Raw genomic sequence first — 57,671 nt, forward strand, 5'->3', positions numbered from 1 at the left:
GCAGTGGGTTGTGGATGAGTCCCTCGTCGAGCAGCGCCAACTGGTCGCCGACCGACACCGACTGCGCCCAGTGCGACGCCGGGCCCGCCTCGTCGCCCGACCCGTGGCACACGAAGTCGATGTCGATCTCCGGGGTGTTTCCGAACAGCGCCTTCTCCGCCGGCCGGAACGCGCGGATCGTGTAGTTGCGCACGATCGGCCGGTACGCCTTGCTCATCGCCAGGTACTGCGCGTACCAGAGCAGATTTCCCGTCGCCGTCGGCAGGCGGAGCTCGTTCTGGTCGGGGGTGGGAATGAACAGGCGGAACCAGTGATCGCTGCCCAGCGGGGTCAGTGAGCTCAGATCCTCGCCCGCGACCGTCACCCGCACGAAGTGCGGACTGATCTGCTTGCTGCCCGCCACCGTCGCGCGGAGGAACTCGCGGTGTTCGGGTCTGACGTACTTGGGGCGCTTGGCCATGTATCCGTCCTCGGAAGTTGCCGTTTATTGAGGTAAGGCTAACTTCACTTGGGTGGTGGTGTCACGGCTGTCCCGGACGCTCCAGCACCCGAACCCGCGGCGGCAGACCCCACTCGGTCCGCCCGAGTCGGCTCAGCGGCGCGATCGCCGCGAACTCCGGCAACCCGTCCTCCGCCAGACACTCGGGACGCACCGCGATAGCCCGCACCTCGCCCATCACGACGAAACTGTTCCCGACCTCGATCACCCGATGCAGCCCGCACTCGATCGCGACGGGCGACTCGGCGACCCGCGGCGGCACGACCTGCGAACTCGGTTCCGCAGTCAGTCCGACCGCCGCGAACTCGTCGACATCGGACGGGAACAGCGCCGACGTCGCGTTCACCCGGTCGATCAGCGGCGCCGACGCCAGGTTCACCACGAACTCCCCGGTCGCCTCGATGTTGCGGAGACTGTCCTTGCGGGTCACCGACGTGAACTGCACGATCGCCGGCGACACCGATGCGACCGTGAAGAAGCTGTACGGCGCCAGATTCGCGGTGCCGTCCACCGCGCACGTCGACACCCACGCGATGGGCCGTGGCACCACCGACGCGGTGAGCAGTGCGTACATCCGGTTCGTCGAAACCTCGCCGGCTGGGAAGACGGTGCGCATCGGCACATGGTGCCAGCCGACCGGCACCCCCGCCGAAACGTCTGACACCCTGGACATCGTGAATCCGTCCACCGCGCAGGCCGCCGCAGTCGTCGACGAACTGATTCGAGGTGGGGTGCGGGACGTGGTGCTGTGCCCGGGGTCGCGCAATGCCCCGCTCGCGTTCGCGCTGCAGGCCGCCGACGCCGCGGGACGGATCCGTCTGCACCTGCGGATCGACGAGCGCACCGCCGGATTCCTCGCCGTCGGGCTCGCGGTGTCGGCGGGACGCCCGGTGCCGGTCGTCATGACCTCGGGCACCGCTGTCGCCAACCTCGGACCCGCCGTGCTCGAAGCCAACTACGCGCGCGTGCCCCTGGTGGTGCTGTCCGCGAATAGGCCCTACGAGATGCTCGGCACCGGCGCCAACCAGACCATCGAGCAACTCGGTCTGTTCGGAACCCAGGTCCGCGCGACCATCAGCCTCGGGCTCGCCGAGGACCGCCTCGACCAGAACAGTCAATGGCGCTCCGCGGTGTGCCGGGTGCTCGCCGCCGCTCGTGGTACCCGTTCCGGCAATGCCGGACCCGTGCACTTCGACATCCCCCTGCGCGAACCCCTCGTCCCCGACGCCCACCCGCAGGGGCCGATTCCGGAGGGCAGGCCCGACGGCTCCGCGTGGACGACCACCGAACACGCGACCCTGGACGTGCCGCTCGAGATCGATCTCACTCCGGACACCGTCGTCATCTCCGGGCACGGCGCCGCGCATCGCCCCGAACTGGCCGGACTCCCGACCGTTGCCGAGCCGACGGCGCCGCTGCACGGGGTCGCCCTTCATCCGCTCGCACTGCCACAGCTCAATCCGCGGCAGGCGATCATCACCGGCAGGCCGACGCTGCACCGCCCGGTGTCGGCGCTGCTCGCCGACCCCCGGGTGTCCGTGTACGCGCTGACGACCGGACCCCGCTGGCCCGACGTCTCCGGGAACGTCCTCGCCACCGGAACCCGCGCTGTCGTGCGCGGCGCGCCCAGTCAGGCGTGGCTCGAACGCTGCAGGCACCTGACCGAACACGCGGACAAGGCCGTGCGGCAGCAGCTCTCCGCGCACGCGACCCCGACCGGACTGCACGTCGCCGCCGTCGTGACCGACGCGCTGGCAGACGGTGACCAGCTCCTGCTCGGTGCGTCCAACCCCGTCCGCGACGCGGCCCTCGTCGGCCATCCGCGGCCGGGGGTGCGGGTGCTGTCGAACCGCGGCGTCGCGGGGATCGACGGAACGGTCTCGACCGCCGTCGGCGCAGCCCTCGCCGCCGATGCGTCCGGGGGCGGCCGGACCATCGCGCTGATGGGTGACCTGACCTTCCTCCACGACGCCTCCGGGCTGCTGATCGGGTCCGGCGAACCGCGACCGAAGGACCTCACGATCGTGGTCGCCAACGACGACGGTGGCGGCATCTTCGAACTCCTCGAACAGGGCGACCCGCAGTACGCGGGCGTCTTCGAACGGATCTTCGGGACCCCGCACGGCATGGACCTGTCGGCGCTGTGCGCCGCGTACCGCGTCGAACACCACCACGTCACGCCCGATCAACTCGCCACCGAACTGGCACATCCCTTCGGTCGCGGCATCCGTGTCCTTGAGGTCACCACAGAGCGGTCGGGTCTGCGTGAGCTGCACGCCGCCGTCCGGGCACAGCTGTGAGGGAGGTGACCGCGCGGCGCGTCACCAGGGGGGTGCTGATCGTCGCGGTGTCGGTCTCCGTCCTGGCCGTGCTCCTCGTGCTCGCAGCATGGCGCAACGACCACACCATCAACTCCGACAAGGGCGTTGCGACCGCGGAGGTGCTGTCCGCGGGAGCGCTGCGATCGGCGGTCAGCTTCGTCACCCCCGACGGCATCACACACAACCCGCGCCTCGGGGTCCTGTACCCGACCAACCTCACCGTCGGCCAGCGCATCGACGTCGAGTACGCCCGCGCCGACCCCGACCTCGTCCGGGTATCGGGCCGTGACGTGCGGGTGGCTCTGGTCCCCGCGGGGTCCGTCATCGTCGTGACGTGGCTGCTCGCGGCGCCGACCCTGTGGTACGTGCGCCGCCGCACTGCCGCCGCCGTACCGGACGCCGCCGACGCCGGATAGGGCAACCCACTCGTCGCCCGGTGTTCGCGACACCGTCACCCGCCGCGCCCCGACCCGTCGTGCGTGGCGCGCACACTCGGAGTCGTGCGCGTAGCCGTCGTCGCCGAATCGTTCCTGCCGAACGTCAACGGGGTCAGCCACTCCGTCGTCCGGGTGGTCGAGCATCTCCGCCGAGCCGGACACCCCACGATGATCGTGGCGCCGGGAGTCCCCGGCGGGCGGTCCCGGTCGGGGCCACCCGCCCCGACCGTCCACGACGGCGTTCCCGTGCACCGGGTGCCCGCGATCATGGTGCCCCGCGTCAGTTCGCTTCCCGTCGGGATTCCGCAACTGTCGATGCTGGGCGCGCTCCGCGACTTCGACCCCGACGTCGTGCACCTGGCGTCCCCGTTCGTCCTCGGAGCGGGCGGATTGGCCGCCGCGCACCGGCTCTCGGTGCCTGCCGTCGCGGTCTACCAGACCGACATCGCCGGATTCGCCCGCAGCTATGGCCTCGCGCCGACCAGTCGCGCCGCCTGGCGCTGGACCCGGCGACTGCACCGCGGCGCCGCCCGCACCCTCGCTCCCTCGACCGCCGCAGCCGACGACCTGATCGCCCGCGGCGTCCCGCGGGTGCACCGGTGGGGGCGCGGAGTCGACACCACCCGGTTCGCGCCCGGCCGACGCGACGTGGCCCTGCGCGCGAGCTGGGATCCGACCGGCAAGCGCATGATCGTCGGATACGTCGGCAGGCTCGCCCCGGAGAAGCACGTCGAGCGGCTCGCCGTGCTGGCTGCCGACCCCGCCGTCCAGCTGGTGATCGTCGGCGACGGACCCGAACGCGAACGCCTCGCCCGCGACCTGCCGTCCGCGGTGTTCACCGGCCAACTCGGCGGCGACGACCTCGCTCGCGCGTACGCCAGCCTCGACGTCTTCGTTCATCCCGGGGAACACGAGACGTTCTGCCAGGCCGTCCAGGAGGCGCTGGCCAGCGGTGTACCCGTCGTCGGACCCGACGCGGGCGGGCCCCGCGACCTGATCGAGCACTGCCGCAACGGCTACCGACTGCCCGTCGACAGTTTCACCGACCAGCTCCCGAGCGCGGTCGTGGCACTGCGGGACCCGCTACTTCGGGCCCGGTTCGGGATCACCGCCCGCCGATCCGTCCTCGGTCGGACCTGGCCCGCCGTGTGCACCGAACTCGTCGGACACTACGAGCAGGTGATCGGCGCGTCGCCCGTACCGGCGCGCCGGACGGCGTGAGGTACCGCGCCTGTACGGTTGCGGTGTGGCAGCACAGAACAGCACCAGGGCCTCGCTCGAGAAGGAACCGCACGAGGTCGCGTCGATGTTCGACGGGGTCGCGAAGCGCTACGACCTGACGAACACGGTCCTGTCGTTCGGGCAGGACCGCGGCTGGCGAAAGGCGACGCGCGAGGCGCTCGACCTCAAGCCCGGCGAGCGGGTCCTCGATCTGGCCGCGGGTACCGGCGTCTCGACCGTCGAGCTCGGCCGCTCCGGCGCCTGGGTCGTCGCCACCGACTTCTCCAAGGGCATGTTGAAGGCGGGCGTGTCGCGCCAGGTTCCCATGGTCGCGGGCGATGCGATGTCGCTGCCGTACGCGGACGGCGTCTTCGACGCCGCGACCATCTCGTTCGGGCTGCGCAACGTCTCCGACTTCGAAGCGGGGCTTCGTGAGATCGCCCGTGTCACCAAACCGGGCGGCAGGCTCGTCGTCAGCGAGTTCTCCACACCGACGTTCGGGCCCTTCCGAACCGTCTACATGGAGTACCTGATGCGGGCTCTGCCCCGGGTCGCGCAGGCCGTCAGTTCCAATCCGGACGCGTACGTCTACCTCGCCGAATCCATCCGGGCCTGGCCCCGGCAGGAGGAGTTGGCCCTATCGATTGAGGCGGCGGGGTGGCGAGACGTACAGTGGCGCAACCTGACCGGTGGGATCGTGGCACTGCATCGAGCCCGCCGGTAACGCTGGGAGCGCAGTCGGGGCGCTCCGAGGGGACGAGGGAAGGCACGAGCATGAAGGAGTCCACCGGTCGTGTGACCTGGGGGAATCTGCCGCAAGAGCTGACCAGTTTCGTCGGTCGGCGTCGCGAACTCACCGAAGCCAGGCATGCGTTGACGACGTCGCGCCTGGTCACCTTGACGGGGATCGGTGGCGTCGGGAAGACCCGACTCGCACTGCGGGTGGCCGAGGACTCCCGGCGCGCCTTCACCGATGGCGTCTGGCTCGTCGAACTGGGAGAGCTGCACGACCCCGACCTGGTGGCGGCAACGGTCGCGGCCGCGATCGGACTGCGCGAACAGCCGGGGCTGCCGCCGCTGACGATGCTCACCGACCACCTGACCAACCGCACCGCGCTCCTTGTCCTCGACAACTGTGAGCACCTGATCGACGCGGTCGCCCGCCTCGCCGAGGCGCTGCTCCGGGTGTGCCCGGACCTGAGGATCCTCGCGACCAGCCGGGAACCGCTCGCGATCGGCGCCGAGACCGTCCTCCGGGTTCCGTCGCTCACCGTCCCCGACCCGGAGAAGACGCAACTCCAGGGCCTGTCCCGATACGAGGCCGTGTCGCTGTTCGTCGAGCGCGCCAGGTCGGCGGTACCCGGATTCGAGCTTACGGAAGAGAACATGGGCGCGGTCGCGGCGATCTGCCAGCGGCTCGACGGGCTGCCGCTGCCGATCGAACTGGCGGCGGTCCGTCTCCGGGCGATGTCGGCCGAACAGATACTCGACCGCCTCACCGACCGTTACGAGTTGCTGACCAAGGGCAGTCGCGGTGCCCCGACCCGGCAACAATCGCTGCGGATGAGCATCGACTGGAGCCACGAACTCTGCACCACCGCCGACCAGGTGCTCTGGCGCAGGCTGTCGGTGTTCGCGGGCGGTTTCGAGCTGGACGCGGCCGAAGGGGTCTGCGGCGGCGAGGTGCCGTCACTGGAACTGCTCGACGGAGTCGCATCGCTGGTCGACAAGTCGATCCTGATCCGGGAGGACGCCGGGGAGGGAGTGCGGTATCGGATGCTCGAGACGCTCCGCGAGTACGGCCGGGACAAGCTGATCGAGGCGGGAGAGTTCACCGCACAGCAACGTAGGCATCGCGACTGGTACGCCTCCCTCGCGAAATCCGCCGAGGAGAACTGGATCGGACCGCGGCAGGTCGAGCTGATCCGGCGACTCGATCGGGAACAGCCGAACCTGCGGGACGCACTGACCTTCTGTGTGGCCGAGTCGGGGGAGGCGGACGCCGGTCTGCAGATGGGCGTCGCCCTGTACCCGTACTGGTTGTGCCGCGGGATGTCGACCGAGGGCAGGCACTGGCTGGACCGGCTCCTCGAGGTGGAACTGGACAGTCCCGAACGGAACCGGATTCGGGCGATCTCCGTCGACTGCGTGCTCGCGGGAACCCAGGGCGACCTGCGACGCGCCGAGGCGTTGTCCGCTCGCGGCCGAGCGCTGGCAGCAGCTCTGGGCGATTCCGACGCCGACCTGATCTCGTGTCTCGCGTCGGCGTCGGTCGCGCTGTTCGCCGGCCGTCTGGTCGAGGCCATCCCGCAGTTCGAGTATGCCATCGCCCGGTACCGCCGCTCAGGGGATCTCTTCCGGTTGACGACCGCACTGGTCGGGATCGCTGTCGCCACCGGCGTGAGCGGTGACGAGGACAGGGCGATCGCCTACCACGAGGAGATTCTCGAGATCACCGAGGAACACGGCGAGTCCGCGCTCCGTGAGTACTCGCTGCTCGCGCTGGCACTGAGCTGCTGGTCCGACGATCCGGTCGGCGCGACAGATCTGCTGGAGCAGGCGCTGCGACTCGCCCGTGTCGTCGACGATCCCCTCGGCAGCAGTTCGTGCACCGAGGTGCTCGCGTGGATCGCAGCCGCGGACGGACGGTACCGACGGGCGGCGGTGCTGATGGGAGCCGTCCAGTCCCGCGCGGAGTCGGTCGGCAGCCCCACCGTCCTGGTCCCGAACGTTCTCGTCCATCATGAGGAGGCGGAGAAGCGGACTCGGGACGCGCTCCCGGACGCAGTGTTCGATGCGGCGTTCCGGCAGGGCCGCGGCCTCTCTGCCGAGGAGACGTTCGCCTACGTGCTGGGGGAGCAGCAGGCCCAGGCCGTGCAGACACCCGACATGGTCTCGCTCACCCGGCGCGAGCAGCAGGTCGCCGATCTGGTGTCGCAGGGTCTGACCAACAAGGCCATCGCCGCGAAACTGGTCATCTCGCAGCGGACCGCGCAGGGACACGTCGAGCACGTCCTGTCGAAACTCGGCTTCAACTCCCGTGCCCAGATCGCAGCGTGGGTCGTCGAGCAGCAGGCGCACCTGGCTATTCAGGCTCATGATGATGAGTAGTCCTCACCAGTTGTGACAGCGTGACCTCTCATTTGTTCTTCCGTCACGTACCCGTTACTGAAAACAGGTACATAACCCCGTAGTTCGGCCGTCGTGCATTCGGGTTCCACCCGGCACTGTGATGAAGGTCTCAACCACCTGTTGAACCGTCGCTGTGCCGTTGTGAATCCGAGGTATCCGATGCACCAGTCCGCCCCCTCATCGCCGCAGGCCACCGTGCTCCGCCCGAGCCACGACGTTCGCTGGCGGCAGGTCCAGATGGGCCGCACCACGGTGGACTACGCAGTCGGTGGGCACGGCCGGCCCGTCCTGTTCCTGCACGGCTGGGGGCTCGGCCCCGCCACCTATCGCACGGCACTCCACGAGCTGGCCCACCGCGGGGTCCGCGTGTACGCGCCCGCCATGCCCGGCTTCGGTGGCACCCCCGAACTCCCGGTCGGGGAACGGACCATCGACGGCTACGCGCAGTGGGTGGGACGTTTCGTCGACGCCGTCGGCATCCGCGGCCGCGTCACCGTCGTCGGCCACTCCTTCGGAGGCGGCGTCGGTGTCCGCACCGCACACGACCTGCCCGATCACGTCGACGAACTGGTCCTCGTCAACTCCGTCGGAGGGGCACGCTGGCTGTCCGAGGGCATCGACCGCCCGATCCACGAACGCCCGATCTGGGACTGGATGCTCCACCTGCCCGCTGATGCCCTCGGCTCCCGCTCGGTCGGTCAGGTCGTCGGCGCGATCGCCGGTGTCGCGCTCCCGAACGTGATCCGTGACCCCATGGCAGTCTGGCGGGCCGGGCACCTCGCTCGCACCGCCGACCTGCGACCCGAACTCGAAGTGCTCGCGCGGCGGCAGCTGCCCGTGACACTCCTGTGGGGAACCGGCGACACCGTCATCCCCGAGGCCAGCTTCGCGTCCATGCGCGCGGCGCTCGGCGAACCGAACGTGATGATGGTCCGTGGGAAGCACTGCTGGCCGATCAGCGACCCCGTCCGATTCGGCGACACCGTGCAGAGAGTGCTGGCGCGGTCGGGGGAACTGGTGTCGGCATGAGCATCGACCACGTGACCCGGCCGCTGGCGACCGCCTTCATGCTCCGATCCTGCGTCTGCTGCGCAACGCTGTTCGCGCCGGAGGTGTGGGTGTGCCGAGACTGCGGCGGCGACCTCGAATGGGTGCCCTCGACCGGTCGCGGCACGGTGGTGTCATGGACGCGACTCGACCCCGCGGCCGCCGGGAGCGGCAACCGGGGTCTCGAATCGCTCACCATCGCGATCGTCGAACTCGACGAGGGGCCGTGGATCTACGCGTCGATCGAATCCTGCGGCCGTGAACCGCGAGGCGCGCGTGTCGCCTTCGAACACGAATCGGTCGTCGGGCGGTTCCCCGTCTTCGTGCTCAGCTGAACGGCGGCCGCGCGTCGAGTCGAAGGGACGACGCGCCTGCTGCCCGCCATGCCCGAGCGGTGAGGTCGGCATCGGCGTCCGTCACCAGATTTCCCATCACCCGAACGGCGACCGTCATGAGCGCCCTCGACCGCATCGCGACGGGCCCGCTCGTGGGCAGTACGCGCGGCACGGTGAGAAGCCCGGCCAGCCTGCGGGCAATGGAGAAGGCGCGGCCGTAGCGTTCCCGCAGCACCTGCGGCCACAGGTCGGTCAGGTCACCCGCCCCCAACAGATCCGACACCATCCGGCCGGTCTCGAGGCCGTAGTCGATGCCCTCGCCGTTGAGGGGGTTCACGCATGCTGCCGCGTCCCCGATCAGCGCCCAGTTACGGCCCGCGACCCCGGACACCGCGCCGCCCATCGGGAGCAGTGCCGACGCGACGGACCGGATCTCGCCGTCCAACTGCCACTCGTGGCGGCGCGCACTCGCATAGAGCTCGATCAGCGGACGCAGAGCGCCCGGCGCCGGACGTGCCGCGGTCGCGAGGGTCCCGACGCCGATGTTGACCTGGCCCGATCCGAGGGGAAACACCCAGCCGTAGCCGGACTGCAGCGTGTCCGCCGCGTCGCGCAGCTCGAGATGCGACGTGATCCACGCGTCGTCGCTACGACCGGAATCGACATACGCGCGGGCCGCGACGCCGTAGGCGGTGTCCCGGTGCCACTGCCTGCCCAACTGCTTACCGAGTGTGGACCGCACACCGTCGGCCACGATCAGGTGCTCGCACCGCACGGTGCGAGGACCGTTGAAGGTGGTGAACGTCACCGCGCGCACCCTCCCGCCGTCGCGCTGGACGTCGACGGCCTTCGCGCCCTGCATCATCGTCGCGCCCGCGTCGACCGCGACCTGGCGGATGCGATCATCGAGTTCGATGCGAGGTACCGCGCTCCCGGTCGAGGGGAGTGAACCTCCCGGCCACGGCAGTTGCAGCTGCTGACCGAAGCCGGTCAGCCGGAGGCCACGGTTCACCGGCCCGCCCGACAGCCAGTCGCCGAGACCGAGGTGTTCGAGTTCGGCGATCGCCCGAGGTGTCAGCCCGTCGCCGCAGGTCTTGTCCCGGGGGAACGTCGCGGCATCGGCCAGCACCACTCCGCGCCCGGAGCGGGCCGCCCATGTCGCCGCCGCCGATCCGGCCGGACCTGCGCCGACGACCAGGACCTCGGTGTGTTCCGGCACCGTGGCCGGCCGGGGTGTGGGACCTCCCGACGGCACGGGTTCACGACGTCCGGACGGAATGACACGCGGATCGGGTTCGGGCTGCGGGGACACCACGGCAGTATCTTCGCAGGCGCTGCGCCATGCCCGGCGACAGCCCGGTACGCCGTGCGGACGACGGGTTCACTACCGTGAGCATCCACGGCAGGTTGGTGAGGGGTCCGGTTGGGCATCCCGGAGAACAGGATGGGTACTGGGATCGTGAGCACGAGCGAAGTGACGAACACCGTCGTCGCCGGTGTGGACCTGGGCGACCAGGCGCTGGCAGGCGTCATTCGGACCGGTCTGGCCGACGTCGAGGCACTGCTGGTCGGTGAGTTGTCCGACGGTGAGGACTTCCTCACCGAAGCCGCGCTGCACCTGGCGAAGGCGGGGGGCAAGCGGTTCCGGCCCCTGTTCACCCTGCTGACCGCCCAGCTCGGCCCGAACGGCACCGATCAGTCGGTGATCACGGCGGCGACGGTGGTCGAACTGGTGCACCTGGCGACGCTGTATCACGACGACGTCATGGACGAGGCGTCGATGCGTCGCGGTGCGCCGAGCGCGAACTCCCGGTGGGGCAACAGCATCGCGATCCTGGCGGGCGACTACCTGTTCGCGCACGCCTCGCGGCTGGTCTCGACGCTCGGACCCGACGCGGTGCGGATCATCGCGGAGACGTTCGCGGCGCTGGTCACGGGCCAGATGCGCGAGACCATCGGCGCCAAGGAATCCCAGGATCCGGTCGAGCACTATCTCAAGGTGGTGTGGGAGAAGACCGGCTCGCTGATCGCCGCGTGCGGCCGGTTCGGAGGTACGTTCTCCGGCGCGTCCGACGACGACGTCGCGCGGCTCGAGCGTCTCGGAGACGCCGTGGGCACCGCGTTCCAGATCGTCGACGACATCATCGACATCTCCTCTGCGACCGAGCAGTCCGGCAAGACTCCGGGCACGGATCTGCGGGAGGGCGTGCACACCCTTCCGGTGCTCTATGCGCTCCGGGAGGAGGGACCGGATGCGGACCGTCTCCGCGTGCTCCTGGACGGACCGGTCACCGACGACGCCGACGTGGCCGAGGCGCTGGTTCTGCTGGAACGCTCACCGGGGATGGCTGCGGCGAAGGCCAAGCTCGACGAATACGTCGAACTGGCGCGCACGCAACTCGCCGAGCTCCCGCAGGGCCCGGCGAACGAGGCTCTGAAACGACTGGTCGAATACACGGTCGCGCGGGTCGGCTGACGTAACGTCTCACCGGAGGGAACTACCGTCCCGGGGTTCCTCGTTGACCTGGTGGCGGGTCGGCCGCCGCATGCGGCCGACCGGTATCTGATCGGGAAGGCGCCGCTGTGCATCGGTATTCGAACGGGCTGAAGACCTTCGGGCTGCTCGTCGTCATGTCCGGGCTGATCGTGTTCATCGGCTCACTGTTCGGTAACCGGACGATCCTGTTGTTCTCGGTCGTGCTGGCCGTCGGCGCCAACGCCTACGCCTACTTCAACAGCGACAAGCTGGCACTGCGGGCGATGCACGCGCAGCCGATCACGGAGGTCGAGGCGCCGGTCATCTACCGGATCGTCCGCGAACTCGCGACGACCGCGCACCAGCCGATGCCTCGCCTGTACATCAGTCCGACGGCGGCTCCCAACGCGTTCGCAACCGGACGTAATCCGCGCAACGCCGCGGTGTGCTGTACCAGCGGAATCCTGCAGATCCTGGACGAACGCGAACTCCGTGCCGTCCTCGGCCACGAACTGTCCCACGTGTACAACCGGGACATCCTCATCTCGTCGGTCGCCGGAGCGATGGCGGCGGTGATCTCGGGTCTCGCGAACATGGCGATGTACGCGAGCATGTTCGGGGGCCGAGGGGAGGGCAGGCCGAACCCGTTGGCGTTGCTTCTGGTGTCCCTGCTCGGGCCGATCGCCGCAACGGTCGTCAAACTGGCGGTGTCGAGGTCGCGGGAGTATCAGGCCGACCAGTCCGGCGCCGAACTGACCGGTGACCCGCTGGCCCTTGCGTCGGCGCTGCGCAAGCTCGAGCGGGGCACCCAGGCGGCGCCGCTGCCGCCGGAACCGAAGATCGCCGCGCAGTCGCACATGATGATCGCCAACCCGTTCCGGGCCGGAGACAAGATGAGCCGGATGTTTGCCACGCACCCGCCGATGGCGGACCGGATCGCACGCCTGGAGGATCTTGCGGGTAGACGGCTCCCCGAGTAACTCCGACAGGGGTAGTTTTACCGTTTGGTGAGCAATTCCATACTGATCGGGCGGTAGATGAGAACGACGACGACGCTGTTCGGGGCACTCGCGGTGATCGCGTCTGCGGCGCTCCCCGCCGGTGTGGCACACGCCGATCCGGCCGGGTTCACCAGGTCGAGCCTCTATTTCGACACGACGGTCGGTCCCGACGGCAGTCGGCACTGCAACGTCGAGGCCGATCTCTACACTCCCGACGACGTGTCGGCGGACAAGCCCGCGCCGGCCGTGCTGACCACCCACGGGTTCGGCCAGACCAAGGACGCGCAGGCGCCGACCGCGGAGTTCCTCGCCGGCCGCGGCTACGTGGTCCTCGCCTATTCGGGTCTTGGATTCGGCGGCACCGGATGCAAGGTCAGCATCGACAGCCCCGATCCGGACGGGCAGGCCGCGCAGGACCTCGTCAGTTTCCTCGGCGGCGCCGACGGGATCGCCTACGAGGACGCCGCGCACACCCGGCCGGTGCCCGGACTCGACATCGTGGTCCGTGACACCGTCGCCCAGGACGGCCGAACCCTTCCCGACGATCCGCGTGTCGGCATGGTCGGCGGGTCCTACGGTGGCGCGATCCAGTTCGCCGCGGCCGCCGTGGATCGGCGGATCGACGCGATCGTGCCGATGATCACCTGGAACGACCTGAGCTACTCGCTGGCACCGAACAGCACCGGCGCGACGGTCGGAGTGTCCGGCGCGGTCCCCGGCGCGACCAAGACGTCATGGACGACGATCTTCAGTGCTGCAGGTGTGACCGCTCCCGGCGCCGCCGGCTACCGCGCGGACCCGACCAAGGTCCTCGGCTGCCCGAACTTCGCAGACCCGGCGTGCGGCGCCCTCGCCACCTCACTCACGCAGGGGTTTCCCGACCCGCAGGCAGTGCAGTTCCTGCGCTCCGCGTCGGTGGCGTCCTACGTCGACCGGATCCACACGCCGACACTGCTGATCCAGGGCGCAGAGGACACCCTCTTCAACCTCAACGAGGCCACCGCGACCTTCGAGGCACTGCAGCGTCAGGGCACCGAGGTCAAGATGATCTGGCAGAAGCGCGGGCACTCCTCGGGCGGTGACCAGAGCCTGCTGTCGGGCGGTTCCTCCCGGCCGAATCCGGACACGCAGTACACCACCGCGCGGTACCTGGACTGGTTCGAGAGCCACCTCAAGGACGCCGACGTCGACACCGGCCCCACCTTCGCCTACTACCGGGACTGGGTCGGCGCCGCCGGAACCGCCGACAGCTACGAGACGGCCTCGACGCCCGACGTCGGCACCGCGCAGTCGCTGTACCTGTCCGACGGCGGGACGCTGGTGTCCGACCGCGACGCCATCCGCGCGGGGTCGCAGACACTGTCGACGCCTGTCGGGGGAGTGGTCCAGGGGTCGACGCCGTCCATCGTTCAGGTCACGCCGGGACCACGACCCGAGAATCAGCCGCCCGGCAGTTTCGTGACCTGGACCGGCGCCGCGCTGGACGCACCGCTGGACGTGGTCGGTGCCCCGGCCGCCACGGTGCGGATCTCGACTCCGACGCCCGTGACCGGAGACCTGGATGCCGTGGTCGTCTTCGCGAAGCTGTACGACGTGGCCCCGGACGGATCGGCGACGCTGATCAACGGCCAGGTTGCGCCGGTGCGGATCGTCGACCCGAACGCTCCGGTCACGATCACGATGCCTGCGATCGTGCACCGCTTCGACACAGGGCACAGCGTGCGCCTGGTCCTGTCGGGCAGCGACTCGAGCTTCCGCGGCGGCCTCGTTCCGCGCCAGGTGACCGTCGCGGCAGGCGATGCGGGTCAGCAGTTGGTGCTGCCGGTCGTCGGGCGCTGACGGAACCCGGAACGCACGACGCCGGGCGGCCCGCGGTGGGCGCCCGGCGTCGTGCGGTGAACCGGCGACGTGGTCGCCGGCACCGGTGGGTCTAGCGGGGTCTAGCGGTAGTTGACGAACTGCAGCGCGATGCCGAAGTCCTCGCCCTTGAGCAGGGAGATGACGGCCTGCAGGTCGTCACGCTTCTTGGAGCTGACACGCAGCTCCTCGCCCTGGATCTGTGCCTTGACACCCTTCGGGCCCTCGTCGCGGATCTTCTTCGAGATCTTCTTCGCGTTCTCGGTCGTGATGCCCTGGACGAGAGACCCGGTGAGCTTGTAGACCTTGCCGGACTGGGCGGGCTCGCCGGCGTCGAACGCCTTGAGGGAGATGTCCCGGCGGATCAGCTTCTCCTTGAACACGTCGAGGGCAGCCTTGAGGCGCTCCTCGGTGTCGGCGGTCAGTGTGATGGATTCCTCACCGGACCACTCGATGCTCGCGCCGGTGCCCCGGAAATCGAAGCGGGTGTTCAGCTCCTTCTCCGCCTGGTGCAGAGCATTGTCCACTTCCTGTCGCTCGACCTTGCTCACCACATCGAAGGACGAATCCGCCACGTCACTCTCCCTATGTCGTCGGTCCCCGGCCAAGGGTCTCGGGGCTTCGGAACCCACGATAACCACACGGTTTGCATTAACCCGCCCCGGTGGTTGTATTCTTCTCAAGCGCCAGGGAGAACCGGGATGCCCGAAAGGGTGGAACGAGGATTCCTGGATGACACCAGGCAGGTTGCCCGAGCGGCCAATGGGAGCGGACTGTAAATCCGTCGGCTTATGCCTACGTAGGTTCGAATCCTACACCTGCCACACCTGGGTCCCAGTGAGCGTGAGCTCGCTGGGGCCTGGTGGTTAGACAGTTTGAATATGGGTCCTGACCAGGCGGTTTGGAACTCCGGACACAGACTGTGTAACCTCTTGGAGGCTTCGAAGCGCGGACAACGCGCAGCGGAGCACGCCCCCTTAGCTCAGTCGGCAGAGCGTTTCCATGGTAAGGAAAAGGTCAACGGTTCGATTCCGTTAGGGGGCTCGCTGGATGGGTGCCGCGTAGAGTGGCACCGATGCATCGAGGCGGTGTAGCTCAGTTGGTAGAGCAAACGACTCATAATCGTTGTGTCGCCGGTTCAAGTCCGGCCATCGCTACAAACCTGAAAAGACTCTGGTCGACCGAGATCAGAGTGACCCACAGTTTCTCCGAAAGAAGGCATACCCGTGGCCTCCTCCACAGACGTTCGTCCCAAGATCACCTTGGCCTGCGAGGTATGCAAGCACCGGAACTACATCACCAAGAAGAACCGGCGCAACGACCCCGATCGCCTCGAGCTGAAGAAGTTCTGCCCTAACTGCGGAACCCACCAGGCGCACCGGGAATCCAAGTAGCATTCATCGCGTGCCCCGCTCCTGCGGGGCACGCGATTTTTTTCGATACGACGCAGGGCCGGTACGGGATCGCACCCGTGGCCGGCCCATCGCTGTGTTCTCTCACGGCCGGCGTCCACTGCAGATAGGGTCCCGCTTCAGTGAAACTGAACGCTGATCTCGTTGGCCTGCATCACAGGTTCAGCGACTACTACGAGGTCGGCCGCGAGAAGGTGCGTGAATACGCGCGCGCGGTCAAAGACGACAACGCCGCCCATCGTGACGAGTCCGCGGCCGCGGAACTCGGCCACGACAGCCTGGTGGCGCCGCTCACCTTCATCTCGGTGTTCGGCTTCCTCGCACAGGAGGAGTTCTTCGAGACGCTCGGCCTGGAACTCGACCTGAGCAACATCCTGCACACGGATCAGCGCCTGGTCTTCCACCGCCCGATGAAGGTCGGCGACCGGCTCTACTGCGACGTGTTCGTCGACTCACTCCGGGTGATGGGCGGCAGCGACATCATCGTCACCCGCAACGACATCACCGACCAGGACGGTGAGCCCGTGCTCACCACCTACACCACGTTGATGGGTCGACACGTCGAGGAGGGCGAGTGATGGCGCTCAAGCGATTCGAGGACGTCGTCGCCGGACAGGAACTGCCGGAGTCCGTGGTGACGCTGACGCGCGCCGATCTCGTGCAGTACGCCGGCGTCGCAGGCGACCCGAACCCCATCCACTGGGACGACACGGTCGCCCGATCAGTGGGTTTGCCAATGGCTGTTGCGCACGGCATGCTGACGATGGGTATCGGAGCCGGGTACATCACGTCCTGGCTCGGGGACCCGGGAGCGGTACTCGAGTACAACGTCCGTTTCACCAGCCCCGTCTACGTTTCCAACGAAGGCACGGGCACCGAGATCGAGCTGTCCGGTAAGGTACGCTCGGTCGACGAGGCGGACCGCACTGCGGTGATTGCCATCGTGGCGAAGGTGGACGGCAAGAAGATCTTCGGTCGAGCTGCCGCAACCGTCCGACTCGGCTGAAATCGAGCCGATTGGGTTTGTTAGACCACCGTGCAGTACACTGAGATTTCTGGGATTGTTCAGCGCTGCGCGCTGCCCTACGGCGTCAATTCGAGTCGAACGGGGTGGCGCGCGTGTTGTGTGGTCACAGAGTTGGTTGACGGAAAGTGACCTGGTCACGATCTTCAACCAAAGGGGCGTAGCTCAATTGGCAGAGCAGCGGTCTCCAAAACCGCAGGTTGCAGGTTCAAGTCCTGTCGCCCCTGCCCCGGATGTCAGCAACTGAGAGGAACGACGGTGAGCGACGATCGCGGAAAGGCCGAGAACTCCACGGGGTCCTCGGACACCGACGACGCCGCCGCAAGCGCCGCATCCTCTCGACCGACTGGCAAGCGTCCGGGTCGCCGTTCCAGCGCGGCCGCGGACTCGTCTGCGGCGACCACGGTCGCCGCCACTGGCCCTTCCGCGCCGGCGAAGAAAGCGGAGAAGCCGCGCAAGGAGAACCTCTTCAAGCGCTTCCGGCGGTTCATGCGCGAGGTCATCGCCGAGCTACGCAAGGTGATCTGGCCGAACCGCAAGCAGATGGTCACCTACACCACGGTTGTGCTCGTCTTCGTGGCGTTCATGGTGGCGTTCATCTTTGGATTGGACTTGGCGTTCGTCAAGGGCGTCACCTGGTTGTTCGGCTGACCCCGACAACCGACCCGCAATGAGAGGAAGCGAGCCCGCCAGTGAGCACCCCCGATAACGACGCAAATGAGGCCGTGGCCGGAGAGCCCGTTGCCGATGACGCGGTCGCTGCGGAGTCCGCTGACGGCGTGATCGTCGACGAAGCCCCCGAGGTTGCCGACGCCGACGTCGAAGCTGCCGAGGACGCGAGCGATGTGTCCGAGGAGCCCGTCGATCCCGTCGCGGAGATGAAGGCGGCGCTGCGCCGCGCACCCGGAGACTGGTACGTCATCCACTCCTACGCCGGTTACGAGAACAAGGTGAAGGCCAATCTCGAGACCCGCGTCCAGAACCTCGACGTCGGCGACTACATCTTCCAGGTCGAGGTTCCGACCGAAGAGGTCACCGAGATCAAGAACGGCCAGCGCAAGCAGGTCAACCGCAAGGTGCTGCCGGGTTACATCCTGGTGCGCATGGAGCTCAACGACGAGTCGTGGGGCGCAGTGCGCAACACCCCGGGTGTCACCGGGTTCGTCGGTGCCACCTCGCGCCCGTCGCCGCTGAGCATCAACGAGGTCGTCAAGTTCCTGATGCCGCAGCAGGGCGCGAAGAAGCCTGCCGCCGCTGCGGCCGCAGTCGCCGGCGACAGTGCGTCCGCCGCCGCGGCCAAGCCGCTGATCGAGGTCGACTTCGAGGTCGGCGAATCGGTCACCGTGATGGACGGTCCGTTCGCGACGCTGCCCGCCAGCATCAGCGAGGTCAACGCCGAGCAGCAGAAGCTCAAGGTCCTGGTCTCGATCTTCGGCCGTGAGACGCCGGTCGAGTTGTCGTTCAACCAGGTCTCCAAGATCTAGTTGCCAACGAACCGACCCCGGTTCGCCGAGGTGCGGCCCATACACTTGCACTGCAGCAAGAAACACACTCGCAAGAAATAGGAACGAAGATGCCCCCCAAGAAGAAGAAGCTCGCAGGGCTGATCAAGCTTCAGATCCAGGCCGGTCAGGCTAACCCTGCCCCGCCGGTGGGTCCCGCGCTCGGTCAGCACGGCGTGAACATCATGGAGTTCTGCAAGGCCTACAACGCGGCCACCGAGTCGCAGCGCGGCAACGTGATCCCCGTGGAGATCTCCGTCTACGAAGACCGGACCTTCGACTTCAAGTTGAAGACCCCGCCGGCCGCCAAGCTGCTGCTCAAGGCCGCAGGCGTCCAGAAGGGCTCCGGCGAGCCGCACAAGACCAAGGTCGCGACCGTGACCATGGACCAGGTGCGCGAGATCGCGAAGACCAAGCAGGAAGACCTCAACGCCAACGACATCGACGCAGCCGCGAAGATCATCGCAGGCACCGCCCGTTCCATGGGCATCGTCGTCGAGGGCTGAGCGAAGCGAAGCCCGCCTCGGGCTCCGTAGGGCTGATCCACTCCTGCTTCGGCTGACGGCCGAACAGAAACAGAACGCGTGGGAGGACCGGCCAGGTCCGCAACCACAACCGAATCATTCACCGCCGACCCGCACGGTCCGTGGTGAGAAGTAAGGACAGAAGACATGGCAAAGCGCAGCAAGGCGTACCTCGCCGCCGCTGAGAAGGTCGACCCGAGCAAGCTCTACAGCCCGCTGCAGGCTGCGAAGCTCGCGAAGGAGACCTCCTCCTCGAAGATGGACGCGACCGTCGAGGTCGCCGTTCGTCTCGGCGTCGACCCCCGCAAGGCGGACCAGATGGTTCGTGGCACCGTCAACCTCCCGCACGGCACCGGTAAGACCGCCCGTGTGATCGTGTTCGCCGCAGGCGAGAAGGCCGCCGAGGCCGAGGCCGCAGGTGCGGACGCCGTCGGTGCCGAGGACCTGATCGAGCGCATCCAGGGCGGTTGGCTGGACTTCGACGCCGCGATCGCCACCCCGGACCAGATGGCCAAGGTCGGCCGCATCGCCCGCGTCCTCGGACCGCGTGGCCTGATGCCGAACCCGAAGACGGGCACCGTCACCACCGATGTGGCGAAGGCTGTCGCGGACATCAAGGGCGGCAAGATCAACTTCCGCGTCGACAAGCAGGCCAACCTGCACTTCGTGATCGGCAAGGCGTCCTTCGACGATGCCAAGCTGGTCGAGAACTACGGCGCTGCGCTGGACGAGATCCTGCGTGCGAAGCCGTCGTCGGCCAAGGGTCGCTACGTCAAGAAGATCACGGTTTCGACCACCACCGGACCGGGCATCCCGGTGGATCCGAACCGTACCCGCAACCTCCTCGAGGACGAGGCGTAAGCGGTACGTCACTGACGTGAGAACAAAGCCGGTCGGGAGTTCACTCCCGACCGGCTTTTTCGTGTGTGTGGTCAGCCGACGCGGCGACGGTGGAACCAGTGCCGGGCCCGTCCGGGAGCGAGCGGCGGCGGAGGTCGATGCGGTCACGGAGGGATGCTCGGAGGACACGATTTGGTGTCGCGACCCGAGTCGCGTATTCTTCTTCGAAGAGTTCGACTAGTTCGAGTTCACCCCAAGAAGTTCTACCAAAGACCGTTGGTCACCGGTGTGCGCTGCCCAGCAGCGAGATCGGTTGAAGGTCCGGAGCAGGTCCGGCGGCCCACGCAGGAGGACGAGGTAGGGGAGAGGTTGGTTTCCGGCGTGAGCCGTGTCCATCGCTCCTCGTTTACGCCCCGTGTGCCCTGCACCGGGGCGTTTGTCGTGTTACGGGGCCTTTCGCCGGATGTTCCACACCGTCCGGCAGGACGCACCAACACGATGTCACGAGAGGAGGCGAAGTATGGCAAAGCCCGAGAAGGTTACCGCGGTTGCGGAGATCACCGAGCAGTTCAAGGGTTCGACCGCCGCCGTCATCACGGAGTTCCGTGGTCTGTCGGTGACGAGTCTGACGCAGCTGCGTCGCGCGCTCGGAGAAGGCGCTACCTACTCCGTCGCCAAGAACACCCTGGTCAAGCGTGCCGCCGCTGAGGCGGGCGTCGAGGGCCTTGACGACCTGTTCGTCGGACCGACCGCCATTGCATTCATCAAGGGCGAGCCGGTTGACGCTGCGAAGGCACTGAAGGCCTTCGCGAAGGACAACAAGGCACTCGTCATCAAGGGCGGCTACATGGACGGCGCTGCGCTGTCCGTGGACGAGGTCAACAAGATCGCGGACCTCGAGTCCCGCGAGATCTTGCTGGCCAAGCTCGCCGGCGCGATGAAGGGCAACTTGGCAAAGGCCGCTGGCCTGTTCAATGCCCCCGCTTCGCAGATGGCCCGCCTGGCCGCTGCGCTGCAGGACAAGAAGGCCGCGGAAGGCTCCGCAGCCGAAAGCTGATCCGCACGAGACCGGACGGGCGTCCTCGCGGGCGCGAACAAGGTCTTGCGTATCACGTAACAAACCACTCCCACCTCGTCGCGGATCAGCGACATGGGACTTACAGGAAGGACCGCCATCATGGCGAAGCTCACCACCGAAGAGTTGCTGGACCAGTTCAAGGAGCTCACCCTCCTCGAGCTCTCGGAGTTCGTGAAGGCGTTCGAGGAGACCTTCGAGGTCACCGCCGCTGCTCCGGTCGCCGTCGCCGCTGCAGGCGCTCCGGCTGCTGCCGCTGAGGCCGCTGAGGAGCAGGACGAGTTCGACGTCATCCTCGAGGGTGCCGGCGACAAGAAGATCCAGGTCATCAAGGTCGTCCGTGAGGTCGTCTCCGGCCTGGGCCTGAAGGAGGCGAAGGACCTCGTCGAGGGTGCTCCGAAGCCGATCCTGGAGAAGGTCGCCAAGGACGCCGCTGAGGCTGCCAAGGAGAAGCTCGAGGCTGCTGGCGCGAAGATCACCATCAAGTAAGGTGCTCGTCGCGTGACGCTTCGGCGTCAGGTCTGACGAAAGAGGGTCGTTCCCCGCGAGGGGAGCGGCCCTCTTTCCGTTTCTGTCGGTCGGTGTGTGCGGTTGCGACGCTGTTTGCCCAGGCCGGCAGGTGTTCGAAAGGGGGTCGCGCAAGCTATTGCACTCCGTACTTACTCGTGAGTAGGATCGGTGGTCACGAGTACCACATTGATGCGATACAGTGACCCAACCCACAGTGGGGGACCTGTCGAAACAGCGTGGAGGTAAGTGGTGGGTGTTGAGGTAAAGGTCGAAGGACTTACCAAGTCGTTCGGTTCGCAGAAGATCTGGCAGGACGTCACGCTGACGCTGCCTGCCGGCGAGGTCAGTGCGCTGCTGGGTCCGTCCGGTACCGGTAAGTCCGTGTTCCTCAAGTCGCTGATCGGCCTGCTGCGGCCCGAGCAGGGATCGATCGTGATCGACGGAACCGACATTCTGCAGTGCTCCTCGCGGGAGCTGTACGAGGTCCGGCAGATGTTCGGCGTGCTCTTCCAGGACGGCGCGCTGTTCGGCTCGATGAACCTCTACGACAACGTTGCGTTCCCGCTGCGCGAGCACACCAAGAAGTCCGAGTCCGACATCCGCAAGATCGTGATGGAGAAGCTCGAGCTCAACGGCCTGCTCGGTGCGGAGAACAAGCTGCCCGGCGAAATCTCCGGCGGTATGCGCAAGCGCGCAGGCCTGGCGCGTGCGCTGGTCCTGGACCCCGAGATCATCCTGGTCGACGAGCCCGACTCCGGTCTCGACCCCGTCCGCACGACGTACCTGAGCCAGCTGCTGATCGACATCAACGCGCAGATCGACGCCACGATCCTGATCGTGACGCACAACATCAACCTCGCTCGCACCGTCCCGGACAACCTGGGCATGCTCTTCCGCAAGCAGCTGGTCATGTTCGGTCCGCGTGAGGTGCTGCTGACCAGCGAGGAGCCGGTCGTCAAGCAATTCCTCAACGGCAGCAAGATCGGCCCGATCGGCATGTCGGAGGAGAAGGACGACTCGCAGATGGCGGCCGAGTTGGCGATGAAGGAAGCCGGTCACCACGACGGTTCGCAGGAGGTGTCCGGCGTCATTCCGCAGATGCAGGCCACTCCGGGCATGCCCGTCCGGCAGGCGGTGCACCGCAGGCAGGATCGCGTCCGGTCCATCCTGCACACCCTGCCTCCGGAGGCGCAGGCCAGCATCCGTGAGAGTCTCGGCGACAGTGACGACGCCGCTACGCAGGTGATCCCTGCCTACAGCGATGCCGGTGCGGAGTCGTCTTCCTGGGGTCACGGGTAGCCGCGGGTGGGGGGTTCGAAGAGCGCGCTGCTGAGTCCACTGTCGGCAGCGTTGACCCAGGCCGGTCTGATCGTTCAACTTTTCGTCGACGTCGTCCGCAACACGTTCCGCAAGCCGTTCCAGTTCCGTGAGTTCATCGAGCAGGCCTGGTTCATCGCCAGTGTGACCATCCTGCCGACCGCGCTCGTCGCGATTCCGTTCGGTGCCGTGGTGTCGTTGCAGACGGGGTCGCTGATCAAACAGCTCGGCGCCGAAGCATTCACCGGCGCCGCGAGCGTCCTGGCCGTGATCCAGCAGGGCAGTCCGATCGTGACGGCCCTGCTGATCGCGGGTGCCGCCGGCTCGGCTGTCACGGCAGACCTCGGCTCGCGCACGATCCGTGAGGAGATCGACGCGATGGAGGTGCTCGGCATCGACCCGATCCACCGGCTCGTCGTCCCCCGCGTCCTCGCGATGGTCCTCGTCGCGCTGCTGCTCAACGGACTCGTCTCGGTCGTCGGCATCGCGGGCGGGTACTTCTTCAACGTGATCCTGCAGGGCGGAACGCCGGGTGCCTACCTGGCGTCGTTCTCGGCGCTCGCGCAACTCCCCGACCTGTACGTCGCGGAGGCGAAGGCAGCGATCTTCGGTGTGATCGCGGGTGTTGTCGCGGCATACAAGGGACTGCACCCCAATCCCGGACCGAAGGGCGTGGGCGAAGCGGTGAACCAGACGGTCGTCATCACGTTCCTGCTGCTCTTCTTCGCGAACCTGATCCTGACGATGGTGTACCTGCAGATCGTTCCGGCGAAGGGGGCGTGAGTCGATGACCATCGCCAAGGGACGCGGCAGCCGCAGCGTGATTCTCGCGCGCCGCGCAGGCAGGGCACCGTTGCACATGCTCGACCGTGCGGGCGACCAGATGTCGTTCTACGCCCGGGCAATCGGGTGGATCCCCCGCACCATCACCCACTACGGACGAGAGGTACTGCGACTGCTCGCCGAGGTCACCTTCGGCAGCGGCGCGCTCGCGGTCATCGGCGGAACGATCGGCGTCATCGTGATGATGTCCGGCTTCACCGGTGTCGTCGTCGGACTGCAGGGCTACGCCGCGCTCGACCAGCTTGGTAGCTCGGTGCTCACGGGCTTCCTCTCCGCGTACGTCAACACCCGCGAGATCGCGCCCATCGTGGCAGCACTGGCGCTGTCGGCGACCGTCGGGTGTGGCTTCACCGCCCAGCTGGGTGCGATGCGGATCTCGGAGGAGATCGACGCACTCGAGGTGATGGCGGTGCCGTCGGTGCCGTTCCTCGTCACGACCCGCATGGTCGCCGGCTTCGTCGCCGTCATCCCGCTGTACATCGTCGGCCTGCTCGCCTCGTACTTCGCGTCTCGCATCATCAGCACGGTCTTCAACGGGCAGTCCACCGGCTCGTACGACCACTACTTCAACCTGTTCCTACCGCCTGCCGACGTCCTGTGGTCGTTCGGGAAGGTGCTGGTCTTCGCGTTCGTGCTCATCATGGTCCACTGCTACTACGGCTACACCGCATCCGGCGGTCCTGCCGGTGTCGGCGTCGCGGTGGGCCGCGCGGTGCGCACCGCGATCGTCACCATCGCCGTTCTCGACTTCTTCCTCAGCCTCGCGATCTGGGGCACCACGACGACCGTGCGGGTGGCGGGATGAGCCACGACACCTCGGCGCTGCGCCGACGCCTGCTCGGGCTTGCCTTCTTCCTGGTTCTCGCCCTGTTCCTGGCATTCACGATCGGGATGTACAACAAGTCGTTCACCAAGGTCGTGAACGTCAGCCTGGTCACCGACACGGTCGGCAACTCGTTGCCTGCGCACGCGGACGTCAAGGTCCGTGGGCTCATCGTCGGCGAGGTTCGCTCGTCGACGACGAAGGACGGCGAGGTCACCTCGCAGCTCGCGATCGCACCGGACAAGGCCGAACTGATCCCGGCGAACACGACGGCGCGGTTGCTGCCCAAGACGTTGTTCGGTGAGCGGTACGTGGCGCTGATCGTTCCGGAAGGGGACACTGCGGCGCCGATCAGCGACGGCGACACCCTCTACCAGGACGCGAGCGGCAACGCGATCGAGGTCGGGGAACTCCTCGACGGCTTGCTGCCGCTGCTGCAAGCGGTTCCCCCGCAGGACCTCGCGAACACGCTCGGCGCGCTGAACCAGGCACTGACCGGCCGCGGCGCCGATATCGGACTGAGCTTCGAACGCCTCGAGACGATCTTCGCCGGCGTCAACGCGGAACTGCCGAACCTCGAGGAGTCGCTGCGCGGGCTCGCGGACTTCTCGGAGACGTACTCGGAGGCGGCTCCGGAACTCGTCAGCGCGCTCGACAACCTCCGGACCACCGGGGCGACCGTTGTCCAGCAGCAGAATCAGATCCGTGCACTGATGTCCTCCGTCACCGCGACTGCGGGGACCACGGCAGACTTCCTGACGGCCAACCGTGACTCGGTGATCTCGATCGCGGCGGATTCGCGGGACACCCTCGAGGTGCTCGCTGCTGCCTCACCGACCTTCGGGTGCACGTTCGCGCAGTTCGTTCCGATCGTCGAGCGGGCAAGCGCGATCCTCGGCCTGAATCCCGACGGCAGCATGCAGGATCACCCGGGCGCGCGGGCGGCGACGGTGTTCGTGAACCCGAAGGGCCGCTACCTGCCGAACCAGGACGAGCCGCGACTGTTCGACAGCCGCGGTGCCAAGTGCTACACCCCCGCGGAACCCGGCGACAAGTTCCCGCAGTATCCGGGCGGGTCCTACAACGACGGTGCCTACCAGGTGCCGTCGCGCAATCCCGGCCCGTCGTACGTGCCGTCGCCCGCGGCGCCGCAGTACGCGCCCGTTCCCGGCGCCACGCCCGCGAGTTACACCGGATCGACGTACGAACAGGACACGCTGGCAGTGATCTACGGGGAGGGCACGGGCACATTGCCCGAGGACGTGGCCGGCTGGACAACTCTGGTGGGGGCACCGGCGCTGCGCGGGGCGGAGGTGAGCGTCAAGTGAAGGCCCAGTTGAGGGGGCTTGCGGGCCCGATGACGAAGCTCATCATCTTCGCCGTCGTGACGATCGTCGCGACCGCGTTTCTGGCGTTCACCATCGCGAACACCAGCGGCGGTGGAGGAACCCGGTTCAACGCGATCTTCTCCGACGTCACCTCGCTCAACAAGGGTGACGAGGTGCGGATCGCGGGCGTCCGCGTCGGGCAGGTCGACAAGATCTCGATCGTCAACGACCGCGAAGCGAAGGTCGAGTTCTCGCTGACCGACCGGGACTGGCTGCCGGTCGGATCCACGGCCACCATCCGCTACCGCAACCTCGTCGGGCAGCGCTACATCGCGCTCGAACAGGGCGACGGACCGCAGGGCATGAAGATGACGGAGGGGCAGACGATCGACCTCGATCACACCAGCCCCGCGGTCAACCTCACCACCCTTTTCAACGGGTTCCGGCCGCTGTTCCAGACACTCAGCGCCGACGATGTGAACAAGCTGTCGTACCAGATCATCCAGGTCTTCCAGGGGGAGGGTGGCACCATCTCGGAACTCGTGCGGACCACGGCGTCCCTGACGAACACGATCGCGGACAAGGACCGGGTGATCGGGGACGTGATCGACAACCTCAACGTCGTCCTCACGACCGTGAACGAGCACGACAAGGAGCTCAGCTCCCTCATCGTGAACACGCAGCAGCTCGTGACGGGCCTTGCCAACGACCGCGGGGTGGTCGGTGACGCCGTCACGTCGCTCGCCGGTCTCGCCGACACAGCGGCGGACGTACTCGAGCCGACGCGACCGTCGATCCAGGGATCGGTGTCGGCGCTCAACACTCTGGCCGGCACGTTGAACGCGCAGAGCGACGCGGTGAACCAGGTGCTCGCGAACCTGCCCGTCAAGCTGGACAAGCTCAGCCGAATCGCCAGCTACGGTTCGTGGTTCCAGTTCTACCTGTGCGGCATCGACGTCGTCGCGGGTCCGGGTGAGTCGCAGTACCTGAACCTGCCGACGGGGATGCCGACGGTGAACCAGCCGCTGTACACGAACTCGGCGCCGCGATGCTCGGCGAACGGGGCGGGCGAATGAGCGCGCCGCGCCGCAGCCCGGCACAGATCGGGGCACTCGGCATCGTCCTCGTGCTCCTCGCGACCATGTCGGCGTTCTTCCTCGAGGATCTGCCGATCATCGGAGCGGGATCGACGTACCGCGCCGAGTTCAGCGAGGCCGCAGGCCTCAAACCGGGCAACGAGGTCCGGATCGCGGGTGTGAAGGTCGGAAGCGTCACCGATGTGTCCCTCGAGGGCGATCGGGTGGAGGTCGCGTTCAAGGTGCAGGACGCCTGGGTCGGTGACCAGACCACGGCGTCGATCCAGATCAAGACGATCCTCGGGCAGAAGTACCTGGCACTCGATCCCCGGGGCGGGGAGGGGCTCTCCCCGAGCGCGACGATTCCGCTGGACAGGACGACCTCCCCCTACGACGTCATCGACGCCTTCTCCAGCGCGGCGACGACGATCCAGGAGATCGACACGCCGCAGCTGGCGCAGAGCATGCAGACCCTGTCGGAGGCATTCGAGGGCACTCCGGCCGATGTCAGGGCCTCTCTCGACGGGGTTGCGCGACTGTCCCGGACGATCGAGAGCCGGGATGCGGAGCTGACGAAGTTGTTCGCTGCGACTGCGAAGACGTCCACCGTCCTCGCGGAACGCAACGAGGAGTTCACCCAGTTGATCTCCTCCGCCGGCCTTCTGCTCGGGGAGCTCAACGCCCGCCAGCAGTCGATCTCCCAGCTCCTGAGCGGCACCCAGCGGCTGTCGCAGCAGCTCACCGGGCTGGTGCGTGACAACGAGCAGCAGATCGGACCCGCGCTGGAACAACTCCGCGGGGTGGTCCAGATCCTGCAGGACAACAACGACAACCTGAACCAGGCGATCAAGCTGTACGCGCCGTTCACCCGGCTGTACGCGAACATCGTCGGTAACGGTCGCTGGTTCGACCAGGTCGTCGTCAATCTGACGCCGCCTGCGCTGCCCCTGATTCCGGGGTACCGCGATCCGGTGCGCACGCTGGGGGTCAACTGATGACCGGTATGACAACGGGGCGGCTGCCGAAGTTCAGTCGCGGCCAGATCCTGACCTCGGTCGGTGTCGTGATCGCCGTGCTTCTCCTCGCGGTCGGCGGGTGGTGGGCTTTCACCCGCGCCGGGACCACGACCGTCACCGCCTATTTCGACAAGTCCGTCGGCATCTACGCCGGGTCGGACGTCCGCGTACTCGGCGTGAAGGTCGGTGAGGTCAACGAGGTGACACCCCTCGGCGACGAGGTCCGGGTGGTGATGCGGGTCGATCGCGGGGTCGACATCCCCGCCGACGCCAAGGCAGCGCAGGTGACGCCGTCGGTGGTGGCCGACCGGTACATCCAGCTCGCGCCCGCGTACTCCGGCGGTCCGGTCATGGAGTCCGGGGCGACCATCTCGCGGGACCGGACAGCGACGCCCGTCGAGGTCGACCAGTTGTACGCGAGCATCGAGGAACTGTCCGAGGCGCTCGGGCCGAACGGTGCGAACAAGGACGGCGCGCTGACGAACCTGGTGGACACCGCAGCGGCGAACCTCGACGGGAACGGCGAGGCCCTCGGCACCACCATCACGGAACTGTCGAAGGCGGCCGCCACGCTGAACTACAGCCGCGGCGACCTGTTCGACACGGTCGACAACCTGCAGACGTTCGTCAGTGCCCTCGCCGCGAACGACGAGCAGGTCCGGCAGTTCAACACGCAGCTCGCGGATCTCAGCGGATTCCTCGACGGCGAGCGGGAGAATCTCGGCGCCGCGCTGAACCAGCTGTCCGTCACGCTCGGGGACGTCGCGGTGTTCATTCGCGACAATCAGGATCTGGTCGCGAGCAACGCGGAGGGATTGGTCCAGGTGACGCAGACGCTCGCAGACAATCGACAGGACCTCGTGGACGCGTTGACGGTGCTTCCCCTCGCGATCAGCAACGTCGTCAATTCCTACGACGCCGAGTCCGGGACCCTTGCGTCGCGGGTGAACCTGCCCGAGACACAGGATCCCTTCGGTGCCCTGTGCAAGCTGATGGACCTCGGCAAGCTGATGCCGGGCGATCCCGAGTTCGATGCCCTGAGCAGGCAGATGCGCCCCGTCATCGAGAATTGCAACGTGATCATGGACCAGGTCACCGCAGGGGTGAAGACCCCGACGCTGAACCTGCCCTTCGGCATTCTCAGTGGCGACAACCTGCAGCGGCCCTCCCAGCCGGGCACCGTGCCGGGAACGGTCTCGCCGCGGCTGGGCAATTCGCAGGCGCCGGGGCTGAGCGACCAGAACATTCCCAGGTCCGGGCAGTGAGGCGGGTGGGAATGATGCAGGGGTGGCCGTTGAAGGGCATGAACAGGGCTGTCGCGATGGGCGCGGGTGCGTGCGTGACCGCACTGGTGGTGTCGGGTTGCGGTTCGGGGATCTACAGCATCCCGCTGCCCGGTGGTGCCGAGATCGGTGACGATCCGATGCACCTGACCGTGCAGTTCGACGACGTCCTCGACCTGGTGCCGCAGTCGACGGTCAAGGTCGACGGCGTGGCGGTTGGTCGGGTCGAGAACATCGGCGTCCCGGGCGACGGGTGGACCGCGGACGTGGCGGTTGTCGTCGACTCGGCGGTCGACCTGCCTGCCAACGCCGTCGCGAGTGTGCAGCAGACGAGCCTGCTCGGTGAGAAGTTCATCGAGTTGGAGGCACCGGAGATCGATCCGTCCTCGGCGCGCCTGTCGGACGGTGCCACGATTCCGGTGGACCGGACCAGGCACGCGACGGACATCGAGCAGGTCCTCGGGGCCCTGTCGCTGTTGCTCAACGGCGGTGGCGTCGCCCAGTTGCAGCCGATCATCCACGAGCTGACGGTGGCGTTCGACGGACGGGAAGACCGTGTACGGGCCCTCCTGGAGGAGGCGAACACCCTGATCGGCGGTCTGGAACGTCAGAAGAACGAGATCACCCGCGCGCTGGACGGCCTCGACGCGCTGTCGGGGCGGGTGGCGGAGCAGACCGATCAGATCGATGCGGTTCTCGCGGAGATCCCGCCTGCGGTGCAGGTGTTGAACGAGCAGCGGCCGCAGTTCATCCAGATGCTCACCCAGCTGAATCGGCTGGGGGAGGTAGGCACAGACGTCCTGACGCAGTCGCGCGACAACCTGATCGCCGACCTCCGCGCGCTACGGCCCACGTTGCAGGCACTCGCCGACACGGGGGACGACCTGGTGACGGTGATGCCGCTGATTCCGACGTTCCCGTTCCCGGACGGCGCGGAGAAGGTCATCCACGGCAATTCGATGAACCTGTTCCTGACGCTGGACATGCGTCTGGGGCAGCAGTTGGAGGCGCTCGGAGTCGGGATGCCCGACCCCGTCTACGTCCCGCCGCCGCCGGGGTACAACGGCTATGTCCCCAACGTCGACCCGTCGAACCCGTACTACAACGGGAACGGTCCGCGTCCGGGGTGGCCGACGGTGTCACTGCTGCCGCTTCCACCGATCGTGCCTGCGCCCGCGCCGCCTGCGGGCGAGGCGCCCGCGCCCGGCACCGAACCGGTCGCCGGTGCGGTGCAGGATCAGACGCCGCAGAACCCGCTCAGCGGACTGCTCGACTCGTTGGGGGTGGGTGGCCGGTGAGGTCGAAGCTGGTTCGTGTCCAGTTGGTGGTGTTCGTCCTGGTCGCGGCGGTCGGGTTGCTGTACGTCGGGGCGACGTACGTGCGGCTGGACAACCTGATGGGGTTCGGGCAGTACCGGGTGACGGCCGATTTCGCGGATTCCGGTGGCATCTTCACCAACGCCGAGGTCACCTATCGGGGTGTCCCCGTCGGCCGGGTCGGGGAACTGCACCTGACCGACGACGGGGTCGAGGTCGATCTGGAGCTGGACTCCGGCGGTCCCGACATTCCGGCGTCGGCGCGAGCGGTGGTCGCGAACCGGTCGGCGATCGGTGAGCAGTACGTGGACCTGCAGCCGCCGTCGGACGAGGGGCCCTACCTCGAGGACGGTTCGCAGATCACGAGGCATGACACGTCGATCCCGGTGCCGGTCGAGGAGGTATTGGCGAGCACGAACTCGCTGGTGAGATCCGTTCCGCTGGATTCACTGAACACCACCGTGACCGAGCTCGGGCGCGCGTTCGACGGCCGAGGTGACGATCTCCAGGTGCTGGTGGACTCGGTGAACTCGCTCAGCGAGGTCGGCATCGAGCATCTGCCGCAGACCCTGCAGTTGATTCGTGACGGCCGTGTCGTACTCGACACGCAGTCGGAGCAGTCGTCGGCGATCCGGCAGTTCAGTGGTGACCTGAACCGGCTGTCGGCGCAGTTGCGGGACAACGATCCGGACCTGCGTCGGTTGATCGAGACGGGAACGGCGGCGAGCAAGGAGGTCGGTTCGTTGATCGACGAGGCCGGTCCGGCGCTGACCACGGACCTGAGCAATCTGGCGTTGGTGAGCGCGTCTCTCGGTCCGCGTTCGATCGCCTTGAACACGCTGCTGACGTTCCTGCCCGCGCTGGCGGCAGGCGCGGGGACGGCTGCGCCGGGCGACGGGACGCTCCACCAGGGTCTGATCCTGGAGACGAACCAGCCGCCGCCGTGTACCCAGGGCTACGAGGGCACGCACGCGATCGTCGACCAGATGAAGCGGGAGAACCCGGACTTCGACCCGACCGTGGACGACTTCCCGCTGAACATGGAGGCGAACTGCACGACCCCACTCGGCAGCATCACGGGTGTGCGTTCGGCGAACCGGGTCGTGTATGCCGACCCGAACACGCCGCAGCCCTGGGACTACAAGCCGAAGGTCGCTCCGGAGGCGTTGAACCTGAATCCGATCGCCACCCAGCTCGCGGCATTGATGGGCATCACCCCCGAAGTGAGGTGACCTCGGGCTGCGTGGCGACGGCTCGGTGGGCCGAAGTTACTTTCAAGTAGGGTGGAGAAGTGATGCGCAACACGACACTGCTCAAGCCCGCGTTGGTGGCGGCGAGCCTGCTCGCCGTGGTGGCGCTCGGGTTCGCCGCGTGGTTCGGTTACGGATGGGCGCATGCCCTGGTCGTCGACAAACCCGCCGCAGCGGCTCGTGAGGACGCACTGACCGGCGCGCGGCAGGTCGCGATCAACCTCAATACCGTGAACCCCGACGACCTCGACGGGACGTTCGCGAAGATGGAGTCCTCCATCACCGGGGACGACATGGTTGCCTCGCTGAACGAGACTCGCGACGCGCTGGCAGAGCAGATCCGGCAGACGGGTGCGCGGAGCGAGGCGCAGGTCCTCGACGCGACCCTGACCGACTTCAGCCGGGACGAGGGGAAGGCGACCGCACTGGTCGTGCTGACGTCCACGACGACCTGGCCGGACCGGGCGCCGAACAAGATCAAGCTCACCATGCGGATCGGGCTGACCGACGTCGACGGGGAGTGGAAGGGGTCGAAGGTCGAGCCGATCGGTACCCCGATCGCGATGGACGCAGCGACACCCGCGCCCGCCGGCGACGCCCCCGCGACCCAGGAGCCTGCCCCCGCGCCTGCGCAGGAGCCCGAGACACCCGAACCGGCCGCGGGCAGCGGCGAGTAGCCGCCCCGACCGCCGTCCGCCCCTCGCCTCAGGAGTTCGTTCAGTGCCCCCTCACCGTCGCAGCAGCAACACCCCGCAGCCGAAGGGTCGTCGACCCAAGATCGCGGGCAGGCAGAGCCCTCGCAGCGAGGCACCCGCACCGGACGAGGTCGAGCAGACGTCGCTGCCCGCCACAGGCACGCCGGACTCCTCGCCTGCTGCCGCGGTCGCGTCGGAGCCGCCCGTCGAGGTGACGGCACCGACTGATCGTGCGGTGGACACCGAGGCCACGGCGGTCGAACCCGACACCGTGGAGATGGGCGGATCCGACGGCGTCGAGGCCCAGGACACGCCCGAGTCGACCCCCGAGGGATCGTCGGAGCCGCAGACGACTCCTCGTCCCGTGAATCGGACGAGTTCGCTCCGGCCGCGAGCGCAGGCGGACGACGGCCCGGGCGGTCCGCGTGACGCCTCGTCCACCGTCGCCGGCTCGCCGGCCGACGACGAGGCGGTCCGCGCAGGTTGGCGTCGGGTGGCCGTGTTGACCGCGATCGCGGTGGGGTTGGGGGTGTTCGCGGCGGTTGCGGCGGTGCGCCCGGGTGCCCAGGTCACCAATCGTGCGTGGGTGGATCAGGCCGAGACGATGGAGGTGACCGCCGCGGCGCGCGATGCGATCCAGACCCTCTACACCTACGGCTGGGAGACGGTCGAAGAGGACTTCGACAACGCCCGGGCCGTGCTCACCGACAGCATGCGCACCCAGTTCGACCAGACGGCGCAGGTGACCCAGGACGCGGTCACGCAGACGAAGACTCAGACGAACGCCCAGGTCACGGACATCGGCGTCAAGCTGCTCGACGGAGATCGCGCCGAGCTCGTCGCGAGCATGAACGTCAGCGCGAGCAACGACGGAGTCGAGCAGGGAAGCGCTGCCGGCCCGCTGTCGGTGACGATGACCCGGGTGGGGGACACCTGGCTGTTGTCCGAGATCAGGGACCGTTGACAGGCGCCTCGGGGCGATTCCTCGGCTTCGGTCTTGACGTCCGGCGCGTGAGGCGTCACTCTATTGGCAAGACCTGCGAGTAATCGTGAGTCCGGATGATCACGCGCCGGCGCAAATGGAGGCATCGGGCGCGAGTGTCGCGCAGGCACAGATCCCACCCGGGCGACTGGATACCGCACAGTCTCGTGGACCTGTGATCTCACTTCGGTGATCGAATCTTAGGTTTCTTCTCGCGCTGTTTGTATTCTGCGCGCATTTCCGGTACCGTTGGACGTTGCGCTGGCTGCCTCCTGTCCACCTCTCGACCCTGCCGCATCGAAGTTTCCGCTTCCTGCGTGGTGGTGACGAGTTTTCGTTCGGGTTGTGACCAGCGAATTCGCCCCACAGAAGAAGCAGATACAGCGGCGGTCGCAACGCAAGCGAGCGGCCCGCGTGAGGTGCTGGAAGGACGCATCTTGGCAGTCTCTAGCCAGACCAAGGCCGGAATCCCCGGAGCCCCGAAGAGGGTCTCGTTCGCGAAAATTCGCGAGCCTCTCGAAGTCCCGGGTCTACTTGATCTTCAGACCGATTCTTTCGAATGGTTGATCGGCTCGCCCGAATACCGTGAGCGAGTCAAGGCTCGCGGAGACGAGGGTGCGACCGGCGGCCTGGAGGACATCCTCGCCGAACTCTCCCCGATCGAGGACTTCTCGGGCTCGATGTCCCTGTCCTTCTCCGACCCGCGCTTCGACGAGGTCAAGGCCTCCGTCGAGGAGTGCAAGGACAAGGACATGACGTACGCGGCACCGCTGTTCGTCACTGCCGAGTTCATCAACAACAACACCGGTGAGATCAAGAGCCAGACGGTCTTCATGGGTGATTTCCCGATGATGACCGACAAGGGCACCTTCATCATCAACGGCACCGAGCGTGTCGTGGTGTCCCAGCTCGTCCGTTCGCCGGGTGTCTACTTCGACGAGAGCATCGACAAGGCCACCGAGAAGACGCTCCACAGCGTCAAGGTGATCCCGGGCCGTGGTGCCTGGCTCGAGTTCGACGTCGACAAGCGCGACACCGTCGGTGTGCGCATCGACCGCAAGCGTCGCCAGCCCGTCACCGTGCTGCTCAAGGCTCTCGGCTGGACCACCGAGCAGATCACGGAGCGCTTCGGCTTCTCCGAGATCATGATGTCCACGCTCGAGAAGGACAACGCCGCAGGCACCGACGAGGCGCTCCTCGACATCTACCGCAAGCTGCGTCCGGGCGAGCCGCCGACCAAGGAGTCCGCGCAGACCCTGCTGGAGAACCTGTTCTTCAAGGAGAAGCGCTACGACCTCGCTCGCGTGGGTCGCTACAAGATCAACAAGAAGCTGGGCGTCAACACCGACCAGCCGATCACGGCGTCGACCCTCACCGAGGAAGACATCGTCGCGACGGTCGAGTACCTGGTGCGCCTGCACGCGGGCGACCAGACGATGACCGTCCCCGGCGGCGTCGAGGTGCCCGTCGAGGTCGACGACATCGACCACTTCGGCAACCGTCGTCTGCGCACCGTCGGTGAGCTCATCCAGAACCAGATCCGCGTGGGCCTGTCCCGCATGGAGCGTGTCGTTCGCGAGCGGATGACCACTCAGGACGTCGAGGCGATCACGCCGCAGACCCTGATCAACATCCGTCCCGTCGTGGCCGCGATCAAGGAGTTCTTCGGAACCTCCCAGCTGTCGCAGTTCATGGACCAGAACAACCCGCTGTCGGGCCTGACCCACAAGCGTCGTCTCTCGGCGCTCGGTCCCGGTGGTCTGTCCCGTGAGCGCGCAGGCCTCGAGGTCCGCGACGTCCACTCGTCGCACTACGGCCGCATGTGCCCGATCGAGACCCCTGAGGGTCCGAACATCGGTCTGATCGGTTCGCTTTCGGTGTACGCGCGGGTCAACCCGTTCGGTTTCATCGAGACCCCGTACCGCAAGGTCGTGGACGGCCAGGTCACCGACGAGGTGCACTACCTGACCGCCGACGAGGAGGACCGGCACGTCGTCGCGCAGGCCAACTCGTCCGTCGACTCGTCCGGTCGCTTCAGCGAGGACCGGATCCTCGTCCGTCGTAAGGGCGGAGAGGTCGAGTTCGTCTCGTCCTCCGACGTCGACTACATGGACGTCTCGCCGCGTCAGATGGTTTCCGTCGCGACCGCGATGATTCCGTTCCTCGAGCACGACGACGCCAACCGCGCCCTCATGGGTGCGAACATGCAGCGTCAGGCCGTGCCGCTGGTCCGTTCCGAGTCGCCGCTGGTGGGCACCGGTATGGAGCTGCGTGCCGCGGTCGACGCCGGCGACGTCATCGTCACCGAGAAGACCGGTGTCATCGAAGAGGTCTCCGCCGACTACGTCACGGTCATGGCCGACGACGGCAGCCGCAAGACCTACCGCCTGAACAAGTTCGCGCGCTCCAACCAGGGCACCTGCAGCAACCAGCGTCCGATCGTGGACGAGGGCCAGCGGGTCGAGTCCGGTCAGGTCCTCGCCGACGGCCCCTGCACCCAGAACGGTGAGATGGCGCTCGGCAAGAACCTGCTCGTGGCGATCATGCCGTGGGAGGGCCACAACTACGAGGACGCGATCATCCTGTCGCAGCGCCTCGTGGAGGAGGACGTGCTCACCTCGATCCACATCGAGGAGCACGAGATCGACGCCCGCGACACCAAGCTCGGTGCCGAGGAGATCACCCGGGACATCCCGAACGTCTCGGACGAGGTTCTTGCCGACCTCGACGAGCGCGGCATCGTGCGCATCGGTGCCGAGGTCCGCGACGGCGACATCCTCGTCGGCAAGGTCACCCCGAAGGGCGAGACCGAGCTGACCCCGGAGGAGCGGCTGCTCCGCGCGATCTTCGGTGAGAAGGCGCGCGAGGTTCGCGACACGTCCCTCAAGGTGCCCCACGGTGAGACCGGCAAGGTCATCGGCGTCCGCGTGTTCTCGCGCGAGGACGACGACGATCTGCCTCCCGGTGTCAACGAGCTGGTCCGCGTGTACGTGGCCCAGAAGCGCAAGATCCAGGACGGCGACAAGCTCGCAGGCCGGCACGGCAACAAGGGCGTCATCGGCAAGATCCTCCCGCAGGAGGACATGCCGTTCCTCTCGGACGGCACGCCGGTCGACATCATCCTGAACACGCACGGTGTTCCGCGTCGTATGAACATCGGTCAGGTTCTGGAGACGCACCTCGGCTGGATCGGCAAGACCGGCTGGAACGTGCAGGTCGCGGGTGACGGCACTCGTCCGGAGTGGGCTGCGAGCCTGCCCGAGGAGATGCTTGCCGCTCCGGCCGATTCGAACATCGCGACTCCGGTGTTCGACGGTGCGAAGGAGGACGAGCTGACGGGTCTGCTCGGCGCGACCCTTCCGAACCGTGACGGCGAGCAGATGGTCGGCTCCGACGGCAAGGCGACGCTGTTCGACGGTCGCTCCGGCGAGCCGTTCCCGTACCCGGTCTCGGTCGGCTACATGTACATCATCAAGCTGCACCACCTCGTCGACGACAAGATCCACGCGCGTTCGACCGGTCCGTACTCGATGATCACGCAGCAGCCGCTCGGCGGTAAGGCCCAGTTCGGTGGCCAGCGCTTCGGTGAGATGGAGTGCTGGGCGATGCAGGCCTACGGTGCGGCGTACACGCTGCAGGAGCTGCTGACCATCAAGTCGGACGACGTGGTGGGTCGCGTGAAGGTGTACGAGGCCATCGTCAAGGGCGAGAACATCCCCGAGCCCGGCATCCCCGAGTCGTTCAAGGTCCTCCTCAAGGAGCTCCAGTCGCTCTGCCTCAACGTGGAGGTGCTGTCGTCTGACGGCGCTGCCATCGAGATGCGCGACGGCGACGACGAGGATCTGGAGCGGGCGGCCGCGAACCTGGGCATCAACTTGTCCCGGAACGAAGCCGCGACGGTCGACGACCTCGCGAACTAGGAGCCGACCCGGCGGGGAGGTGTGAACCTCCCCGCCGGGACCCGGCAGCACATAGTGAACTAGCAGCACATTCAACCCGAACAGGGGAAAGGAAGTTACGTGCTCGACGTCAACTTCTTCGATGAACTCCGCATCGGTCTCGCCACCGCGGACGACATCCGGCAGTGGTCCTTCGGCGAGGTCAAGAAGCCGGAGACCATCAACTACCGCACGCTCAAGCCCGAGAAGGACGGCCTCTTCTGCGAGAAGATCTTCGGCCCCACCCGGGACTGGGAGTGCTACTGCGGCAAGTACAAGCGCGTCCGCTTCAAGGGCATCATCTGTGAGCGCTGCGGCGTCGAGGTGACCCGTGCGAAGGTGCGTCGTGAGCGGATGGGCCACATCGAGCTCGCCGCCCCCGTCACCCACATCTGGTACTTCAAGGGTGTCCCGAGCCGGCTCGGCTACCTGCTGGACCTGGCGCCGAAGGATCTCGAGAAGATCATCTACTTCGCCGCGTACGTGATCGTCGGCGTCGACGACGAGCTGCGTCACAACGAGCTGTCCACGCTCGAGGCGGAGATGGAGGTCGAGAAGAAGACCGTCGCCGACCAGCGTGACGCCGACCTCGAAGCCCGCGCCCAGAAGCTCGAGGCCGACATCGCCGAGCTCGAGGCCGAGGGCGCCAAGTCCGACGTCCGCCGCAAGGTCAAGGACGGCGGCGAGCGCGAGATGCGTCAGCTCCGCGACCGCGCGCAGCGTGAACTGGACCGGCTCGACGAGATCTGGACCACGTTCACCAAGCTGGCGGTCAAGCAGCTCATCATCGACGAGAGCATCTACCGCGAGCTCGTCGACCGTTATGGCGAGTACTTCACGGGTGCGATGGGCGCGGAGTCCATCCAGATCCTGATGAAGAACTTCGACATCGACGCCGAGGCCGAGTCGCTGCGCGAGACCATCCGCAGCGGCAAGGGCCAGAAGAAGCTGCGTGCGCTCAAGCGCCTCAAGGTCGTCGCCGCGTTCCAGCAGTCGGGGAACTCGCCGATGGGCATGGTTCTCGACGCCGTTCCGGTGATCCCGCCGGAGCTTCGTCCGATGGTGCAGCTCGACGGTGGCCGTTTCGCGACGTCCGACCTCAACGACCTGTACCGCCGCGTCATCAACCGCAACAACCGCCTCAAGCGACTGATCGACCTCGGCGCGCCCGAGATCATCGTCAACAACGAGAAGCGGATGCTGCAGGAGTCGGTCGACGCCCTGTTCGACAACGGCCGTCGTGGACGTCCGGTCACCGGACCGGGCAACCGCCCGCTGAAGTCCCTGAGCGATCTGCTCAAGGGCAAGCAGGGTCGATTCCGTCAGAACCTCCTCGGTAAGCGCGTCGACTACTCGGGCCGTTCGGTCATCGTCGTCGGCCCGCAGCTGAAGCTGCACCAGTGCGGTCTGCCGAAGCTGATGGCACTCGAGCTGTTCAAGCCGTTCGTGATGAAGCGTCTGGTCGACCTGAACCATGCGCAGAACATCAAGTCCGCGAAGCGGATGGTCGAGCGTCAGCGTGCCCAGGTGTGGGACGTCCTCGAAGAGGTCATCGCCGAGCACCCGGTGCTGCTGAACCGTGCACCCACGCTGCACCGCCTCGGCATCCAGGCGTTCGAGCCGCAGCTCGTCGAGGGCAAGGCCATCCAGCTGCACCCGCTCGTGTGTGAGGCGTTCAACGCCGACTTCGACGGTGACCAGATGGCCGTGCACCTGCCGCTGTCGGCAGAGGCGCAGGCCGAGGCCCGCATCCTGATGCTGTCGTCGAACAACATCCTGTCGCCTGCATCGGGTCGTCCGCTGGCCATGCCGCGTCTGGACATGGTCACGGGTCTGTTCCACCTGACCCGTCTCGACGACGGTGCGGTCGGCGAGCTGGCCGCGGCCACCGCCGACGCTCCCGAGCAGGGTGTGTACTCGTCGCCTGCCGAGGCTCAGATGGCCGTCGATCGTGGCGCGCTGTCGGTGCAGTCGAAGATCAAGGTGCGGCTGATCACGCAGCGGCCGTCGGCCGAGCGCGAAGCCGAGCTGTTCGGCGACGAGGGCTGGAACTACGGTGACCCCTGGGTCGCGGAGACCACCCTCGGCCGGGTGCTGTTCAACGAGCTGCTCCCCGCGGACTACCCGTTCGTGAACGAGCAGATGCCGAAGAAGCGCCAGGCGACGATCATCAACGATCTCGCCGAGCGGTACCCGATGATCGTGGTCGCGCAGACCGTCGACAAGATGAAGGACGCGGGCTTCTACTGGGCCACGCGCTCCGGCGTCACCGTGTCGATCTCCGACGTCCTCGTGCCGCCGGAGAAGCCGCAGATCATGGAGAAGTACGAGGCGCAGGCCGACCAGATCGAGAAGAAGTACCAGCGCGGTGCTCTCAACCACGCGGAGCGCAACAGCGCTCTGGTGAAGATCTGGTCCGAGGCGACCGACGAGGTCGGCAAGGCCATGGAGGCGCACTTCCCGGACGAGAACCCGATCCCGATGATCGTGAAGTCGGGCGCGGCGGGCAACATGACCCAGGTCCGCTCGCTGGCAGGCATGAAGGGCCTGGTGACGAACCCGAAGGGTGAGTTCATCCCGCGCCCGATCAAGTCGTCCTTCAAGGAAGGCCTGACGGTTCTCGAGTACTTCATCAACACGCACGGTGCCCGTAAGGGTCTGGCGGACACGGCTCTCCGTACCGCCGACTCGGGTTACCTGACGCGTCGTCTGGTGGACGTCTCGCAGGACGTCATCGTCCGCGAGGTCGACTGTGGCACCGAGCGTGGCATCATCACCACGATCTCGGAGAAGCAGCCCGACGGCTCGGTCATCCGCGACGCGCACGTCGAGACCTCGACGTACGCCCGCACGCTGGCCTCCGACGCGGTCGACGAGAACGGCAACGTCATCGTCGAGCGTGGCCACGACCTGGGCGACCCGGCGCTGGACGCGCTGCTCGCTGCCGGCATCACCGAGGTGAAGGTGCGCTCCGTGCTCACCTGCACCACCGGTACCGGCGTGTGCGCGACCTGCTACGGCCGCTCGATGGCGACCGGCAAGCTCGTCGACATCGGCGAGGCCGTCGGTATCGTCGCCGCACAGTCGATCGGTGAGCCCGGTACCCAGCTGACGATGCGTACCTTCCACCAGGGTGGTGCGGCCGGCGCGGCCGACATCACCGGTGGTCTGCCGCGTGTCCAGGAGCTGTTCGAGGCCCGTGTCCCCAAGGGCAAGGCCCCGATCGCCGACGTCACCGGACGCGTGCAGCTCGAGGACGGCGACCGCTTCTACAAGATCACCATCGTCCCGGACGACGGCGGCGAAGAGGTCGTGTACGACAAGCTGTCGAAGCGTCAGCGTCTGCGCGTCTTCAAGCACGACGACGGCACCGAGCGCCTGCTGGCGGACGGTGACCACGTCGAGGTCGGCCAGCAGCTCATGGAGGGTGCTGCCGATCCGCACGAGGTGCTGCGTGTCATGGGCCCCCGTCAGGTGCAGATCCACCTCGTCAACGAGGTTCAGGAGGTGTACCGGAGCCAGGGTGTGTCGATCCACGACAAGCACATCGAGGTCATCGTGCGCCAGATGCTGCGTCGCGTCACGATCATTGATTCGGGTGCGACGGAGTTCCTGCCCGGTTCGCTGGTCGAGCGCGCCGAGTTCGAGAACAGCAACCGCCGCGTCGTCGCCGAGGGCTCCGAGCCCGCGTCGGGTCGCCCGGTGCTGATGGGTATCACGAAGGCGTCGCTCGCGACGGATTCGTGGCTGTCGGCGGCGTCGTTCCAGGAGACCACTCGCGTGCTGACCGATGCGGCGATCAACTGCCGCTCGGACAAGCTGATCGGTCTGAAGGAAAACGTCATCATCGGCAAGCTGATCCCGGCGGGTACCGGCATCAACCGGTACCGGAACATCCAGGTTCAGCCGACCGAGGAGGCGCGCGCCGCGGCGTACGCCGTGCCGTCCTACGACGACCAGTACTACAGCCCGGAAGGCTTCGGCCAGGGCACAGGTGCTGCGGTTCCGTTGGACGACTACGGATTCAGCACCGACTACCGGTAGTCGCCTCGCGTTCCATCCGAACGGCCCCGCACTCGTCTACGAGTGCGGGGCCGTTCGGCGTTCGCGTCAGGTGAGGCGCCGGTTGCGAACCGGGTACGTGTGGCGGGAGGATCGGCGCCTTGTCGCTCTCGCCCCGGCCCGGATGGCACGGGCCGCGGCCCGGTCGCGTTCGCGGGCGGTCCGCTGTTCCGCTGCTGCATAGAAGTTCAACGAGCCGTCCCCGATCAGGCCGAGGACGAGGACGACGGCCAGCAGGATCGTGGTGGCGACGAGGACAGTCATGCCGATCACCCTTCTTGTCGTTCAGACCGACATCGCGGCAGCCTGGCCGAGCGGCGCACCGGTGACGAGATACAGGGCGCCGTCGGTGGTGTCCAGCACGTACAGGGTTCCGGGGGTGTCAGGATCTGCCAGCACCTGCCGGGAGGAGCCGGCGGACGACGCGTCGGTGTCGAAGGTCCCGACCACGGTGAACCTCGTGGTGTCGACAACCGTGACGGTGCGGCCGTCGCTGCCGGTCACGTAGGCCGTGCGGCCGTCGGCTCCGAGTGCCACGTCACGCGCACCGGCCTGCGGGCGGAGCGCCGCGATCTCGGTGCCGTAGGAGGCGCTCGCCGGGTCGACGTCGATCACCGTGACGATGTCGTAGTCTCCGGTCACCCGCCAGGTGCGGCCGGTGGCATCGCCGATGAACCATCCGTTGGAGTAGCCGCCACTCGCGAGTTCCACCATGAGGACGCGCGAGGTGGCGTACAGGCGTTTCCCGTCCGCGCTGACAGCGACACTGCGTGTGGTGTCGGCGAATTCACTGCGAGTCTGGGTGAGGTCCCATTCCGGACCGACCGTGATGACGCTGTTCCGGGTCATGGTCGCGGTGTCGATCACGGTGACGCTCGCACCGCTCGTTCCGTAGAGGTGTCGACCGTCCGCGCTGACTTCGAGGTTCTCGAAGTAGCCGAGGCGCTGCGAGGACACGACGGTATTGGTGGCGGTGTCGACAACCGACACGGTTCCGTCCTCACCGCTGGTGTACAGACGCCTTCCGTCGGGGCTGGCAACCATCTCCCGACTCAGGCTGTAGCCCTGGAAGTCGGGGTCGACGGGCAGCTGCCAGAGCGTGTCGACGACGGTATCGGTCGTCGTGTCGATCACCGTGACGAATCCGGTCGCAGGGCTGCTCACGTACACCCGGTTGAGGGCCGGGGCAGCTGCGAGGGTCGTGGACGACCAGTCGACCGGGATGGGATTCCCGACGACGGCGCCTGCGGCGACGACTCGGACGACGTCGTCCTGGCTCACGACGTAGATCCGGTCCCCGACGAGCACCGCGTCGAGTGGACCGCCGCCCATCGCGACCGCGTCGATGTCGAGCGACGTCGCGGGTGGGGTCGGTGAGACGGTCACGGTGACAGCGAGGTTCGTCGCGGACTTGCCGTCGCCGACGGTGACGCCGAACTGGTCGTTGTCGGGACCAGGCGTCTGCAGGGCGAGTGCGCGTGCGGCAGGCGTCGGCGTGTAGACGAACGCCCCGACGCCGTCGGCTACGACGGAACCCGATGTCGCCCCACCGGAACTGAAGGTGACGGGATCGCCGTCGGGATCGGATGAGGTGAGGGTGATCCTCACAGCGCCGTCGGCTTCGCGTGGCGCCTCCGGCGTCCATGTCGCGGTCGGTGCCGAGTTCACGTGCGTCAGGGACAGTGCGCGGACGCTCGAGTCGGCAGCGTCGGTGATCAGCAGTCGCGATCCGTCGGAGCTGATCGCGACCGCGTGTGCACCGGCTTCGGCGGCCTCGTCGATGGCGACGGTGGAGACGATGCTGCGGGTTTCGGTGTCGATCACGGTGAGTCGATCCGAGTCCGTCACAACATAGAGGGCGCTGCCGTCGCGGCTGACGCGCACGGCGGTGGGCCGAGCTCCGACCGCGACGTTGCCGACGACGGTGTTGTTGGTGGTGTCGATGATCGAGACGGTGTTGCTTCCGCTGTTGGCCACGTACGCGCGGGTGCCGTCGCGGCTGACGGTGACCGCGGTCGGTGTGACACCGATTCCGTTGCGGATGGTGGTGACGACGGTGTTGTTGGTGGTGTTGACCACGGAGACGGAATTGCTCCCGCTGTTGGTGACGTAGGCACGGGTTCCCGCCTCGTTGACTGCGACCGCATTCGGTGTGGTGCCGATTCCGTTGCGGATGGTGGTGACGACGGTGTTGTTGGTGGTGTTGACGACGGTGACCGAATTGGTGCCGCTGTTGGTGACGTAGGCGCGGGTGCCGGCGGGGTTCACGGCGACGGCGCTTGGTGCGCTGCCGAGGCCGGTGCCGACGGTCGCGACGACCTGGTTCTTGGCGGTGTCGATGACGGAGACACTGTTGTTGCCGCTGTTGGTCACGTACACGCGGGTTCCGGTCGGGTTCGCCGCGACGCCCGTCGGCGTGGTCCCGACGTTCACCGTCGCGATCACGGTGTTCCCTGCATCGATCACGGACACCGTTTTGGCCGACTGGTTGGTCACGTACGCCTTGTCGCCGGCGAGGGCGACACCGGCGGGGTTGGACCCGACGGTGCTGGACTGGGTGACCTGCATACGCGCAGCCGACACCGGAACACGCACGGTCACCGGGGCGCCACCGGAGGCGGGCGTCGCCGTGAACGTGTCGTAGTCTCCGCTCGGGTCGAGTGCGGCCGACGCACGCGCAGCCTGCGTGGGTGTGTACGTGAATCCGCCGGTGGTGTCGACTGCAACCGTTCCGCGGCTGGCCTGGCCCGTGACGGTGTAGCTGCCGGGCGCCCCGACCGAACCGAGCACGCGGCCGGTGGCACGGTCGGGAACACCGACCGTCGGCCCGGATGCGGTGGCAGCTGAGGTGAGGAAACTGGACGTGTCGGTCGCCCGACTCGCTTCGCGTGCCGACAGCTGCTCGATCGGCTGGCTCGTGGTCACGGGAGCGACCGCGAGGCCACGTGCAGCCTCGACGGCCGGTGCCTTCTCCTGCCGCCGGCACCAGGCGGCGGCGAGGGCCCAGAACATCGGTGACTCGACCGTGGCGAGGGGGTCGGTCGACGCGATCTGACGTATTCCGACGGCGCCCAGAACATTCGACACGATCCTCGCTGCGACCTCGGTGGCCTCGGTCGGAAGCGTCGTGGCGAGCGTCGCCATCCCGATTCGGGGGGCCTCGGCGCGCGCCGCCTGCGCCCACTCCGTCAGTGGTGTGGCGGTCGGGGGCGCCCCGGAGGCCGTTGGAACCGCGGGGGCCGGAAAGGCGTGTCTCTTCGGCTCGGTCGTCGTCGTCTCGTGAGTCGCGACGTCGGTGCGCGGTGTCACCACGACGGACGGATCGGCGCCGGGTTCTCCGGGCACGGGGGAGTCGTGGTCGGGTTGTACGCGGATGTCGGCGCGGACGGCTGGGGGGCTGCCGGTACCGGTTCGGTCGTCGGCGGTCGGTGGCGAGTCGGCTGCGCCGTCGCCGGCATCGCGCGCGCCGGTGCCCGCGTCGGAATTGTCGGAGGGCGCGGCGTCCGTGCCGATCGTGGTCGCGGTCTGCGGATCGGTTGCGCCGTTGCCCGCGCCCGATCCGAGCTCGTCGGTTGTGGACGCCGTCGGGCCAGTGTCGTTCGGCGCGGCGTCGGCTGTCCTGCCGGGCGTGGCGTCGGTGGCGGAATCGGCGTCGTCCGTCTCCACGACCGCGTCCGTGTCCGTATCCCCGTCCGCGTCCGCGTCCGAGTCGTTCGTGCCCGAATCGGTGCTCGGGGTGCCGGCAGTGGTGTCGCCAGTGTCGTTCTCCGCGTCGGACGCGTCGGTGTCCCGACTGGCAGGGCCGTCCCGATCCCGGCCGCCCGACGTGTCCCGGTCGGCCGCATCCTCGCGCGACGAGTCGCTGTCGGACGATTCCACGCTGGACGAGACGGAATCGTCGTCGCCGGCTGTCGCCGATGCCATGCCTCCCGGCGTCACCGCGGCGAGCCCGATGCCCAGCACGACAGCCACTTCACCGATGGGGCCGTGATACCTGTCGCTGCACATGATCTGGTCCAATTCAGTCGTCGGCGAGTCGATCTCGGCGATTACGTCCGTCGTCCGGTTCCGGAGGTCCTCGACCTCGAAGTCGTCCACCGCCGAAGGTCGTGCTTCGACGGCTGTCCGAGAATCCGGGATCGTCTCGGATCCGGATCGACACGCTGATCGGTCGAGTTGCACGTCAGTGGAGATGTAACGCCGCTACCGGCCACGTTTCGCCGGTGCTCGACGGATGTCACGGGTATCTCGGTACTCGGATCGGTGGCGGCGCTACCTGAACGTTGCGCGAACCGCCAGACACGTGCGATCCGTGACCAGGTCCGCTTGTTCCTGCAGCCCGGGTACGACCGGCCAGGACCCCGACCAGGTGCGGAACCGACATCGATGGCCCGGTAGGCGTGCGGGCTGCGCGAACCGACGCCGAGATGGCTGCCACGACACGGTCGGGGGCCGTAAAATCAAGGTTTGTGCTGGAGTGGCCCTTGGTCGGCCGCTCGGAGGAGTTGGCGTTCATCGACTCCGCGTTGCGGCGGCGTGATGCGGCCAGAGGAGTGGTGCTGGCCGGTGGTTCGGGGGTGGGGAAGACCCGGCTGGCGCGTGAAGCAGTTGCGTTGGAGAGACGGCACGGTGCACGCGCGTGGTGGGTGACCGCTACCGAATGCGCGCGGGCGGTGCCGCTGGGCGCCTTCGCGGACTTGCCACTGGAGCCGGGCGATCCGCGAGAGACGGTGCACAGAGCGGTCGACCGGATCGTGGAGGGGAACGACCACGTCGTGGTTGTGGTCGACGACGCACATCTTCTCGACGACATGTCCGCTCTCGTGGTGAACCAGCTGGTGGTGCAGCGGCGGGCGACCGTGGTGGCGACCGTGCGAACCGGCGAACCGGCACCGGATGCGATGGCGGTGACCTGGAAGGACGAGCATCTCCGACGACTGGAAATCCAGCCGCTGTCCGAGTGCGAGACCCAGGCGCTGGTGGAGGTCGCGCTCGGTGGTCCTGCCGAGCGGGCGACGGTTCGGCGATTGTGGCGACTGAGCAGAGGGAACGTGCTGTTTCTGCGGCAGCTCGTCGCGTCCAGCACATTCCGGCGTGACGGTGACGTGTGGCAGCTGGCAGGCGGGGTCGAGGTGCCGGCGATGCTCGCGGACATGGTTGATGCCCGGCTCGGGGCCCTTCCGGGCGATGTTTGCGCGGTGGTAGAACTCCTGGCGCTGAGCGAGCCGCTGCCGGTCGACCTGCTCGACTCGGCGACCGGCCGCGGTTCGGTCGAGCGGGCCGAGGACGCCGGGGTCGTGGCAGTCGAGCCGAGTTCGGGACGATTGGACGCGCGACTGGCGCATCCGCTGTTCGGGGAGGTCCGTCGATCCGGCATGGGTCTGCTGCATGCGCGCCGGTTGCGGGGTGAGATAGCCACAGCGCTGGCTAACCGCGATTCCCGACAGCCCTCCGATGTATCGGTGCGCCGCGCGGTGCTGCTACTCGATTCCGACCTCCCGGCGGATCCGGAGCTGTTCGTCGACGTCGGTGAGCGCGCGCTCGCGCTGGCGGACTTTCGGCTCGCCGACCGGCTCGGACGTGCAGCGGTGGCGGCTGGCGGTGGATTCCGCGCGCAAGCGGTCGTGGCCTATGCGGCGATGTGGTCGGGGCAACCCGACATCGCCGATGTCCAGCTCGGCGCGCTCGCCGAGCTGGCCGCCGACGAGGACCAGTTCGTCAAGGCCACTCTGACACGTGCGACGAATCTGGCTATCCTGATCGGCCGTCCCGATCAGGCCCGGGACGTGCTCGGCGATGGCGTCGATCGGGTCACGGACCCCATCCTGCGCAACACACTGCGTGCGCTCGGCGCGATGATCGACTCCGCGACCGATCGCCTCGATGCCGCACACGCGGTCGCAGTCGAAGTGCTCGGCGCGCGGGACTCGGCAGACGAGGCCGTCCTGTTCGCCTCGTGTGCCCAGGTCCTGTGGGCCGCTACCACCGGTTGTGGTGAGCTGACCGGCTACGCGGCGAGGGGCATGGCTGCCTGCGACGCAGTCCCCGAGTTCGGCAACTTCCGGGTTCCCCTGATCACGCAGTACGTCAGTGGCCTGATCTGGGCGGGCCACCTCGACCTGGCCGGCGCGACTGCTGCCGACTTCTGCCGCTCGGTCGGAGAATCCCCGCTGGCCGGCGGAACCTATCTCCGAGGAATCACCGAACTCGCCCGAGGTCGGCTCGACGCCGCGCGAACACTGTTGCACGAGGCACGTGCGGGAATGGCACCGATGGGACGAGCCAGTGGTTTGGCGTACGGGATCTCGACCGCGCTGACACAGTGCACAGCCGCCCTCGGTGACCTCGACAGTGCACGCGAAACCCAGGCGTTCATGCGGCGAAGTGGAACTCCGGGCTCCAGCTTCGACAGACCATTGGAGCGTCTCGCCGACGCGTGGGTGGCCGCGGCCGAGGGAAGCATCAGCACGGCGGTCACTCTCGCGCACGAGGCGGCGGTGATGGCGGGGAAACGAGGCCAGCACATGCACACCGTCCTCGCGCTGCACGCCGCGGCACGATTTGGTGATCGGACCGTGGCCGCCGAGCTCGGCGATCTGGCGACCCGCGTGGACGGGCCGCGCGCGGCGGTCGCAGCGGCACACGCCGCGGCGCTGGCCGCCGACGACGCGCAGGCCCTGGCCGCCGCTGCCGCGGAGTTCGAACGCATCGGTGACCTGCTCTGTGCCGCCGACGCAATGGCGCAGGCAGCCGATTCGTACCTTCGCGACGGCCGTCGAGTCCCTGCCTACGCAGCGACGACTCGTGCGCTGCGGATCGCCGACGACTGCGGCGGAGCACACAGCCCGGCGCTGTCGGTGGTCGCGAGCCCGCTACCGCTGTCGACTCGAGAACGGGAGATCGTCACGTTGGCTGCGGAGGGTTTGACGAACCGGGAGATCGCCGAGCGACTCACCGTTTCCCAACGAACCATCGAAGGCCACATTTACCGCGCAAGCACAAAGCTCGGCGTCAACAGCCGCCGTGAGTTCGCCACGGTTCTCGGGCTCGACGTCGAAGGCCATCCCACCGTCACCATTTCGGCTGGGCGCAATCAGCGCGCCGCCCGGTAGCGGTGGCGGGCCGCTGCCCGGCAGTGATGACTTGCCCACGACCGCCGCGTCGAGTCGGGCGGAACTATCCTGGTGGCGAACCGGACATTCATGATTCCGGAACCGAGTTCGGGAGGCGGACATGGCGGGTATCGACCGGACCAAGGCGCAGGCGGCGTTGGAGACGGTGAAGGAGAGCCCGGGGATCGTGGCGATCACCGCCGCGCCGCTGGTGATCGGGTTCGGTGTGTTGTGGTGGGCGCTCGGGTTCTGGGGTGCCCTTCTCGGCGTTCTGGTGATCGCCGCAGGCATCGTGGGTGTGCGCAAGCTGCTCGGCTGACGAGCGTGCCCGGGTCGGACAGATGGCCGACCCGGGGTCTGCGTGCGGTGGATCAGTGGAACCAGGCGAGGTCCGGGTTGTACTGAGCGTTGTGCCCGGTGAATCGGCTGACGAGCTTGATGCGATTGAGGTTGACGGTGAGTCGCTCGGCCATGTGCATGATCCAGGCGGGGGTACGGCGAACCGGGACCTCCCAGCAGCCGATGTAGTCGGTGACCTCTTTGCTGAAACTCAGTTTGAACTGGCCGACTCCGTAGAGTGGGTGTTTCGGGTCGTCGATGTACTGCGACGACGGGGTCCCGTACATGTCGTAGCTGGTGCACCCGGTCTCGCGAGCCCAGCGCATCATCTCCCATTGCACCGCGTGCCCGACTCCGTGCGCCCCGAGCCCGTTGCCCTCGGAACTGCCCGCGTCCTTCCGAACGGAGGCGCCGGTCAGGTACAGCGAGGTCGTGCCTGTGCGCATGGCGTAGCCGGCGGCGACCAGCACACCGTCGTAGTGCGCGAAGAACAGCTGCCCGTTGCCTGCCGCCTGAAGCTGCTGGTAGGTCGCCGTGGCCGCAGCGGGACTGGGGATAGCGAACCGTGAGTCGGATGTCGCCTTGAGCAACTCGTACTTGAGTCGGCAGTTCTCGTCGGTGGCCTCGACCCGGGTGACGACGACTCCGTCGCGTGCGGCCCGCTTGATCCACCGGCGCGACCGGGTGCTGAACCGCCGGAGCACGTCCTCTTCCGAGCCGCTGATGTCGACGACGATGGTGTGGTCGTTCGTCCACGAGATCGTCCGCCAGTATCCGCGTGCGCGCAGCCGCGCCTGGTCGGCCTCGACCTCGGCGAGCAGTGGGTCGACGTGAATGCTGATGATGCCGTTCGCGGCGGCGAGGGGGATCAGTGCGTCGATGACGCGGAGCAGGTCGTCGACGTCGGTGACGCCCGGTCCGGGGATCTGCCAGAACGTGCCGATCCGGGGCACCCGGACTCGCACTGCCGTGACGGCGAGGTCGCCGACGAACAGGTACTCCGGCTCGTGGCCCTGCAGTCGCAACGACTCGGCAAATGCGTGGCAGCGGAAGACCGAACCGCCGTCCGGATTGCGGGCGAGGTGTTCGTCCCAGTTGTCTATTTCGTGCGGTTCGGCCACCCTGGCGGTGGCCGGCGAGCGCGAAATTGTTGCTTTGCCTGGCTTATTATCCCCCGTTGTCACCGGCATGTCCCCTCCGTTGCGTCATGGCTGTCGTCGCGCAACTCCTAGGACCGGAGTCGCGAGGCGGACGAATTGTATTCCGCATCACGATGCATCGGCGACGGTTCCGCAAATGTTTCGCAACTCCAGGCGCACCCTGCTGGGGAATGGGGGTGGGGCTCGGGCGGTGTTCATGCTCGATCGTTCAAGTGATTCACATCACAATGATGCTCGTGGGTGTCGGTGATCTCATGCACAGTTCCCGCTAACGTGTCATAGGTCACGCAGGTATCCTTGCGAGAACAGGTTCTAGTTTAGAGGAGACCGACAGTGGCGTTCGTCATCACACAGCCCTGTTGCAACGACGCCAGTTGCACCGAGGTGTGCCCGGTGGACTGCATCCATCCGACACCGGACGAGCGGGCGTTCCAGCGAACAGAGATGCTCTACATCGACGCGGAGACCTGCATCGACTGCGGACTCTGCGTCGACGCGTGCCCCGTGAACGCGATCTTCCGCGACGACGACCTTCCGGACGGAATGGAACGCTACGCGTCGATCAACGCCGACTACTTCGCCGCGGGCGATCACGAGGCGGTCGCACCCGGACCGTCTCTCAAGTTCCCGAAGACGGACCACGATCCGTTCCGGGTCGCGATCATCGGGTCCGGTCCGTCGGGGTTCTACGCGGCCCGTGAACTGCTGGCGTTCAAGCGTTCCGGTATCGAGGTCGACATGTTCGACCGACTGCCGACGCCGTGGGGTCTGGTCCGCGCGGGCGTCGCCCCCGACCATCCGGAAACCAAGTCGGTCACCGACATGTTCGCCGAGGTGTTCCGACGGCCCGGCTTCCGCCTGCACCTCAACGTGGAGGTCGGAAAGCACATCACGCATGCCGAACTGCTCGAACATCACCACGCCGTGATCTACGCGGTCGGGGCTCCGAGCGACCGCCGACTCGGCATCCCGGGCGAGGATCTCGACGGCAGCCTCGCCGCCACGGAGTTCGTGGCCTGGTACAACGGGCACCCCGACTACGCGGGCCGCACCTTCGACCTGTCCGGTCGCCGCGCGGTCATCGTCGGCAACGGCAACGTCGCCCTCGACGTGGCCCGACTGCTGGTCGTCGACCCCGACCGCCTCGCGGAGACCGACATGGCGCAGCACGCCGTCGACGCCCTCCGCGGCAGTGCCGTCGACGAGGTCGTCCTCCTCGGCAGGCGCGGACCGGCGCAGGCGGCGTTCACCAATCCCGAACTGCTCGCGCTCGGCTACCTTCCCGGCGTCGACATCGTGGTTGACCCGGCCGAACTCGAACTCGACGCGGCCAGTGCCGCCGAGGTGGAATCCGATCCGGCCAAGAAGCTCAAGCTGGAGATCCTCCGCGAGTACGCGGGCCGTCCCCTCGCCGGTCACCCGAAGCGCATCGTGTTGCGATTCCTCGCGTCCCCCGTCGAGATCCAGGGTGACGACCGCGTCACGGGTGTCCTCGTCGCACGCAACGAGATGGTCGCGGACGAGTCGGGAGCGATGCGTGCACGCAGCACCGACCAGACCGAACTCCTCGAAGCCGGTCTGGTCCTGCGGTCCGTCGGCTATCGCGGTGTCCCGATTCCCGACCTGCCGTTCGACGACGAGCGTGGCACCATCTCGAACGTCGGTGGGCGCGTCACCGAGACGGGTACCGACGTCCCCGTGCCCGGCACCTACACCGCGGGCTGGATCAAGCGCGGGCCGTCCGGCGTGATCGGAACGAACCGGCTGTGTGCGCACAACACGATCGCGCTCATCCTCGAGGATCTCGTCGCCGAGCGTCTCAACGCGCCGAAGGGCGACCGGGAGGCCCTGGTGTCGTTGCTGGCCGAGCGTCAGCCGGACGAGGTCGACTGGGCAGGCTGGAAGCTGATCGACGCCCGTGAGAAGGAACTCGGCAAGGCCGGCGGCCGTCCGCGCGTCAAGCTGCTCGACATCGGCGAGATGGTCACGATCTCGAAGGGCTGACGCCGAACGACACCCGAACAGCGGCTCAGAGCCGGGCCATCCGAGCGGTGGCCCGGCTCTCCCCGTTGACAACGAACCACATTGTCGACGACTCGTCGTCGTCGCGTCGTCGCAGTGCCAGGTGCTCGCCCGCGGTGATCGGCGCGCGGTACTCGATCACCAGTCGATGCGGAGCCGCGAGCAGGTCCGGGCGGGCTGTCACGTGTTCCTCGACGGCATGCAGGTAGGCGGCGTTGTTGACGTGACCGAGCGGATCGAGGTCGGTGGATCGCAGCGGGAAAGCGGCGTCGGGGAGGCCGTCTGCTGCGGGGGCGGCCTGGTCAAGCCACGCCTTCCATTTCAGCCGGCTCTCGTCGGTGGTCGTCGCGAGCAGCTCAAGGGTGCTGTCGCTGATGCGCGTCGGCATCCCCGTGTCCGAGTTGAGGTTGATCCAGAATCCCTCGGTCTCGATACGAGCACCCTTGTCGCTGGTCAACTGCACGCGCATGTTCGACCACCGGGTGGAGTAGGCCGAGTACCACCGGCTCAGGTGCAGGCGGTCGGGGAACGCTGCGGGAGTGTGCACGTCGATCACCGTGCGACGCAGGATCCACACCGGGTCGGTGGCGCCGAAGCCTGCGGCGTCGGCGTTGTCCGAGGCGATGTCCTGCAGGTATCTCGCGATGCCGTCGAAACGCAACCGGTTGTCGGGCGCCACGTCCCCGGTGCGTAGCGGCCGGGACGTCCGGAACGGTGTCGCGCTCGTGGGTGCGGCGGTCAGTGGTTGCTCGAACGGCACGTCGGCGTCCTCTCGGAGGTGGATGACGCCTCAGTATCGCCGAGTCGGTCCGGACGTCACCGAGGTATGTGGAAGGCGGTCAGTGCCGCGCCCGCCGAGTGGATGGACGACCAGCCGCCCACGATGGTCAGTGTCGCGAGGGCCGACGTCGGGAACTTGTCGGAGATCCGGTCCGCATACCGGGACCGCGGGTCCAGGGCTGTCGCGGCGCCGGGGATGCCGGGATCGTGGCCGATGACGAGGAGGGTCGTGACGTCGGGCTTCGTGCCCGCGATCTCGTGGAGTACCTGCGCGGGGGTCGCTCCGTAGAGGAGGTCGCTGAACTCGGCGGGAGCGTCGATCCCTGTTGCGTCGAGGGTCAGCCGGGTTCGAGTCGAGGTCGAGCACAGCACGGCGTCGACGGGTGGCTGGGTGGCGCGGATCCAGTCGCCTGCGAGCGCGGCTTCCCGGAGTCCGCGGCGAGCGAGGGGTCGCTCGTGGTCCGGCACGTCGTCCGGGTACGCGGATTTGCCGTGCCGCATGAGGATCAGGACCCGCGATGCCTCTGCCATGAGGCGAGGCTATCCGCTCCGGGGAACGGGCGGGTGTACGCAGATATTCGGTTGTCCGACGCGATGGCGTCGTGATCGGATCGGTGGGTCCGACGGTTCGGAGGGTGACGCCCCTCACAATGATCGCGTTTGGGCAATAGTTGCGTCATCGTTAGTATTTGCCGGGTGACCACGACCCCCGATCAGCTCTTCCGGGCGTTGGACGAATTCGTCACCCGGCTCATGGGGATAGGCGAGGGGGAGGCAATGGATCGCTTGATCGCGCTCGACCTCTCCTTCTCTCAGGTCAGGACGCTGTTCGTCCTGGCCCAGTGCGGCCAGCCCGTCCCGATCAACGAGATCGCCGACCGACTGCACCTCTCGGTCGCCGCGGCGGGACGCAATGTCGATCAGTTGCTCCATCAGGGGCTGCTCGATCGGCGAGAGGATTCGGCGGACCGCCGGATCAAGCGCGTCTCGTTGTCGGACGCGGGACGTACCGTCGTCGCCAGCCACATCGAGGCCAAGCGTGACGAGGTTCGCGCCTTCACCGGCCGGCTCCCGGAGCCGACCCGGACCCAACTGTTCGAATCGCTGCAAGCAGTGCTCGCGGGTGACGCCCTGCGAGTCCAGAGACACAACTGTCAGGAGACCGCATGACGACGCCGACCCCTCCGGGAGCCCCGCCGGCCTCGGACAAGATCGACGCCGCAGTCCTCAAGATCGCCAGCGTGGTGGTGCTCGGCGCCATCATGTCGATCCTCGACGTCACCGTCGTGTCGGTCGCGCTGCCGACCTTCATGCAGGAGTTCGACGCCACCTACGCCACCGTCGCGTGGACGATGACCGCGTACACGCTCGCGCTGGCCGCCGTCATTCCCGCGACGGGCTGGGCCGCCGACCGATTCGGCACCAAACGCCTCTACATGACGGCGCTGGTGCTGTTCGTCGCCGGCTCGGTGCTGTGTTCGATGGCGTGGAACATCGAGTCGCTGATCGCGTTCCGCGTGATCCAGGGTCTCGGTGGCGGCATGCTGATGCCGCTCGGCATGACCATCATGACCAGGGCCGCGGGACCGCACCGCGTCGGTCGTGTCATGGCCGTGTTGGGCATCCCGATGCTGCTCGGCCCGATCTCCGGCCCGATCCTCGGTGGCTGGCTCCTCGAATCGGCCAGCTGGCACTGGATCTTCCTCATCAACCTGCCGATCGGCATCATCGCTCTGATCGCCGCGTTCGTGCTGTTGCCCGCGGACGAGCCGAAGCCGGCCGAGTCGTTCGACTTCATCGGAATGCTGCTGCTCTCGCCCGGTCTGGCGCTGTTCCTGTTCGGTGTCTCCTCGATCTCCGAGGGCGGCGGCGGAATCACCACCAAGGTGGCCGTGTCCTGCAGCATCGGCGCCGCTCTCGTGGCGGCGTTCGTGTACCACGCATTGCGCCGCGCCGATCACCCGCTGATCGATCTTCGCCTGTTCCAGAACCGCAACCTGACCATCGCCGTGCTCACCTCGACGCTGTTCGCGGTCGCATTCATGGGCGCGGGCCTGTTGTTCCCGAGCTACTTCCTCCAGGTTCGCGGTGAGACGACCCTCGCCGCGGGGCTGCTGCTGGCACCGCAGGGCATCGGCGCGATGGTCACCATGCCGATCGCCGGTAACCTCGTGGACCGCCTCGGTCCGGGCAAGATCGTCATGACCGGTGTGACGTTGATGGCGCTGGGAATGGGCGTGTTCACCCAGCTCGGGGCCGACACCCCGTATCCGCTGCTGCTCAGTGCGCTGTTCGTGATGGGCCTGGGCATGGGTTGCACGATGATGCCGATCATGACGGCCGCGATGGCGACGCTCACCGATCAGACGATCGCCCGTGGATCGACGCTGATGAACATCGTCCAGCAGGTCGCGGGATCGATCGGTACCGCGACGATGTCGGTGGTGCTCACCAACCAGATGAAGGCCAGCCCGGAGGCAGGCGCCGTGATGGCCACCCAGCACAACCCGGAGCTCGCGGCTCAGCTGCCGCCCAGTGTGATCGAGCAGGGTATGTCGGCGATGGCGGACGCGTTCGGCAACACCTTCCTGGTGGCGCTGGTGCTGTTGCTGCTCACCTTCATCCCGGCATTCTTCCTGCCCCGCAAGCCCGCGGTCGCGCCCGCGGACGGCGAAGCGGCGCCGATGATGATGCACTGACCACTCGGTCGGACAACGAACGATGGGCCCACCTCCTCGGAGGTGGGCCCATCGTCGTTCTGCCGGTTTGTTGCGCCGACGTCGGGCGTGGCACCGCCACCGTGTCGGACCCCGGCGTTAACGTCGAACCCAACGGAACCGATGTGGGTAGCAACACACGGAAGAAGGCGCGTCATGGCCACCGAATCCACGCCGAGAACGTCCGAAACCTCACCCTCGCTCACCCGCGGAGCCGATCCGGTCCGTTCCGGCGTCGATGAGGCGGCCGACTCCGGTCCCGGGACAAGCGACACCGACTGGACCTTCTACGCCGTCGTGGGCACCTCCGTCCAGGGCGGACACACCCTCGCCCGATTCGGCCCGGAGCCGACCGCGCTCGCCGCATTGAAGGTCGCGGTCCAGGCGGTCAATCACACGGCGTACTCGATGCTCGAGCAGGGTTACCACGGTGATCCGTGTGCGGAGTCTCCGCTGCTGGAGCGGCTTCCGATCACCGATTTCAACATCGAGCGCCGTCGACCCGGCAGTGCCGAATCGGACACGACGTGGGGGTTGACCGGCGGTCGTCATCAGCGAGGGGTCAGCCGCCGACGCGTCGCGTGACGGTGGCAGGCAGGCGCCCTGGTCAGGATCGACGGCGTCCGAATGTGAAGTAGGCGATCGGGCCGACGAAGTTCACGAACGACGCGGCGGCCCACACCGGCTTGGAGCCGCGGATCTCGTCCGCGTCGCGACCACGCAGGTCGAGGAGTGCGGCGACCGTCAGGGCCAGCTGCACGACCGAGAGGAGCGCGAGGGGGACGCGGAGCCGGGGATCGATCTGCTTCTGCTTCATGCGGACCAGTATCCGTGCTCGGTGGGGTCATGTCGGGGTTCCATTACGAGAACGTGTTCTATATTGGCGGAAGTAGCCGCCGAAAATGCTTGGAGTTCACGACATGTACGAGTGGTCCGACACCGACCTGATGTTCCGCGACGCACTGCGTGGCTTCATCGCCAAAGAGATCACGCCCCACGTCGACCAGTTGGAGAGCGGCGAGCTGCCGCCGTTCGACATCATCCGGAAGATGTACAGCACCTTCGGGATCGCCGACATGGCGACCGAGGGACTCGAGAAGGAGATCGCCCGCGACGAGGCGCGCGAGCGGGGCGAGGACGTTCCGGCATCCGGCAAGTCGGGTGCAGCGGTCGCCGGCGGCATGCAGGCGATCCTCAACTGTGAACTCGCCGGTGTGAGCCTCGGACTGGTCGCGTCGCTCGGTGTGAGCCTCGGGCTCGCCGTCGGCACCATTCGGAGCCGGGGCACCCTCGCGCAGAAGAAGCGCTGGCTGCCCGAGCTCGTGACGATGGAGAAGGTCGGTGCGTGGGCGATCACCGAGCCCGACTCCGGGTCCGATGCGTTCGGCGGCATGAAGTCGTACGTTCGCCGCGACGGGGAGGACTACATCCTCAACGGGCAGAAGACGTTCATCACCAACGGCCCGTACGCCGATGTCGTCATCGTGTACGCCAAGCTCGACGAGGGTGACGCGTCCGTCGACCGCCGCGACCGCAAGGTGCTCGGTTTCGTCCTCGACAAGGGGATGGAAGGGTTCACGCAGGGCGCACCGTTCAAGAAGATGGGCATGAACTCGTCGCCGACGGGTGAACTGTTCTTCGACAACGTGCGGATCACGAAGGACCGGTTGCTCGGCGAGACGGAGAACCCGGCGAAGGGCGACGGCAAGGAAAGCGCGAAAGAGTCGTTCGCCGCCGAGCGCATCGGCATCGCCTACCTGTCGCTCGGCATCATCAACGAGTGCCTGCGCCTGTCCGTCGACTACGCGAAGAACCGGAAGCTGTGGGGCAAGGAGATCGCCCAGTTCCAGCTCATCCAGCTCAAACTGGCCGAGATGGAGATCGCGCGGATCAACGTCCAGAACATGGTCTTCAACTCGCTGGAGCGTTCCGCGGCTGGCAAGCCCGTGTCGCTGGCGGAGGCGTCGGCGATGAAGCTGTACTCGTCGCGGGCGGCGACCGAGGTCGCGATGGAGGCCGTGCAGCTGTTCGGCGGCAACGGCTACATGCGGGAGTACAAGGTCGAGCAGCTCGCGCGTGACGCGAAGTCGCTGATGATCTACGCAGGCAGCAACGAGATCCAGGTGACGCACATCGCCAAGGGCCTGCTTGCCTGATTCCCTCCAAGAGGAGGGGAACCCGGCCCGGTGGGACCGGGCGCGGGTTCCCCTCACCCGAGGCGGTAGAAGCGCCAGAAACCGAAGTCCTCGATCGGGAGGATCTCGAATCGGGTGAAGCCGGCCTGCGTTGCGTAGCGTTGGAGGGTTCGTGGGCGCATCACGGTGCCGGTGCCGGCGGTCGGCTGGTGACTCATGCCGTCGGGAAGGCAGATGAAGAGGCTGAAGCCGTACATCAGGCGC

Annotated in this window: 50 protein-coding genes and 4 tRNA genes (2 of these 54 running past the window's edge); 43 read left to right on the forward strand and 11 right to left on the reverse strand. The window is 67.3% G+C overall.

Going from position 1 to position 57,671, the window contains the following annotated elements; genetic code table 11:
• Together RHCRD62_RS15975 and RHCRD62_RS15980 are read right to left on the reverse strand one after the other, a co-directional pair.
• A protein-coding gene (locus tag RHCRD62_RS15975) for a siderophore-interacting protein (RefSeq protein ID WP_050065675.1) crosses the window boundary here: on the reverse strand, positions 1-460 show its 5' portion. Its footprint begins 380 nt before the window's first position; only the first 460 of its 840 coding nucleotides appear in the window; its start codon is at positions 458-460; its stop codon lies off the left edge, out of view.
• Between the two features lie 61 nt (positions 461-521).
• Positions 522-1,115, reverse strand: coding sequence for a flavin reductase family protein (locus RHCRD62_RS15980; RefSeq protein WP_050065868.1), 594 nt, complete (start codon positions 1,113-1,115; stop codon positions 522-524).
• A 58-nt stretch (positions 1,116-1,173) separates the two neighbouring features.
• On the opposite strand from RHCRD62_RS15980, the gene menD reads away from it, so the two are divergent.
• The 7 genes from menD (at position 1,174) to RHCRD62_RS16015 (ending at position 8,992) form a co-directional block, all read left to right on the forward strand.
• Positions 1,174-2,799 carry a 2-succinyl-5-enolpyruvyl-6-hydroxy-3-cyclohexene-1-carboxylic-acid synthase gene (gene menD / locus RHCRD62_RS15985; protein ID WP_050065676.1) on the forward strand — a complete coding sequence of 542 codons (1,626 nt, stop codon included), beginning with the start codon at positions 1,174-1,176 and terminating at the stop codon, positions 2,797-2,799.
• Positions 2,796-3,236, forward strand: a complete 441-nt coding sequence (locus tag RHCRD62_RS15990) for a DUF3592 domain-containing protein (protein ID WP_050065677.1) — start codon at positions 2,796-2,798, stop codon at positions 3,234-3,236. Before menD ends, RHCRD62_RS15990 begins: the two co-directional genes overlap by 4 nt.
• 84 nt (positions 3,237-3,320) lie before the next feature.
• Positions 3,321-4,478, forward strand: a complete 1,158-nt coding sequence (locus RHCRD62_RS15995) for a glycosyltransferase family 4 protein (protein ID WP_050065869.1) — start codon at positions 3,321-3,323, stop codon at positions 4,476-4,478.
• Positions 4,479-4,503: 25 nt separating this feature from the next.
• Complete coding sequence (locus RHCRD62_RS16000) at positions 4,504-5,202, forward strand: demethylmenaquinone methyltransferase (RefSeq protein WP_050065678.1); 699 nt, start codon at positions 4,504-4,506, stop codon at positions 5,200-5,202.
• A gap of 50 nt (positions 5,203-5,252) precedes the next feature.
• Entirely contained in the window at positions 5,253-7,589 is a 2,337-nt protein-coding gene (locus RHCRD62_RS16005; RefSeq protein WP_050065679.1) for an ATP-binding protein, read from the forward strand.
• A 180-nt stretch (positions 7,590-7,769) separates the two neighbouring features.
• Positions 7,770-8,639, forward strand: a complete 870-nt coding sequence (locus RHCRD62_RS16010; protein ID WP_050065680.1) for an alpha/beta fold hydrolase — start codon at positions 7,770-7,772, stop codon at positions 8,637-8,639.
• Positions 8,636-8,992, forward strand: coding sequence for a Zn-ribbon domain-containing OB-fold protein (locus RHCRD62_RS16015; RefSeq protein ID WP_050065681.1), 357 nt, complete (start codon positions 8,636-8,638; stop codon positions 8,990-8,992). The genes RHCRD62_RS16010 and RHCRD62_RS16015 overlap by 4 nt, the downstream gene beginning before the upstream one ends.
• On the opposite strand, the gene RHCRD62_RS16020 is transcribed toward RHCRD62_RS16015, so the two are convergent.
• Positions 8,985-10,247 carry a geranylgeranyl reductase family protein gene (locus RHCRD62_RS16020; RefSeq protein ID WP_050065870.1) on the reverse strand — a complete coding sequence of 421 codons (1,263 nt, stop codon included), beginning with the start codon at positions 10,245-10,247 and terminating at the stop codon, positions 8,985-8,987. The two genes, RHCRD62_RS16015 and RHCRD62_RS16020, sit on opposite strands and share 8 nt — an antisense overlap.
• A 189-nt stretch (positions 10,248-10,436) precedes the next feature.
• Between RHCRD62_RS16020 and RHCRD62_RS16025 the strand changes: the two genes are divergently transcribed.
• The 3 genes from RHCRD62_RS16025 to RHCRD62_RS16035 all read left to right on the forward strand — a co-directional run bounded on the left by RHCRD62_RS16025 (position 10,437) and on the right by RHCRD62_RS16035 (position 14,308).
• The gene (locus tag RHCRD62_RS16025) at positions 10,437-11,468 is read left to right on the forward strand and encodes a polyprenyl synthetase family protein (RefSeq protein ID WP_050065682.1); all 1,032 of its coding nucleotides are present in this window, start codon (positions 10,437-10,439) and stop codon (positions 11,466-11,468) included.
• Between the two features lie 107 nt (positions 11,469-11,575).
• Positions 11,576-12,448: a zinc metalloprotease HtpX gene (htpX, locus tag RHCRD62_RS16030; RefSeq protein WP_050065683.1), complete on the forward strand. Its 873-nt coding sequence runs from the start codon at positions 11,576-11,578 to the stop codon at positions 12,446-12,448.
• A gap of 57 nt (positions 12,449-12,505) precedes the next feature.
• Complete coding sequence (locus tag RHCRD62_RS16035) at positions 12,506-14,308, forward strand: CocE/NonD family hydrolase (RefSeq protein ID WP_050065684.1); 1,803 nt, start codon at positions 12,506-12,508, stop codon at positions 14,306-14,308.
• 101 nt (positions 14,309-14,409) lie between these two features.
• Here the strand turns inward: RHCRD62_RS16035 and RHCRD62_RS16040 are convergent, their stop codons facing one another.
• Positions 14,410-14,901 (reverse strand): YajQ family cyclic di-GMP-binding protein, encoded by a 492-nt coding sequence (locus RHCRD62_RS16040; RefSeq protein WP_050065685.1) that lies wholly within the window; start codon positions 14,899-14,901, stop codon positions 14,410-14,412.
• A gap of 166 nt (positions 14,902-15,067) precedes the next feature.
• Between RHCRD62_RS16040 and RHCRD62_RS16045 the strand changes: the two genes are divergently transcribed.
• The 26 genes from RHCRD62_RS16045 to RHCRD62_RS16170 all read left to right on the forward strand — a co-directional run bounded on the left by RHCRD62_RS16045 (position 15,068) and on the right by RHCRD62_RS16170 (position 41,124).
• Positions 15,068-15,150, forward strand: a tRNA-Tyr gene (locus RHCRD62_RS16045).
• A gap of 147 nt (positions 15,151-15,297) precedes the next feature.
• Positions 15,298-15,370: transfer RNA gene (locus tag RHCRD62_RS16050), tRNA-Thr, on the forward strand.
• A 40-nt stretch (positions 15,371-15,410) separates the two neighbouring features.
• Positions 15,411-15,483: transfer RNA gene (locus tag RHCRD62_RS16055), tRNA-Met, on the forward strand.
• A 69-nt stretch (positions 15,484-15,552) separates the two neighbouring features.
• Positions 15,553-15,720 (forward strand): 50S ribosomal protein L33, encoded by a 168-nt coding sequence (gene rpmG / locus RHCRD62_RS16060; protein ID WP_031937658.1) that lies wholly within the window; start codon positions 15,553-15,555, stop codon positions 15,718-15,720.
• Between the two features lie 140 nt (positions 15,721-15,860).
• Complete coding sequence (gene hadA, locus RHCRD62_RS16065; RefSeq protein WP_050065686.1) at positions 15,861-16,316, forward strand: (3R)-hydroxyacyl-ACP dehydratase subunit HadA; 456 nt, start codon at positions 15,861-15,863, stop codon at positions 16,314-16,316.
• Positions 16,316-16,744, forward strand: coding sequence for a (3R)-hydroxyacyl-ACP dehydratase subunit HadB (hadB, locus tag RHCRD62_RS16070; protein WP_050065687.1), 429 nt, complete (start codon positions 16,316-16,318; stop codon positions 16,742-16,744). Before hadA ends, hadB begins: the two co-directional genes overlap by 1 nt.
• Positions 16,745-16,916: 172 nt before the next feature.
• Positions 16,917-16,989 (forward strand) — tRNA-Trp (locus RHCRD62_RS16075).
• 31 nt (positions 16,990-17,020) lie between these two features.
• On the forward strand, positions 17,021-17,413 hold the full coding sequence (gene secE, locus RHCRD62_RS16080) for a preprotein translocase subunit SecE (protein ID WP_050065688.1): 393 nt from the start codon (positions 17,021-17,023) through the stop codon (positions 17,411-17,413).
• Positions 17,414-17,454: 41 nt separating this feature from the next.
• Positions 17,455-18,246: a transcription termination/antitermination protein NusG gene (gene nusG / locus RHCRD62_RS16085; RefSeq protein ID WP_050065689.1), complete on the forward strand. Its 792-nt coding sequence runs from the start codon at positions 17,455-17,457 to the stop codon at positions 18,244-18,246.
• Positions 18,247-18,335: 89 nt separating this feature from the next.
• On the forward strand, positions 18,336-18,770 hold the full coding sequence (gene rplK, locus RHCRD62_RS16090) for a 50S ribosomal protein L11 (protein ID WP_007534031.1): 435 nt from the start codon (positions 18,336-18,338) through the stop codon (positions 18,768-18,770).
• A 165-nt stretch (positions 18,771-18,935) separates the two neighbouring features.
• Positions 18,936-19,649 carry a 50S ribosomal protein L1 gene (gene rplA, locus RHCRD62_RS16095; protein ID WP_050065690.1) on the forward strand — a complete coding sequence of 238 codons (714 nt, stop codon included), beginning with the start codon at positions 18,936-18,938 and terminating at the stop codon, positions 19,647-19,649.
• A 499-nt stretch (positions 19,650-20,148) separates the two neighbouring features.
• Positions 20,149-20,685, forward strand: a complete 537-nt coding sequence (gene rplJ, locus RHCRD62_RS16100; protein WP_050065691.1) for a 50S ribosomal protein L10 — start codon at positions 20,149-20,151, stop codon at positions 20,683-20,685.
• A gap of 120 nt (positions 20,686-20,805) precedes the next feature.
• Complete coding sequence (rplL, locus tag RHCRD62_RS16105; protein WP_050065692.1) at positions 20,806-21,192, forward strand: 50S ribosomal protein L7/L12; 387 nt, start codon at positions 20,806-20,808, stop codon at positions 21,190-21,192.
• 267 nt (positions 21,193-21,459) lie between these two features.
• A complete protein-coding gene (locus RHCRD62_RS16110) occupies positions 21,460-22,512 on the forward strand; it encodes an ABC transporter ATP-binding protein (RefSeq protein ID WP_050065693.1) in 1,053 nt (350 codons plus the stop codon).
• Positions 22,513-22,518: 6 nt separating this feature from the next.
• Positions 22,519-23,313 (forward strand): MlaE family ABC transporter permease, encoded by a 795-nt coding sequence (locus RHCRD62_RS16115; RefSeq protein ID WP_050065694.1) that lies wholly within the window; start codon positions 22,519-22,521, stop codon positions 23,311-23,313.
• A 4-nt stretch (positions 23,314-23,317) separates the two neighbouring features.
• Positions 23,318-24,178 (forward strand): MlaE family ABC transporter permease, encoded by an 861-nt coding sequence (locus RHCRD62_RS16120; RefSeq protein ID WP_050065695.1) that lies wholly within the window; start codon positions 23,318-23,320, stop codon positions 24,176-24,178.
• Positions 24,175-25,524, forward strand: coding sequence for an MCE family protein (locus RHCRD62_RS16125; RefSeq protein ID WP_050065696.1), 1,350 nt, complete (start codon positions 24,175-24,177; stop codon positions 25,522-25,524). The genes RHCRD62_RS16120 and RHCRD62_RS16125 overlap by 4 nt, the downstream gene beginning before the upstream one ends.
• 8 nt (positions 25,525-25,532) lie before the next feature.
• Complete coding sequence (locus RHCRD62_RS16130) at positions 25,533-26,600, forward strand: MCE family protein (protein WP_050065871.1); 1,068 nt, start codon at positions 25,533-25,535, stop codon at positions 26,598-26,600.
• A complete protein-coding gene (locus RHCRD62_RS16135; RefSeq protein WP_050065872.1) occupies positions 26,597-27,595 on the forward strand; it encodes an MCE family protein in 999 nt (332 codons plus the stop codon). Before RHCRD62_RS16130 ends, RHCRD62_RS16135 begins: the two co-directional genes overlap by 4 nt.
• Before the next feature lie 8 nt (positions 27,596-27,603).
• A complete protein-coding gene (locus RHCRD62_RS16140) occupies positions 27,604-28,881 on the forward strand; it encodes an MCE family protein (RefSeq protein ID WP_157050964.1) in 1,278 nt (425 codons plus the stop codon).
• A 38-nt stretch (positions 28,882-28,919) separates the two neighbouring features.
• Positions 28,920-30,197, forward strand: coding sequence for an MCE family protein (locus tag RHCRD62_RS16145; RefSeq protein ID WP_050065873.1), 1,278 nt, complete (start codon positions 28,920-28,922; stop codon positions 30,195-30,197).
• The gene (locus RHCRD62_RS16150) at positions 30,194-31,447 is read left to right on the forward strand and encodes an MCE family protein (protein ID WP_050065698.1); all 1,254 of its coding nucleotides are present in this window, start codon (positions 30,194-30,196) and stop codon (positions 31,445-31,447) included. The genes RHCRD62_RS16145 and RHCRD62_RS16150 overlap by 4 nt, the downstream gene beginning before the upstream one ends.
• 62 nt (positions 31,448-31,509) lie before the next feature.
• Complete coding sequence (locus RHCRD62_RS16155; RefSeq protein WP_050065699.1) at positions 31,510-32,142, forward strand: hypothetical protein; 633 nt, start codon at positions 31,510-31,512, stop codon at positions 32,140-32,142.
• Positions 32,143-32,185: 43 nt separating this feature from the next.
• Positions 32,186-33,124: a hypothetical protein gene (locus RHCRD62_RS25530; protein ID WP_084734301.1), complete on the forward strand. Its 939-nt coding sequence runs from the start codon at positions 32,186-32,188 to the stop codon at positions 33,122-33,124.
• A gap of 437 nt (positions 33,125-33,561) precedes the next feature.
• The gene (locus RHCRD62_RS16165) at positions 33,562-37,062 is read left to right on the forward strand and encodes a DNA-directed RNA polymerase subunit beta (RefSeq protein WP_050065700.1); all 3,501 of its coding nucleotides are present in this window, start codon (positions 33,562-33,564) and stop codon (positions 37,060-37,062) included.
• 99 nt (positions 37,063-37,161) lie between these two features.
• Positions 37,162-41,124: a DNA-directed RNA polymerase subunit beta' gene (locus RHCRD62_RS16170; RefSeq protein ID WP_050065701.1), complete on the forward strand. Its 3,963-nt coding sequence runs from the start codon at positions 37,162-37,164 to the stop codon at positions 41,122-41,124.
• Positions 41,125-41,190: 66 nt separating this feature from the next.
• On the opposite strand, the gene RHCRD62_RS16175 is transcribed toward RHCRD62_RS16170, so the two are convergent.
• Together RHCRD62_RS16175 and RHCRD62_RS16180 are read right to left on the reverse strand one after the other, a co-directional pair.
• The gene (locus RHCRD62_RS16175; RefSeq protein ID WP_157050949.1) at positions 41,191-41,406 is read right to left on the reverse strand and encodes a hypothetical protein; all 216 of its coding nucleotides are present in this window, start codon (positions 41,404-41,406) and stop codon (positions 41,191-41,193) included.
• Between the two features lie 21 nt (positions 41,407-41,427).
• Entirely contained in the window at positions 41,428-45,240 is a 3,813-nt protein-coding gene (locus RHCRD62_RS16180) for a hypothetical protein (RefSeq protein WP_253277337.1), read from the reverse strand.
• Positions 45,241-45,611: 371 nt separating this feature from the next.
• Between RHCRD62_RS16180 and RHCRD62_RS26625 the strand changes: the two genes are divergently transcribed.
• On the forward strand, positions 45,612-48,254 hold the full coding sequence (locus tag RHCRD62_RS26625; protein WP_172671074.1) for a helix-turn-helix transcriptional regulator: 2,643 nt from the start codon (positions 45,612-45,614) through the stop codon (positions 48,252-48,254).
• 121 nt (positions 48,255-48,375) lie between these two features.
• The gene (locus RHCRD62_RS16190; protein ID WP_050065704.1) at positions 48,376-48,573 is read left to right on the forward strand and encodes a hypothetical protein; all 198 of its coding nucleotides are present in this window, start codon (positions 48,376-48,378) and stop codon (positions 48,571-48,573) included.
• A 52-nt stretch (positions 48,574-48,625) separates the two neighbouring features.
• Here the strand turns inward: RHCRD62_RS16190 and RHCRD62_RS16195 are convergent, their stop codons facing one another.
• Complete coding sequence (locus RHCRD62_RS16195) at positions 48,626-49,714, reverse strand: lipid II:glycine glycyltransferase FemX (protein ID WP_253277338.1); 1,089 nt, start codon at positions 49,712-49,714, stop codon at positions 48,626-48,628.
• 372 nt (positions 49,715-50,086) lie between these two features.
• On the opposite strand from RHCRD62_RS16195, the gene RHCRD62_RS16200 reads away from it, so the two are divergent.
• Positions 50,087-51,757, forward strand: a complete 1,671-nt coding sequence (locus tag RHCRD62_RS16200) for a 4Fe-4S binding protein (protein WP_050065705.1) — start codon at positions 50,087-50,089, stop codon at positions 51,755-51,757.
• 25 nt (positions 51,758-51,782) lie between these two features.
• Here RHCRD62_RS16200 and RHCRD62_RS16205 read toward each other — a convergent pair whose 3' ends face one another.
• On the reverse strand, positions 51,783-52,535 hold the full coding sequence (locus RHCRD62_RS16205) for an acyl-[acyl-carrier-protein] thioesterase (protein WP_050065706.1): 753 nt from the start codon (positions 52,533-52,535) through the stop codon (positions 51,783-51,785).
• A gap of 56 nt (positions 52,536-52,591) precedes the next feature.
• A complete protein-coding gene (locus RHCRD62_RS16210) occupies positions 52,592-53,086 on the reverse strand; it encodes a SixA phosphatase family protein (RefSeq protein ID WP_050065707.1) in 495 nt (164 codons plus the stop codon).
• A 222-nt stretch (positions 53,087-53,308) separates the two neighbouring features.
• Here RHCRD62_RS16210 and RHCRD62_RS16215 point away from each other — a divergent pair, with 222 nt between their 5' ends.
• The 3 genes from RHCRD62_RS16215 to RHCRD62_RS16225 all read left to right on the forward strand — a co-directional run bounded on the left by RHCRD62_RS16215 (position 53,309) and on the right by RHCRD62_RS16225 (position 55,857).
• Positions 53,309-53,725, forward strand: coding sequence for a MarR family winged helix-turn-helix transcriptional regulator (locus RHCRD62_RS16215; protein WP_050065876.1), 417 nt, complete (start codon positions 53,309-53,311; stop codon positions 53,723-53,725).
• Positions 53,722-55,254: a DHA2 family efflux MFS transporter permease subunit gene (locus tag RHCRD62_RS16220; protein WP_050065708.1), complete on the forward strand. Its 1,533-nt coding sequence runs from the start codon at positions 53,722-53,724 to the stop codon at positions 55,252-55,254. The genes RHCRD62_RS16215 and RHCRD62_RS16220 overlap by 4 nt, the downstream gene beginning before the upstream one ends.
• Before the next feature lie 174 nt (positions 55,255-55,428).
• Positions 55,429-55,857 (forward strand): hypothetical protein, encoded by a 429-nt coding sequence (locus tag RHCRD62_RS16225; protein ID WP_253277339.1) that lies wholly within the window; start codon positions 55,429-55,431, stop codon positions 55,855-55,857.
• Positions 55,858-55,879: 22 nt separating this feature from the next.
• Here the strand turns inward: RHCRD62_RS16225 and RHCRD62_RS16230 are convergent, their stop codons facing one another.
• Positions 55,880-56,089: a PLD nuclease N-terminal domain-containing protein gene (locus tag RHCRD62_RS16230; protein WP_171018682.1), complete on the reverse strand. Its 210-nt coding sequence runs from the start codon at positions 56,087-56,089 to the stop codon at positions 55,880-55,882.
• 103 nt (positions 56,090-56,192) lie between these two features.
• Here RHCRD62_RS16230 and RHCRD62_RS16235 point away from each other — a divergent pair, with 103 nt between their 5' ends.
• Positions 56,193-57,428, forward strand: coding sequence for an acyl-CoA dehydrogenase family protein (locus RHCRD62_RS16235; RefSeq protein WP_050065710.1), 1,236 nt, complete (start codon positions 56,193-56,195; stop codon positions 57,426-57,428).
• 53 nt (positions 57,429-57,481) lie between these two features.
• Here RHCRD62_RS16235 and RHCRD62_RS16240 read toward each other — a convergent pair whose 3' ends face one another.
• Positions 57,482-57,671, reverse strand: partial view of a class I SAM-dependent methyltransferase gene (locus tag RHCRD62_RS16240; RefSeq protein ID WP_050065711.1) — the final stretch only. The gene runs 875 nt beyond the window's last position; the window shows 190 of its 1,065 coding nt (coding positions 876-1,065); its start codon lies beyond the right edge, outside the window; its stop codon occupies positions 57,482-57,484.

It is taken from the genome of Rhodococcus sp. RD6.2 (assembly GCF_001040705.1).
Classification (GTDB): Bacteria; Actinomycetota; Actinomycetes; order Mycobacteriales; family Mycobacteriaceae; genus Rhodococcus_G.

Bases quoted from the DNA above. Each gene is read 5' to 3' on its own strand.
- RHCRD62_RS16175 (WP_157050949.1), bottom strand. From the start codon at position 41,406: ATGACTGTCCTCGTCGCCACCACGATCCTGCTGGCCGTCGTCCTCGTC.
- RHCRD62_RS16005 (WP_050065679.1), top strand. From the start codon at position 5,253: ATGAAGGAGTCCACCGGTCGTGTGACCTGGGGGAATCTGCCGCAAGAG.
- RHCRD62_RS16210 (WP_050065707.1), bottom strand. From the start codon at position 53,086: ATGGCAGAGGCATCGCGGGTCCTGATCCTCATGCGGCACGGCAAATCC.
- rplL (WP_050065692.1), top strand. From the start codon at position 20,806: ATGGCGAAGCTCACCACCGAAGAGTTGCTGGACCAGTTCAAGGAGCTC.
- RHCRD62_RS16145 (WP_050065873.1), top strand. From the start codon at position 28,920: ATGAACAGGGCTGTCGCGATGGGCGCGGGTGCGTGCGTGACCGCACTG.
- rplJ (WP_050065691.1), top strand. From the start codon at position 20,149: ATGGCAAAGCCCGAGAAGGTTACCGCGGTTGCGGAGATCACCGAGCAG.
- RHCRD62_RS16035 (WP_050065684.1), top strand. From the start codon at position 12,506: ATGAGAACGACGACGACGCTGTTCGGGGCACTCGCGGTGATCGCGTCT.
- RHCRD62_RS16015 (WP_050065681.1), top strand. From the start codon at position 8,636: ATGAGCATCGACCACGTGACCCGGCCGCTGGCGACCGCCTTCATGCTC.
- RHCRD62_RS16220 (WP_050065708.1), top strand. From the start codon at position 53,722: ATGACGACGCCGACCCCTCCGGGAGCCCCGCCGGCCTCGGACAAGATC.
- RHCRD62_RS16235 (WP_050065710.1), top strand. From the start codon at position 56,193: ATGTACGAGTGGTCCGACACCGACCTGATGTTCCGCGACGCACTGCGT.
- RHCRD62_RS16230 (WP_171018682.1), bottom strand. From the start codon at position 56,089: ATGAAGCAGAAGCAGATCGATCCCCGGCTCCGCGTCCCCCTCGCGCTC.
- RHCRD62_RS16140 (WP_157050964.1), top strand. From the start codon at position 27,604: ATGACAACGGGGCGGCTGCCGAAGTTCAGTCGCGGCCAGATCCTGACC.
- RHCRD62_RS16215 (WP_050065876.1), top strand. From the start codon at position 53,309: ATGGGGATAGGCGAGGGGGAGGCAATGGATCGCTTGATCGCGCTCGAC.
- RHCRD62_RS16225 (WP_253277339.1), top strand. From the start codon at position 55,429: ATGGCCACCGAATCCACGCCGAGAACGTCCGAAACCTCACCCTCGCTC.
- RHCRD62_RS16010 (WP_050065680.1), top strand. From the start codon at position 7,770: ATGCACCAGTCCGCCCCCTCATCGCCGCAGGCCACCGTGCTCCGCCCG.
- RHCRD62_RS16135 (WP_050065872.1), top strand. From the start codon at position 26,597: ATGAGCGCGCCGCGCCGCAGCCCGGCACAGATCGGGGCACTCGGCATC.
- RHCRD62_RS15980 (WP_050065868.1), bottom strand. From the start codon at position 1,115: ATGCGCACCGTCTTCCCAGCCGGCGAGGTTTCGACGAACCGGATGTAC.
- RHCRD62_RS16155 (WP_050065699.1), top strand. From the start codon at position 31,510: ATGCGCAACACGACACTGCTCAAGCCCGCGTTGGTGGCGGCGAGCCTG.
- RHCRD62_RS16125 (WP_050065696.1), top strand. From the start codon at position 24,175: ATGAGCCACGACACCTCGGCGCTGCGCCGACGCCTGCTCGGGCTTGCC.
- RHCRD62_RS16190 (WP_050065704.1), top strand. From the start codon at position 48,376: ATGGCGGGTATCGACCGGACCAAGGCGCAGGCGGCGTTGGAGACGGTG.
- RHCRD62_RS16025 (WP_050065682.1), top strand. From the start codon at position 10,437: ATGGGTACTGGGATCGTGAGCACGAGCGAAGTGACGAACACCGTCGTC.
- rplA (WP_050065690.1), top strand. From the start codon at position 18,936: ATGGCAAAGCGCAGCAAGGCGTACCTCGCCGCCGCTGAGAAGGTCGAC.
- RHCRD62_RS16120 (WP_050065695.1), top strand. From the start codon at position 23,318: ATGACCATCGCCAAGGGACGCGGCAGCCGCAGCGTGATTCTCGCGCGC.
- rplK (WP_007534031.1), top strand. From the start codon at position 18,336: ATGCCCCCCAAGAAGAAGAAGCTCGCAGGGCTGATCAAGCTTCAGATC.
- hadB (WP_050065687.1), top strand. From the start codon at position 16,316: ATGGCGCTCAAGCGATTCGAGGACGTCGTCGCCGGACAGGAACTGCCG.